The organism is Pseudomonas sp. MDT1-17 (assembly GCF_054898105.1).
In genome coordinates this window covers 4,006,716-4,060,799 of sequence record NZ_JBUBVM010000001.1, presented here as the reverse complement: position 1 = coordinate 4,060,799, position 54,084 = coordinate 4,006,716, and the positions used below count along the sequence as shown (strand labels likewise).

Sequence of the window (54,084 nt, the reverse complement as noted above, 5' to 3'; positions counted from 1 at the left end):
GTACCAGAGGCCGTAGTAGATATCACCCGTGGCCGCCACCATGGCGAACGCCACCGTCGGCAGAAAGCCGCCGAACCATCCGTTGCCGATGTGGTAGGGCAGCGACATCGAGGTGTAGCGGATGCGCGCCGGGAAAAGTTCCACCAGCCAGGCGGCGATCGGGCCGTAGACCATGGTCACGTAGATCACCAGGATGGTCAGGAGCAGCAGCACCATCGGGTAGTTGGTCTTGGCCGGGTCGGCCTTCTCGGGGTAGCCGGCGTCCTTGAGGGAAGTGCCGAGGTTGGCGGTGAAGGCGTCGTTGCGAGTCTTGAAGTCGGCGGCCGGCATGCCGGTGCCCTCGAAGCTTGGGATCACCTTGTCGCCAATGCGCACCTGCGCGACGGCGCCAGGTTCAGCCTTCTCGTTCTTGTAGGGGATGGCCCTCTTCGCCAGCACCGTCTTGGCGAGGTCGCAGGAGCTGGTGAATTTGGCCTTGCCCACCGGGTCGAACTGGAACGAGCACTGGTCAGGATCGGCGATCACCGTGACCGGGTTCTTCTCCTGCGCGACGAACACGTCGGGGTTTCCGTATTGGGTCAACGCATGGAAGATCGGGAAGTAAGTCAGCGCTGCGATAATGCAGCCGGCCATGATGATCCCTTTGCGGCCGATGCGGTCGGACAGGCTGCCGAATATGACGAAGAACGGCGTGCCGATCAGCAGCGAGCCGGCAATCAGCAAGTTGGCGGTCTGCGGTTCTATCTTCAGCGTCTGCAGCAGGAAGAACAGCGCATAGAACTGCCCGGTGTACCAGACGACGGCCTGGCCGGCAGTACCGCCGAGAAGGGCCATGATCACGATCTTGAGATTGTCCCAGCGGGCGAAGGATTCGGTCAGCGGCGCCTTGGAGGACTTGCCTTCGGCTTTCATCTTCAGGAACACCGGCGACTCACTGAGTTGCAGACGGATGTACACCGAGACAATCAGCAGCAGGATCGACAGCAGGAAGGGAATCCGCCAGCCCCAGGCCTCGAAGGCTTCGGTGCCGAGGATGTTGCGGCAGGCGAGGATCACCAACAGCGAAAGGAACAGGCCGAGGGTCGCGGTGGTCTGGATCCATGAGGTGAAGTAGCCGCGCTTGCCTTTCGGTGCGTGTTCGGCCACGTAAGTCGCCGCGCCGCCATACTCACCACCCAGGGCCAGGCCCTGCAGCAGGCGCAGGATGATCAGGATGATCGGCGCTGCCACGCCGATGGTCGCGTAACCGGGCAGAAAGCCCACGATGGCCGTCGAGATACCCATGATGACAATGGTGATGAGGAAGGTGTGCTTGCGCCCGATCATGTCGCCCAGTCGGCCGAACACAATGGCGCCGAAGGGGCGTACGGCGAAGCCCGCGGCAAATGCGAGCAGTGCGAAGATGAAGGACGTTGTCTCATTGACGCCGGCGAAGAAGTGCTTGGCAATAATCGCAGCGAGAGAGCCATAAAGGTAGAAGTCGTACCATTCGAACACGGTGCCCAGGGACGAGGCGAAGATGACCTTGCGCTCCTCCTTGGTCATCCCGTGGTGGGGCGCACTGCCCGTGGATGTATTGTCGATTGCGGCCATGAGTCTTCTCCGTCGTTCTTGTTGTAGGCCGGAGTACCTCACTACCTTTTTGCCGCACCCAGGCCCTGGGGCTGATGTCGTCGGATGACGAATTGCGCGAAGCATGCACACAGGCTGACGGCCTCGCATCGCTGCAAGGTTTCATGAAGCATAATCACGTTCCGCCAGATATCCACTCTCCATCACACTCAACCCCAGGCTGACAAGCGGTTGAAGGGCTAATCAGCGCTGCGAGCTCTCACGCGAAGCGCTCCAAGGACTGCCGACAGGCGCTCGACAACGTCTGCTTCGACAACACCTTCGCTGGCGCCTTCATGAAAGACAGCGCAACTCGCCGTGTCGTCGCCATTAACGCAGCGATAGACCGCCACGACGCTGCCCGGACCGCCGCCGGTGTGTCCGCTCAAGATCAGGCCGCCTGCCACTGCGCCCTGCATCAGTCCGAGGCCGTAACCGGCAGACATCCAGGGGCGTCCGGGAATCGGGCCGCCGAGTACCCGTGCCGTTTGCATCGCTTGCAGCAGCGCGTTTGGCAGAAGGTTGCCGGCCAGCAGACCGTCCAGGCAAAGGGCGGCTTCCTCAAGTGGGCCGACGAGCAAGCCGTGATAGACCCAGCCGGGGTCGTAGGTTGGCGCGCTCCCCATGTTCACGCTCGCCAGATCGGCTGGCGTTTTGGCGAGGCGTACGCGGGATAAACCGAGGGGGGCGAACACACGCTCCGCCAGCGCTTCTTCAAGGGTGCGCCCCGTCACGCGTTCAATCAGTCGCACGACGAACAGGTAGCCGACGTTCGAATAGCGCCAACCGTCCCCCGGTGCGTAGCGCAGCCGGTTGGCATCAAGGCGTTGCAGCATTTCATCGGCCGACCAGGGCGTCTCATGGTGGGCTACGGCGTTGTGGTAGTCAGCGAGCTCGCCATAATCCGCCAGCCCGGCCTCGTGCCGCAGCAATTGGCGCAGCGTGAAGGGGCCTTCAGCCACGGTGTCGTCAAGGTCGATCAAGCCGTCACGCACCAGCGTTAGCGCGGTGGCGGCGAGCACGGTTTTGGTAAAGCTCCACCAGGGCACCGCTGAATCAGGCTGTTCAGGCGTGAGAGGTGAGCCGTTCGAAACCAGGGAAAAAAGCATGAGCCGACTCTGGACGGAGGAAGGTGCGCATTGCGCTTGGTTTACACCGATCAGGCGTGCCCCAACGCAATCGCAAACGAGACCACGATCATGCACGCAAAGGCAAAGTTTAGATTCATGAAGTTTTCATCCAAAGCATTTGAGATGACGCCATCTTGAACAGGTCACATAAAAATAAAAAATTCGGCTTCATGATTTGAATCATCGAAAGAATTGATGTCTGGTTGCTTTGTGTTTATCCCCCCTGCATTTCGACGAAGTGCCGGTCAAACAGGCGATGCTCGCCAGCGCCTCCCATGTCGTTGCCGTGACCCGCCGACAAATTGGGGGCGGTGGAGCCGTTTTTTGTCGCACCGTGTCAGCGTATCCATACCCTGATCACCGAGCGTTATGTGGCATCGGGCAATGTCGAGGACTATCAAAAGCTCGGGATCGAGGTGGTGCAGGCGGACACGTGAAGCGCCCCATCAGCACTTCGTGGCTTGGCAAGTCGTCCAATCACTATGGATGACCCTGCCAAAAAGCGCGCTTATGGCGTCCCGAACATCGCCGTCCAATAGATCCCCGGATCACTCTTCGGATCAACCGCATACGCCGCGCCAAAGTCCTTGTACTGCGGGTTCATCAGGTTCGCGCAGTGACCGGCGCTGGACACCCAGCCATCGACCACATTGCGCACAGAGTCTTGCCCGGCAGCGATGTTCTCGCCGATCTGCCCGCCGCTGTAGCCCGCCAGTTCAGCCCGGTCACCCGGTGTACGCCCATCGCGGTCCTTGTGATCGAAGTAATTGTTGTTGGCCATTGACCGGGCGTGCTCCTCGGCCGCCGTCGCGAGCGTGGCGTTCCAGGTCAGTGGCGTGGTGGCGGCAAAGGATTGAGTGCCGCACTGGCGCGCCTGGCTGCGAGCGCTGTTGAGCTCGGCCAGCAGCTTCTGGCCTTCCGCCTGCCAGTCGCCCCGGCGAGCGCTCAACAGCGGACGTGCCAGCACGATGCGCCACTCGCGCTCATCGCGGCTCACGCCGACATCGACGAACTGCGGGTCCAGCACGATCTGGCAAAAACTTTCCTGAATGGCTTTCATCGCCGACGGCGCATCGCGCGGCCCGGACAGGCTGATCGCCTGCACATTCTTCATTGGATAACCCGCGGTCGCCATCGCCTGCTGCAGATTGCCGATGCTGGTGGCGGACAGCGCCAACCGCGGATCGGCTGCCAGCGGTGGCAGTTCCTGCGAGACCTGACCCGCGCAGCGCTGCACCTGGCTGCGGTAGGCGTTGATCGAGTCAATCAGTTGTGTCTCGTCGGCCGCCAACGCATTCCCGGCGAACAACAGCCCCATTGACAACGTGGCAAAACGCGTAACGGATGATTTGAAGCGCATGGAAATCCCCTTGAGCTGACTGCGCCTATGATGCGCGATTTCACCCCCGCCAGCGCAATGCCTTTTCACGTCCGACTACAGTTTTTTTGTCCGTCTGTATGAATGAATTTTCGTAACTACAATCAAGCGAAGTCGCCGCCGTGGCGTGCTCCCGGTTCAGTCAGAAAGGTTGCTCATGCGAGTTATCTGGATAGCCATCTGCTTCGCTATAACCCTTCTCGCTGGCCACGCCATCGCTTCTGAGCAGGAGCAAAAAAAGGAAGTGGCTGAAGACAAGGCCGAGGTCCTTGAACATAAAGCTGCGGCGAAGGGCAGCGATGTACCGGTGCCCAAGTCCGATACCATCACGACATCCGAAGTTCAGGCAGTCGATCCCGCAGGTGCGTCGCCGCTGAACGATGCAATCACCTGTCTTGCTCGCTCCATCTATTGGGAAGCCAAAGGCAAATCGTCCGCCGACATGGAAGCCGTCGCCAGCGTCGTCATGAACCGCCTGGGCCATAAGGGATTTCCGGAAACGGTATGCGCCGTGGTCAAACAGGGGTCTGAACGCAAAAATTGTCAGTTTTCGTGGTGGTGTGATGGACGCTCGGACCAGGTCCAGGAAGAAACCCAATACGCGACCGCCAAGGAAATCGCGCGCAAAGCGCTCAACAAACAACTGAACGACCGAACCCATGGCGCGATCTATTTCCACGACAGGAATGTGAAACCCAATTGGGCCAGGAAATACCTCAAGACCACCGAGACCTCGATGTTCCTCTTTTATAAGCCGCGTGGTGGGTCGGCGAAGTAGGGACGTTCGCATGAGCGAGGTCGACGCCATCCTCAAAGCCTATGGCTCAAACTCGGGAATCCAGGCGTATATTAATAGTGTCGATCCAGATAGTTGAGGCGATAGTAAATCGTCGGTGGTGTGACAGGCGAGAGCGCTGGGGGAGCTAGATATCCCGGAACGTTTGGAGGTGTTACATGAGCCAATATCAACGACTCTTTCTGATAGTCGGTCCAGGCATGCGTCACACACCGGCGTTGGAGCGAGCTGTCGCCATTGCCGAAGCCACTGGCGCAGCGCTGCACATCACGGTGTTTATCGAAGACTCCAACCTCTTGGGTTTGAAGAGCGCTGGTGCACGTTTTCGTGAGGCCTGTCAGCAAGAGAACGAAAAATGGTTGAAGGATGAGGCCGATCTAATACGTGAGCGCGGGGTCATGGTGAGTACCGAAGTGCTTGTTACGCGAACCGCGCTGCAAGAAATACTTCGGCATGTGGCAGAAATGCAGCCGGATCTGGTTATCAAGGACGTGCAACACGAGTCAGCGCTCAAACGCGTTTTCATTACGCCTCTGGATTGGCACCTGTTGCGCGAATGTCCGGTGGCTGTGCATCTGGTCAGCGAAATCAGGTGTCCACTTCCGCGGGTGGTAGTGGCGGCAGTCGATCCGTCACAACCTGAGACTCAGATCACTGGCATCAACGACCGCATCATCCAGGCGGCGAACGGATTGTCAATGCAATGCAGCGCGGAACTGCATCTGCTGCATGCCTACGATCTATCGCAGACACATATATCCGACGCAGGCGCTGGTGCAGTGACGATGCCAGGTTTCAGCAGCGATGTGCGCAAGTCACTGCAAAAGTCATTTATCGCATTGGCCGACCACTACGGTGTGCCCACTGAGCGACAACACTTCGTTGAAGGTCCACCTGGCAAAGCGCTGGCCGACTTTGCAGCGCATCACCGGGCCGATGTGATCGTCATGGGAAATGCGCATCGCAAGGGACTGGGCAAATGGGTGGGCAGTACGACGGAGCATGTTCTGTATCAAGTGCCCTGCAACATTTTCGCCGTTACGGGGTCTGCGGATCAGTGAATGTATTCGCTATTAAAAGGCTCGCAAAAAAGGCGTCAATATCAGACTGTGTGAAAACGCAGTTCGCAGCGGCTTAAAGCAAATGCCCCGACTTGTCGGGGCATTTGCTTTTCTGGAATGTAAAAAACAAAGGGCCTCTCAGCCCATCAGCGCTATCAGCTTCCGTGCTCCCAGCACCTGGATAGCCCTTCTCAAGTTGTAGGCCTGTACCGCCAGCGCCATTTCTGCGCGAGTCCCCTTCAGCTGGCGCAGCAAAAACCGGCCGTTGCCGAAGATCCAGTGCTTCAGGTTGCCGAAGGGGTGTTCAACGATGGATCGGCGATAGACCATCATCTCGGGATGGGCCTTCATCCGCTGTTCCATTCGCTCAAACGCCGCTTCATGGGCATGGCGCATCAGATAGCGACGCTTAGCCTTGGTGCAGCGGCTTTTCAGCGGGCATTTCCCGCAGTCGCTGATGGTCGCTTGGTAGATTCGATCCCCTTTGTTCAGTTGTTTCAGTGTCAGTGGTTTGCCAGCGGGGCACTGATATTGATCGGTATCTTTGTTGTAGCTGAAGTCTGTCCGGTCAAAATACTGCTCCTCACCACTGGTAGGGTTGTTGGCTCTGTTGGGCGGAACAAAAGCGGTGATCGCCGCGTCCTCGCACGCCTGGAACTGGGCGCCATTGGAATAACCTGCATCCGCTGTGACGCAGAGTTTTGATTGCTGCAGCTCGTCTTTAGCGGCCTTGGCCATCGGTTCGAGTTGGCGGTTATCGGTGCCTTCCTGAGTGACTTCGTGGTGCAAAATCAGGCAGTGCTTCGCGTCCACAACACTTTGAACGTTGTAAGCCACCAGCGGGACGGAGGCCGTTCGCATTTTTTGCGCATCGGACTCGCCAACAACGTGTTGAGCCAGACCTTGAGCTTGCATCAGCGCTTGGCAGGTCTGGTTATTGGCCTTTTTTACCTGCAACTCGGCCAGCGCGGCCTGTACCGCTGAGCGGTCGATCGACTCTGCTTCTTCGTCGCGATCCGCTTCATCGAGTTGCGCCAGGTAACGCGCAATCTTCTTGTCGAGCGCCGCTTCCCGGTGCTGGAGTTTTTTCGGTGTCAGGTGTTTGCGGCTGGAAGCGACCGCCTGAAACTTGCTGCCGTCGATGGCCACCAACTCTCCGGCAATCAGACCAGCCTGGCGGCAGAATCGAACGAAGGCACGACAGGTTGCGGTGAACGCGGCACTGTTGTCGCGCCGAAAATCAGCAATGGTTTTGAAGTCAGGTGCCAGTCGGCCCAACAACCACATGACCTCCACATTGCGCCGACACTCGGCCTCAAGTCGCCGCGAAGAACGAATGCGCTGAAAATAGCCGTACAGATAGAGTTTGAGCAGATCGGCGGGATCGTACGAGGGGCGCCCAGTGGCCTTGGGTCTGGCTTTATCAAAGCCCAACTGCTCAAAGTCCAGAAGAGCAATGTAGGCTTCGATCACCCGTACCAGATGATCGTCGGGAATGAGCTCGTCCAGCGAGAGTGGAAAAAGCGCGCTCTGGGAGCGGTTTTCACCTTGGATATAGCGCATAAAAAAATGCCCGTATCTTGCGATACGGGCATTTTCTTCAACCGGTGAGCAGATTGCTAGGTTTTCACACAGTCTGAATATGGCGCCTTTTTTCACCGCATTGAATTTAGATTGCTTGGGCTGGCCGAGCGCGGCTCTGGCTCAAACCTCCGCTCTTGGGCGATTGCTGCCTGTTGCGATCGGCAAAGCTGAGTATCGGCGCCGACGCTTTCACAGCGATTGGAGGCTGGTTTTGATAGTAGTGACCACGCGGTTACGGCCTTCGTGTTTAGCGTGATACAGGCGTTGATCGGCTGTACGCAGAATGGCCTCGATGGTGTCGCCGTCGCGGCCGGATTGCGATACGCCGATGCTCACTGTGACTACGGTTAACCGCTGCAGGCCATGAAACGAATTATTTGCAACGGTGCTTCGCAGACGCTCAGCGATGACGTGCGCGCCTTCAGTGAGGTCTGAGGTAGCAGAATCATGAATTCTTCCCCGCCCACTCGTGCTACGCCGTCATACGGCCGGATCGAATCGAGGCATTTCTCTACGAAATCCTTCAGGATGTCGTCGCCAACCTGATGCCCGAAGCGATCGTTGATGGACTTGAAATTATCCAGATCGAGTGCCAACACGGAGAACGGCTCACCGCCGCGCTTGGTCCGGCCCATTTCGACTTCGAGCCGTTCCATGAACCGACGCCGATTATCAGCGCCAGTCAGTGGATCGGTGGCCGCAAGGTGTCCGAGTTCTTGATTGGTGCGCTGGAGTTCCTGCAGGGCGCTCTCGGTATACGCCATCGCTTCGGCAAGACGCACCATCAACTCCTCTTGGCTGTAAATCTTCGAGAACGACCGCGTGGTGAGGAATGCTTGCACGACCCCATAGCTCAACATGAAGAATCCACCGGCGAAGATCGCATGAGCGAGCCACCACATGTGGTTCCACGGACGTGCAAGGATGAACGCAAGCGATGACAGCGCGAACGCGGTGACCGAGATGACAAAACTTCATTCGTTGGTCCGCGGCATCAGGTGGGCGGTGGTACGACAGCATTCCGACTAACAGCAAAATCGACATGACCAGTCGAGAGGCTGGTCCATAAAGCAGGAAGAGCCAGATATTGTGGTGTGCTTGCCCGGTGAACGCACCATGCAACGCGTAGATCAGTACAAAACCGAGAAAACCAAGCGTCATCCATCGCAGCAGCGGATCTCCCGATGACTAATAGCAGCGCCACGTTACGTAAGCAACAAACAGGCCTGCCAAGTTGGCTGCCGTGATCGCAATTATATGGAATAGGTGGTTTTCGAAAATAAGGGTGGGGTCTTGAAAGACGTATAAGTAGCCAATCAGATAGGCCGGAACAAACGCAAACCCTGCGAGCAGCAAGTAGGCGTAAACCTTGACCATGAGGCGGACGGCTTCAGGTGGTTCGCCGCTGGCGATGAGATTGCTCATGGTTCCCTCCAGTTTTATATCTATTTAGCCAGCACCGGTCCCGTGTTGGCTCCAAAGCCACCTACATGCCAACGGTCCCTCACACCATTACGCAACGATGTGATGGACCGATCTATGGCATTTCAATATTAGACTCCTTCACAATTGCTGCTGCACAAGCAGGTGAAAATGTTCACGGGGGGAGCTGGCTGCGCAGTGCCAATGACCGGCAAAAGCAATGACTGCGACAGCGATATTGTCGTGAGGGATCGCCAGGGCGCGCTAATTGATCTGCACAATAACCGGACCTTCCGTGACGACCGGCGGGTTCGCGTGGATGTGCGAGGCGTTTTTCTGAATCCAGTCGCGAGCGACTTTCATGCTCTCATCGGTGCCGGCCTTGTCCGTGCAAACAGTCACCGACATACCGCCATCACCGAGAGGTAGCAGTGTGTAGCTTGTGAGGCCAGCGACTTTACGGAGGGCAGCTTCGACGTCGGCCTTTTGCTTCTCTAAAACATCGAAAAGCTGCTTTGCGCCGGGACCCGAGTAGGTTCTTATAACCGCATACATAGTCGTCTCCTTCGTACCGATTTGTTCAGCTTAGTCAAACTCCGGTGACAAGCGAAATGCAACGACCACCGGCAGCTCCTGGCTGTGAGACCTGTGCTGTGTTCGTGATCTTCGTACTGGGCCCGATCTGTCGCTACAGCGGCAGGCCGCCAAAAAGCCGCTCAGGCGTAAGGTGTGAGGCGCTGAATGGTGTGACGTTCAGCGCCCGGTTAGCGCAAGGTGCTCAAAGTTTGTAGCCGATCTGCCGCAACAGGTTCTTGCGCCACAGGATGTCTTCCTCGCCTTCAATGCCACTGGCACAGAAGCCATCCACGACGCCCAGAATCGCTCGCCCTTGTTCTGTCTCGGCGACAATCACTTCAGTCGGATTGGCCGTTGCACAAAAGATACGGCACACCTCTGGCACCATCTTGACGGTGTTCAATACGTTCAGCGGATAGAAACCATCGCCGAGGAAAATGATGAAGCTATGGCCTGCGGCGATGGCTGTCGCATTCTTCTGGGCCAGTTCGATCATCGCTGCATCGGTGCCAGACCAGCGCACCAGGCATTTGCCGGAAGCTTCGCAAAAGGCCACGCCAAAGCGGATACCTGGCACGGCATTGACCAATGCTTCGTGGATGTCCTCGACGGACTTGATGAAGTGCGTCTGGCCCAAAATGAAGTTCGTCGTTTCTGGCTTATCGATTTTCAGCGTGATGAGTTGCATCTCGAACGCCTCCTTTCACGATGTCGTTACTCTTCAGCCTAGCGTGAGAACAAGCCGGTGTTGAGCGTCACCGCTTTTGATACTTGAAAATACAAAGGGGCCCCGGTGCCGACACATTGCAGATACATCAGTGCGGTTTCATGGGCCAGGCCCACACTCATAGAGAGATATGCCATGTACCGCAGACTGCAGCATGTCGCGAAGTTCTTCAGCCAGGCCGCGCGTTTAATGGTCGGCGTGCCCGATTACGACAACTACGTGGCGCAGATGGCGCTTAATCATCCCGGCGAGCCGGTCATGAGTTATTCGGCATTTTTTCGTGAGCGTCAGGAAGCCCGCTTCGGCCGTGGAAAATGTAATACGCGTTGCTGCTAGAACTTCGCATAGTTCAATGCTTACCCCAAAAGCGTGCAATGACGATCATCTTGCGATGCGAAGTCAGTGGCTGTTAAAACAGTCGTGCCACCTTTAAGGTCGTAAGAAATTACCGCCATGCACAAAATAGGACTCATCGTTTATCCCGGGTTTCAGGTGCTGGGCCTGGCCATGTGCGCCACGTTCGAGCGCGATGGCAGCACCTTGTACAACACTCAGTTGCTGTTTTTGATGCTGACGGCACCTTGATTCAGGCGCGTCGCAAGATTTCGCCGACCTATCACGAACGCATGATATGGGGCATGGGCGACGGTTCTGGTCTGCGCGCCACCGACAGCGCGGTAGGGCGCATCGGTCAACTGGCCTGCTGGGAGCATTACAACCCGCTGGCTCGTTACGCTTTGATCGAAGACGGCGAACAGATTCACGCCTCGATGTACCCAGGCTCGTTTGCAGGTGCCTTGTTCACTCGGCAGATGGAAGTCAGCATCCGTATGCATGCCCTGGAATCGGCTTGCTTCATGGTTAACTCGACGGTGTGGTTGTACCCGGAACAGCAAGCCCAGATCATGGCTGGCACCGGTTGCGAGATCGGTCCGATCTCCGGCGGGTGCTACACCGCGATCATCGATCCACAAGGTGAAGTCGTCGGCGCACTGACCGAAGGCGAAGGCGAAGTGATCGCTGACATCGATCTGTTCCAGATCGAAATCCGTAAACGTCAGATGGACGGCCGCGGTCACTACAGCCGTCCGGAAATACTGAGCCTTAACATCGACCGTACGGCTCATCGCCATGTTCACGAACGCACAGCTCAGCCGAAGCTGGCCGTCACTGCGCAACCGGAACAGGTGTGATCATGAAAATCATGGCGATCGGAACACTCAAGACCCTGACCCCCGAGCAGCGCGTGGCTTACCTGCCCGCTGAAGTGCCCGCGACGTTGCAGCTGTACCTGGATGGAAAGATGGAACAGTTACGGATGCGCGACAACGAAGCGGGGGTGATTTTCCTGATGACCGTCGAATCGGTCGAAGAGGCCGACAGGTTGCTCAAGGCACTGCCGCTGGGTGAGGTCGATCTGCTGACGTTTGAGCTGATGCCGATCGGGCCGCTGAGTCCGCTGGGGATGCTGATCAAGTAAGCGTTGCCCAAAAAAAGGCACCTTCATCGGTTGATGAAGGTGCCTTTTGCGTTTGTGTGGCCTTACAGTTCCATTCCCAAAAAGATCAGCGTATTGCCATGTGCCTCAGCCGCTGCGCGCTGGTTGTAGCTGTCGCGGTGCGAGCAGTTGAAGCCATGTTCGGCTTCCGGATACACGACAATTTCCACGTTATCGTTGGTGTCGAAACGCTCGGCGATTTGCTCCACGGCTTCCAGTGGAATGTGGCTGTCCGCTTCACCGAAGTGCATCAACAACGGCACGTCGATTTCATCAGCCCGGTCCAGTTGGTTCTGAATCCCTCCGCCGTAGTAGGCGATGGCCACGTCCACCAGCCCATTGGCGGCGGTGTGGTACGAGAGCAAGCCGCCAAAGCAGAAACCGATGGACGCAATGCCGCCGTCCAGGCCGGGCTGGGCTTTCAAGGCGTCGATGGCCAGTTCGATATCTTTTTGCGCCTTACCGACGTCGGTGGCGTTCATCAACTCGACGGCGCGTTTCCAGCCGGCCTCGTCGTAACCCAGTTCAATTCGCGCGCCGCTGCGCCAGAACAGGTCCGGCACAATCACCAGGTAGCCGTCGGCGGCGTATTGCTCGGCGACCGAGCGGATGTGTTCATTCACGCCGAAGATTTCCTGGATCAGTACGATCCCCGGGCCTTTGCGGGTGTGCGGAATCGCCAGGTAAGCGCCGAATTTACCGTCGGCGCTGTCGATTTCGATCCATTGGGTGGTCACGCTCATGGTGGCTCCTGTCTTCGCATGTGAGTGGGGTGAAGCTTATTGGGGTTGTGTGGCCTGGAAGCTTGGCAGCGCCTGAACCCGTTTCCACCAGTCATCGAAACCGTTGACCGCAAACACCTGCGGTGCATCCGGGGTCATCGCCATGTAAGCACAGGCTGGTGCCAGGTAAAAGTCGCCGAAGCTCGGATCCTGCCCGGCGACAAACGGATCGTCGCCTTTGATTTTCATCAGTTCACGCAGGACCAGTTTTGAATTCTCGATGCCTTTGCGTCGGGAGTCTTCATTTTTCCCGCCGATGAAGTCGGGAAACAGGTGATAGCCGAACACCGAACCCATTGCACCGTAGCCATAAGAATCGTAAATCCCCATGACCATGTGGGCGCGAGCGCGGTCATGGGCATTGTCGGGCATCAGGGAGGGGCCAGGCAGAACTTCGTCCAGATAGGCCATGATGGCGTCTGTTTCTATCACCCGAAAACCGTCGTGATCGATGACCGGCACCTTGGCGAAGGGGTGGCGCAGCAGATGCTCCGGCAGATGCGGCTCGCCTTTCATCACGTTGACCGGCACTTGGTCGAAATCCGCCGCTTTTTCTGCAAGCAGCATCTTCACGGTACGTACATACGTGCTGCCGTTAAAACCATAGAGAGTGAGGCTCATGGCGATTGCTCCGTTCTTGTGGAGTGCGAGGCATTATCGACGTGCTGGTGTTTAGCGATTATTACGACGCCAGATGAATCGAGCCAGCAGCGCATCGAGACTGAGCTTGCCGGCACCCGAGAGCAACAGCGGCATAAAGGCCGCGAGGTAGACCAGCGGCAGTTTGAAGTTGCCATGACCCTTGTTGCTGATGGCGTAACCCTGAGCAAGCTCACTCAATGTAGACCAATCGGCGGGCCAGTGAACGGCAGCGGTCGCAACGACCGTGACCACGATCAAAATGATTGCCGAGATCCGCGTTCCCAGGCCAACCAGTATGGCCAGGGCGCAGATCAGTTCGGCCCACATCGACAGTTCCCAGTTCAGCGTGGCCGGAACGTGGTTGAACGGGAACGGGAAGCTGTCCTGAATATCGGCGAACCAGTTTTCGCCATTGAATTTTTCCAGGCCGGACTCGAAGAACTCCCAGGCGAGAAACACCCGCAGGGTCAGCGGCGCGATCCAGCTGCCGGCACGGTCGAGGTTCAGGTGCAGGCTTTTCACGGCCGATGAGAGTGAGATGGTCATGGGCTTGATCTCTGTTCAGTCAGGGGAGTGGGGCAGCGGTGTACCCCACGCGGGGGTTACTCGCCGGCGCCGCACTTGCCTTCGCCACATTTACCTTCACCACATTTACCTTCCGCCGGTTTTTCTGCCGTGTCGACCTGGGCCTGGCTGTAGCCGTGGGCCAGTTGTTTCATGCTGAACGCTTCGGACTCGGAGGCCGAAGCCACGTTGGACAAGGCCAGGCCGCCAGCGATGATCAGGCCGAGGGTCAAGGAAGAAGTCGAGAGCTTGAACATGGTGATACTCCATTGCATTGGGTGAGTTGAGCGCTTTGATCGGCGTGGCCAATCAACAGGCACAGTTCATCAAGCAGGTGTATCTGCGGTGTGTCTTTGGCGTGGGGTTTTATGGGCGGGGTGTGTCGGGGGCGGGGCTGTACACACTCTGATACGTAAACCAAACCGCAATCCTGTAGCAGCTGCCGAGCCTGCGAGGCTGCGTTCGGCTGCGCAGCAGACGTAAACCCTGTGCACGCGATTAACCTGAACTACCGAGCCGTATGATTTCACGACTGCTGCGCAGCCGAACGCAGCCTCGCAGGCTCGACAGCTGCTACGGGGTTTGGCCGATGGCACAGTACAAAACTGTGATCCAGTACTGACCCGTGGTGTCTAGCGTCAGTGTCCCCGCAATCCCATGGGGCGAGACTTCGGAACCTTTGCCTGTCGCGTCGGTTTGCCCGGCAAGAGCGGCGTGGGCCGGGGGATTGTCGCGGTGGTGCCGGGGCAATTCACGGTGTGTGTCTGGTCACAGTGGTCTTTTAGCGTAGGGGGTGACGGGCTGCCGGGTTTTCGATTCCGGTCAGGCGTGCGGTTAATGACGCTCCCGGGATTTTCCTATACATTTTCCGGCCGCCCATTGCATGGTGATACCGCTTCATGTCTCTTGCGCTCGAACGTCTAGTCGCTGGCACGCCGATCCCTTTCGCCGGGAATCGTGTCTCTGTGGTCAGCCCCGAATTGGCCGCGCGCTTTCAGCCCGGGGACCATTTGCTGGTAGAGCAGGTCAGCGGTGAGTTGCTGCTGATCCCGGTGGCTGACCAGCAAGCGGCGGCCATTGCAATCGAGCGTGCCGAAGCGGCTTTCAGCGCAATGTCCGCGGTATCGGATCAAGCCATCAGCGAGTTCTTTGTTCGCTTTGCCCAACGCCTGGAAAACCCTGAGTGCTGGGCCTTGGTCGAAGCCGCCAACCTGGCCGACATCGAGCGGGCCAAGGCCCGTGGGCGTTCTACCACGCGGCTTCTGGCGGATGAACGCATGCGCCGCGACATGATCGCCGGCCTCAGGGCCTGGCGTGATGCGTCGGCCACGCGCGGCAAAGTGGTCAGTTGCGTCGAGCATGACGGCTGGAAAGTCGAGCAAGTGGTCTCGCCCCTGGGCATTGTCGCTTTCGTCTTCGAAGGTCGACCGAACGTCTTCGCCGACGCCGCCGGTGTGTTGCGCACGGGTAACACGGCGGTGCTGCGCATCGGCAGCGATGCGTTGGGCACGGCGCAAGCCATCGTCGCCCACGCGCTGAATCCGGCACTGAACGACGCCGGGTTGCCGACCGGCGCAGTGTCGCTGGTGGAAAGCGTCAATCACGCCGCCGGCTGGGCGATGTTCGCCGACCGGCGCCTGTCGTTGGCGGTGGCCCGGGGTTCGGGTCGTGCCGTCAGCCAACTGGGTAGTATCGCCCAACAGGCCGGCACCGCCGTCAGCCTGCACGGCACCGGTGGCGCCTGGCTGATCGCCGACAAGGATGCCGAGGCCAAGCGCTTTGCCGCTGTAGTGCGCAACTCGCTGGATCGCAAAGTCTGCAACACCCTGAACGTCTGCCTGATCCACCGCGACCGTGTCGTCGAACTGCTGCCGCTGTTCCTGGACGCCCTGCAACAGGCCGGCACCGCTCGGGGGCAGGGCTGCAAATTGCACATCGTCGAAGGCAGCGAGCAGTACTTGCCGACCGATTGGCAGACTGCAAGCGTTGAGGTGTACCGCGCCGAAGGCTATCAAACCGAGGCCTTGGCCGAACCGCTGCCCGAGAGTCAGTTAGGCCGCGAGTGGGAATGGGAAGAAACCCCGGAAGTCAGCCTGAAGATCGTCGACGACCTGGACAGCGCCATCGCGTTGTTCAATCGCTACAGCCCGCAGTTCACCGTGTCGTTGATCAGTGAAGATGCCGAGGCTCAGGAACGCTTCTACAACGCGGTCAACGCACCTTTTGTCGGCAACGGGATTACCCGCTGGGTCGACGGACAGTACGCGCTGAACAAGCCGGAGCTGGGTCTTTCGAACTGGGAGAGCGGTCGGCTGTTTGCTCGTAGTGCGATACTCTCGGGCGATGGGGTGTTCACGATCCGTAGTCGCATGACCCAGACGGATCTGTCGGTCAAACGCTGAGACGGCACACCGACCCCAGTCGAGAGGCGCACTATACTTAATGGGCGTCTGTATTGGCGTGGCGAGCACTCCAAAACGAATCAGATGTCCCATAACGCTCGCCTGAGAGGCAGAGGGCTGCATAGCAAATGGGACGGACAGCGCATCTGATTACGTGAAGAGGGTTGCACCATGAAACTTCATTCGTTTCAACATTACTCTCAGGATCTGGAAAGGGGCGTTCACGACACGTGGATTACCGCCAGGGTGAAGTCAGCCCTGGCAATGGCCGAACCAAGCCTCGGCCTGCAAATCCATGTCAAAACCCATGGGAGCACGGTGGCGTTGAGCGGTCGCGTCAACACCCATAGACAGTGTGAGCAGGCTGTTGCTCTGGCCCGTTCGGTTCAGGGAGTCGTCGAAGTCGATGCCAGAGACTTGCTGACTCACGTGTTCACGCCAGGCAGTTTTCCAGAACCACCCAACGCCGAAGAGAGCACTGAGATTCGGCCTCAATCCTCAACCAAGATGGACGATAAATGACCCAGTCGATCGAGTCAGCGCAGCGCTCCCGTGAGCCGGGAGCGCTGCATCGATTGGTATTCAAATTTCAGGCGGCTGCTTCCACGGCTCGAGCTTGAAGGGCGCAGGTGTCCGGATACTCGGCGAGCGCCACGAAACTGCGGCTGTTCGCATCCAGGGCGTCGACCGAACCGGTCTCGATGTCGTAGACCCAACCATGCAAATTCAACAGGCCTTTCTCCTGAGCCAGGCGCACGCTCGGGTGTGTCTGGATATTGGCCAGTTGCGCGATGACATTCTCCCGAACCATTGAACTCACCTTCGCCACGTCACTGGCGTGAGGGCGGGATTCGTTGATGACTTTCGCTGACTCGGCATGTTGCAACCAGCCGCTGACGGCGGGCAGGTGGTCCATGCAGGTGCACTTCGCTACGGCGGTCATGGCGCCGCAGTCCGAATGCCCGCAAATCACAATGTCAGTAACGCCGAGCACCGCGACCGCGTATTCGACCGTGGCTGAAACGCCACCGGGGTGCGGGCTGTAGGAGGGCACGATGTTACCTGCGTTACGGATCACAAACAGTTCACCGGGTTCTTGTTGGGTCAGCAGTTCTGGCACGACCCGGCTGTCGGAACAGGTGATGAACAACGTACCCGGATGCTGGGTGGTGGCCAGGTGTTTGAACAGGTCGGTGCGTTGCGGAAAAGCTTCCTTCTGGAACTTCAAAAAACCTTCGATGAGCGCTTTCATGGCGATGTCCTCATGCGTGAGTCGAATGATTATTTTGTAGCAGCTGCCGAGCCTGCGAGGCTGCGTCCGAGCCGGGGTCGCGCTCGACCGAAGTCCTCGCAGAACCGGCATCCACTTAGAAAGGACGCAGCGGCAGGAACTTGCCGTCGAGGGTAATCACTGCGCGGGAGCCGCCTTCCGGGTCTTCGACTTTCTTCATGTCGAGCTTGAAGTTGATCGCACTGATGATGCCGTCGCCGAATTGTTCATGAACCAGGGCTTTCAAGGTGGTGCCGTAAATCTGGATCATTTCGTAGAAGCGGTAGATGGTCGGATCAGTCGGGACACCCGAGAGGCTGCCGCGCAACGGGATGATCTGCAGGCGGGCCACGGCGTCGGCGTCCAGGTCCAGTTTTTCGCCAATCACTTTGGCGGCGCTTTCCGGCAGTGGGTGCTGACCGAGCAGGGCGGCGGTGACGTAGGCCAGGCCAAGGCCGGTGCCGTCGGTCAGGTCCTGCCAGGACAGGTTTTTATGCGCTTTTGCATCGAGGATCGAGGTGGTCAGGGCCAGACTTGAGTCGTTGTAAGCGTGGGACTGCTGCATGGGGTGTCTCCTGTCGGGGGGTATTGCTTGGGTGTGGAGCAATCTTCTGCCGATCGATCCATAGCGTCCAAGACCCATATACAATGCAACGCATAAGCACAGCCTATAGTTGGTAATTCCCCCATGCTGCTACGACATTTGCGCTATTTGCTGGCGGTTGCCGAGCACGGCGGTTTCACCCGCGCCGCGGAGGCGCTTCACGTCTCGCAACCGACCCTGTCCCAACAGATCCGGCAACTGGAAGAAACCCTGGGCGTAAGCCTGTTCGACCGGACCTCGCGCACGGTGAAACCCACCGATGCGGGACAGGCCTACATCGAATGCGCTCGTCGGGTGCTGGTGGAACTGGAGGCGGGCAAACGTGCGCTGCATGACGTCAAGGACTTGTCTCGCGGCACCTTGCGGCTGGCCATGACGCCAACGTTCATGGCGTACCTGGTGGGGCCGTTGGTGCGCGATTACGTGGCGCGGTATCCGAACATCCATCTACAGATTTTCGAGCTGTCGATGGATGACATCGAGGCCGGTCTGGTGGATGACTCACTGGACATCGCCATCGCGTTTACCCAGGTCAGAAATGCCGACATCGAGTCGATCCCGGCGTTTACCGAGACATTGGGCGTCCTGGTGGGGCGCGATCACCCGTTATACGAAAGCCAGGTCGCGTTGTCCGCTGAGGAGGTGGCGCAACTGCGATTTGCGCTGCTGGCTCCGGACTTCGTTACCCGCACCCGCATTGATGAGTACTTTGCCCAGGAGCAGATCACGCCGAAGGTAGTGATCGAGGTCAATTCGGTGAGCACCTTGCTGGAAGTCATTCGGCACACGGCCATCGCCACCATCCTTCCAGAGCCCATTGCCACCCAGGACCGTGCATTGTACAAAATCCCGTTGCTGGGGGAGGTGCCCAAAAGAGGGGCCGCGCTGCTTCGGCGCAAAAACAACTATCACAGTGCGGCGTCGGTGGCGTTTATGGAACTGGTGTTGGGTGCGGCTGCAGGTGAGTCGATGGCGTCAGTCATCCATTGATTGGCACATGCCATTGGGTGCCTTGCCCGTGGAGGACACCGTGACCGAGTCATCATCGGTGGGGATGATAGAGATCGTGACGCCCGACCCCTTGGCTTCGAAGCCACCCTTGATGGCTTTGGTCTCGGCTTCCTTGTTGTTGATCAACACCGGCCCGTCCTGATCCGCCTGGACGACGATGTTTCCGGGGCAATCCATATTGAACGAGGGAACTCCGGGGACGCTGTTTGCATGGGCAGCACTGGCCATCACCAGCAACAGCAAACCTGTCAGATGTTTTTTCATCGCAAACCTCCAATGATCCAGTGCACACGGTTAACGATAGCGTTGTTTGGTGCACACGAGACAAACAAAAAGGCCCCGCTCGATTTAACGAACGGGGCCTTTTTATGGAGGGGGTGTGGAATAAAACCCCTGGGAGGTATCAGGAGAACCGGTCAATCACCCGAACTTCGTTCTGGTTCTGCATCGATGCCCACGCCTGTTTCAGCGTTTGCAGAACATTACCGATGAAGTCCTTGTCGGCCGCGGCTTTCTTGCCGACATAGCCTTGGCCGCGACGGTACATCTTCAGTCGGGCGAGCAGGTTCTGGTTGTTATTGTCGAACTCCGCTTCATGGGCGTGAGGCGACAGGCAGTCGATCTGCACCTGGCCCGACTTGCTGATCCACAGAATATGGCTGTCATGGCTGTCTTTTTGCGCAGCGAACAGATGTGCCAGTTCATCGATAGTGGTTTGATTGTTCAGATTCATGGTAAGCCCCTTGACCATTTGGTGATCTTTCAAAGTTGATTCGCTAATACAGGTAGCCCATCGGTTAGTTGATCCCTGGCACCGAAACCAGGACGTCAGCGGTCGGCCGCCAAATTGACGGGGTCACGCGTCTGTTGCATGTAGTCGTGTTGAATAACTGCTACGCAATAGCGTCACAACGAGGAGAAGCAGCGAAAACCTTCAGGCCATTACCGACATTTTCAGGGTCGGCCACAAGCTTCATGAGGATTGATCGCCAGCGATTCTCGTCCTTGTACTGGACGTTCAGGCCAGGTCAGCTTCTTCAATCTGCCTTGTGGGCAGCGTGTATCCGGGAAAAACAGCTCGGCGGTCAGACGAGCTTGCTCAAACATGTTGCTGTACTCCCGATCGGGGAGATGTCTGCATCATGCAAGGGCAAATCGGAGGCGTCAACGGTTTTGTAGTGATTATTTTTGGTCACTACATATTGTCGGACAAAGTCGTTTGGAATTAAAAAGCGCGATCGGAAGGCGCCAGTCAGGGCGACGGCGGCGATTTCTGGAATCGGTAAAAGGTGCAGGGATAACCGTCTACCGACAGCTGATGCAGGGTGAACTCGCCATCGGTGAGATCGGCTAAGACCCGGGCCCAGAACGCCCGCGCAGGCTGGTTCGCGTCGAGGTGGAAAATTTGCCATTGACCGGGGAACCGGCTCAATAGGGTGGAAACGACAAACTTCGCGACGCCTTGGCCACGAAAGCGCCGACTGACAAAAAAGTAGCCAATGTTGTGCTCGGCGCCGTGAGAATGGGTTTCGTCGTCCACGGTCACGAAACCGGCCAATTCTCCGTCGACCTTGATCAGAAACGGCCTGGTTGCGGGCTTGCGCCAGTAACCCGGTTTAGGCTGGGCGTTGAAGAAGCCATGCTCCCCGAGCTTCAGCGGCAGCCACTCGCTGAAGTCATACAGATAGAACTGCATCAGGTTTTCAATCGTTTCCAGTTCGTCGCGCTGGGCGGCGTGCAGTTCTATCAAGGGCATGCGGGGTGGCTCCTGAGGTGCACTCAGTGGGGGGCGAAATCGTATTTCCCACCTTTTTTCAGTGCGGCTTGATAGGCCGGGCGAGCCTGAAAGCGTTCAATCCAGGCCGCTATATGAGGACAGTCGCCGAGCTTGCCCTGGGCTCTGGCGATCTCGCCGATAAAACTCATCTGGATGTCGGCGGCGCTGAACTCATTGCCCAGCAGGTAATCGGACTGGCTCAGCGCCGTGTCGAGGTAGCCCAGGTAGTTGGCCACCTCAGCATTGATCCGCGGATGCAAAGGCGCGCCGGCTACACCAAGACGCCCCACGTACAGGTTCAACATGAGCGGCAACATGGCCGAACCCTCGGCGAAATGCAGCCACTGAACGTATTCATCATAGGCGGGGGTGGACGGATCGGGTTGCAAGCGACCTTCGCCATGACGGCGAATCAGGTAGTCGATGATCGCGGAGGACTCGATCAGCTTCTGCGCGCCGTCTTCGATGACCGGTGATTTACCCAGGGCATTGATCGCTTTCAACTCCGGCGGTGCCAGGTTGGTCTTCGGGTCGCGCTGATAGTGTTTCAGCTCGTAAGGGATGGCCAGTTCTTCCAGTAACCAGAGAATGCGCTGGGAACGGGAGTTGTTCAGGTGATGCACGATAATCATGGTCGATGCCTTATCAGAAAATGGGGTTGTCGCTGCGCTTGAAGAACACTAGACCTTTTTAGCTCGCTTGAAGTGCCATCAAGCCTTGCTCGCCGGTTTTGCCGCGCGTCTGGTGCCCGTCGAGGGCTTGCGTTTGGCGGGCTTGCGTTTGTTTTTCCACGGGGTGGCACCGCGCCCGGCGGGGCTTGCCGGTCCGCTGATGGTCAGGCTCAGGCCGGCGCAACGGGCAACTTGTTTGCTCATCCACGCGGCCTGCTTGGTGACGAACTCTTCCAGGCTCATCTCGCCGCTCTGCACCATGTCCAGCGCCTGCTCCCAAATCGCCGTGGTCCCCGGGTCGGCGATGGCACGCGGCACGGCATCGATCAGGCTGAACGCGGCCGGGGTGGCGGCCAGGGCCTTGCCGTTCTTGATCAGATAACCACGGTCGAGCAGGCCCTGGATAATCGAGGCACGGGTCGCTTCGGTACCGATGCCGGTGGTGTCCTTGAGTTTCTGCTTGAGTAGCGGATCTTCCACCAGTTTGGCGACGTTCTTCATCGCCTTGATCAGATCGCCTTCGGTGAACGGTTTGGGCGGTTGCGTCCAGAGGTCCTTGAGCTTCACGTCGGCCACCGCGCAGTCACGCCCTTCGGCCAATGCCGGCAGAGTTTGCGGCGCCGGTGCTTCGCGGCCCTTGGCCGGGGCGAGGGCCTCGGGCAGGGCGCGCTTCCAGCCGGGCTCGACGATCTGCTTGCCAACCGCACGCAAGGCCTCACCGGCGCAGTCAAAGTCGGCCTGGGTCCGGTCGTATTCGTGGTTGGGCAGAAACTGCGCCAGATAACGCGCGCGAATCAGGGTGTAGACCGCCCGCTGCTTGCCCGCCAGTCGCTCGAGGTTTTTTGCCGCAGCGGTGGGGATGATGCCGTGGTGAGCGCTGACCTTGGCATCGTTCCAGGCCCGTGAGCGTCGCTGAGGCTCGAGGAAATCGTTCAAGGCGTTCAGTGCCGGATCAGCCTGTCTCAGCGCGGCAAGAATGCCCGGTGCTTCGCTGTGCTGACTCACGGGCAGATAACCGCAGTCGCTGCGTGGATAGGTGATGACCTTGTGGGTTTCGTACAGGGCCTGGGCGATATCGAGGGTTTCCTGGGCGCCGAGCCCGAGCTTCTTCGAGCAGACTTCCTGCAAGGTGCCCAGATCGAAGGGCAGGGGGGCCACTTCGCGCATCCGCTCGGTGCGCAGTTTGATCACTCGGGCACTCGCCGCGCTGCCGATCGCCGTCGCTGCTTGCTGCGCCAACGCCTGATTCAGGCAGCGATCCTGATCGTCGCAAACCCCGGAGGCCGCGCGCCACTGGGCGGTGAACGCGGTGCCGTCGTGCAGCAGTTGCACATCAATGGCCCAATAGGCGACCGGCACGAAATCGGCGATGCTGCGGTCGCGATCCACCACCAGGCGCAGGGTTGGCGTTTGTACCCGACCGACCGGCAATACACCCTGATAACCGGACTGACGCCCCAACAGCGTGAACAGCCGACTCATGTTCATCCCGATCAGCCAGTCGGCCCGCGAACGGCCGAGCGCCGAATGATAAAGACTAAAGGTTTCGGCCCCCGGCTTCAGGGCTGCCAACGCCTTGCGGATCGACGCATCGTCCAGCGCCGACAGCCATAGCCGCTGGATCGGCCCGCGATAACGGCAATGCTCCACCAGTTCCCGGGCGATCATCTCGCCCTCACGGTCGGCGTCGGTGGCAATCACCAGTTCCGAGGCCTCGCCGAGCAGCCGTTTGACCGCTTTGTACTGGCTGGCCGTGCGCGGTTTGACGGTCATCTTCCACTTCTCTGGAATGATCGGCAGATCCGCCAGCACCCAACGCTTGTAACGCGCGTCATAGGCGTCCGGCGGCGCGGTTTCCAGCAGATGGCCGATGCACCAGGTCACCGTGACGTCCGTTCCCAGCCAGCAGCCGTCGCCCCGACGCCTGGCGCCGAGGACGGCCGCAATGTCTTTGGCCTGGGAAGGTTTTTCACAGAGGTACAGCCGCATAACCACCATCGTTCAGTCGGTTTGAAGAGGTGAACAGAATGCGCAGGGAATGAAATTGGAGCAACCTTTATCTGTATGGATATACAGATAGCCAGTTCAATCTGCTCTGGCCCTCCGGGCGGCAGGTGCCGCCGAAGCTGCGGGTGTTTAATGAGTTTGTGGCAAGGGGGCTTGCTCCCGTTCGGCTGCGAAGCAGTCGCGGTACGGAAACATGAGGTATACCTATTTAATCGCGGTCGCAGGTTTTGGGGCTGCATCGCAGCCCATCGGGGGCAAGCCCCCTCGCCACAGGAGCGTGGGCGCTCCCGATAATCCAGGAGAATCTGATGAAAACCTCCGGTCCTAGTCCTGTCATCACCATCGCAGAGCAGCCGGGCTGCCTGCTTGTAAAGTTTCACGGTATTCAGGTAGCCGCGTCCGCACGGTCGCTGGTGTTGCTCGAGGCCAACTATCCTCCGGTGTATTACGTACCGCGGGAGGACATCGATGAAAAATACTTTGCCCGCACCGATCACACGAGTTATTGCCCCTACAAGGGCGATGCCAGCTATTTCAGCCTGCAAATCCCGGGGCATGAAGGCGCTAACGCGGTGTGGAGTTATGAAAACCCCAAAGTGTCGGTAGAGCAGATTAAGAATTACGTGGCGTTCTATCCCGATCAAGTGAAGTTTGAAATTATTGAAAACTTCGAGTGATGGCCGCTTTCCTGGCATCAACGAAAACGCCGCGCATGGGCGCGGCGTTTTCAAGGTCAGGCGTTCAGCTCATCGAACAGCATCCACCAGCGTGGATTCATCAATCTGACTGATCGAGGTCACCCCGGTCAGGGTCATGGCGACGCGCATTTCCTTGGCGAAGATATCCAGCATATTTTCCACCCCGCGTTGACCATCGGCGGCCAGTGCATAGGCCATGGAGCGCCCCAGCAATACGCCTTTTGCTCCCAGCGCCAACATCCGAACGACATCAAGCCCCGAGCGGATTCCCGAGTCGACCAGCACCGTCAGGTCATTACCGATGGCTTGCATGATGGGCGGCAATGCCTTGGTGGTAGAGAGCACACCATCCAGCTGCCTGCCACCGTGGTTCGACACGACAATGCCATCTGCGCCGAAGCTGACCGCGTCTCTGGCGTCCTGAGGATCGAGAATGCCTTTGATGATCATCGGGCCCTTCCAGAAATCACGAATCCACTCCAGATCACTCCAGCTGATCGAAGGGTCGAAGTTATTGGCCAACCAGCCCATGTAGTCTTCGAGCGTCACGGCTTTGCCAAGGTACTTCGAGATATTGCCCAGGTCGTGTGGACGCCCCATGACGCCGACGTTGAATGCCCAGTCGGGTTTGGTCATGGCCTGAAGCATTCGCCGCGATGATGCAAAAGGGCCTGACATGCCCGAGTGTGCGTCCCTGTATCGGGCGCCGGGCGTGGGCATGTCCACGGTAAACACGAGGTTTTGCACCCCGGCAGCCTTTGCACGTTCCAGGGCATTTTTCATGAAGCCCCGGTCTTTCAACACATACAGTTGAAACCAGATGGGTGGTTGGCTTTGTGCCGAGACCTCTTCGATCGAGCACACTGATACCGTTGATAGGCACAGTGGAATGCCTTTGTTTTCCGCCGCTTTGACAGCCTGCACTTCACCACGACGGGCGAACATGCCCGTCAGGCCTACCGGGGCCAATATGATCGGCATTGAAAGTGGTTGATCGAAGAGGGTGGTTTCAAGGCTCAGGGTTTCGACGTTTTTCAGAATGCGCTGACGAAGGCTGATGCCCGTCAGATCAGCGCTATTGGCCTTCAGCGTATGCTCTGCATAAGCGCCGCCATCAATGTAATCAAACAAAAAACGCGGGAGTTTGCGACGTGCTGCCTCGCGATAGTCGGATGCGGATGAAATGATCATGGTGCCTCGGTCTGGTGAGTGGCGGGGCGATGGTTGCGTCGAGCGTAGAGTCAGATTAACGAAAACGCCCCGCATTGCGGGGCGTTTTGTTTGCTCGTGCTGTCAGTTGGTATCCAGGTCCACGTTCTTGGTCTCACGCAAACAGATCATCCCCACCACCAGGCTCACCCCGGTAATCACCACCGGGTACCACAGCCCATAGAAGATGTCCCCGGTGTACACCACCAAGGCAAACGACACTGTTGGCAGGAAACCACCGAACCAGCCATTACCAATGTGGTACGGCAGGGACATCGAGGTGTAGCGGATGCGCGTCGGGAACAGTTCGACCATCAGCGCTGCCAGCGGGCCGTAGCACATGGCGGAAATGATGATCAGCACTACCATCAGCGCCACGATCATGGACTTGTTGACCTGTTGCGTATCGGCTTGTGACGGATACCCCGCCAATGTCACCGCGCCACGCAGGGCTGCTTCATCGTAACCATCGAGTTTCACTTCACCGACGCTCACCTGCACGGCACTGCCAGCGGGTGCGGCTTCGCTCTTGTAAGGGAGGCCCTGTTTCACCAGCAAGGTTTTGACCTTGTCGCAAGGGCTATCAAATTTCGCCTTGCCCACCGGGTCGAACTGGAAGGTGCAGGTGGCCGGGTCAGCCAGTACGGTGATCGGTGCCTGACGGCTGGCCAGGTCGATGGCCGGGTTGGCATAGTGGGCGATGGACTTGAAGATCGGGAAGTACAGCGCGGTGGCCAGCAGCAGGCCGATCATCAGAATCGGTTTGCGTCCGACTTTATCCGACAGCCAGCCGAAGAAAATAAAGAACGGGGCGCCGATGATCACGCTGACGATCAGCAGACTGTTGGCCAGCGCCGGGTCCATTTTCAGGAACTGGGTGAGGAAGAACAGCACGTAGAACTGCGCCGCGTAGAAGGTCACGGCTTGCCCGGCGTTGATGCTGAACAGGGCGATCAGGACGACTTTAAGGTTTTCCCATTTGCCGAAGGAATCGCGCAGTGGCGATTTGCAGAGTTTGCCTTCCTCTTTCATTTTCACGAACGCAGGCGACTCGTGCAGGCTCATGCGAATCCAGGTCGAGATGCCCAGCAGAATGATCGAAAACAGAAACGGAATCCGCCAGCCCCAGACTTCGAACTGGTCGCCGGTGAAGTAGCGGCAACCGAGCACCACCAGCAACGACAGCAGCAACCCGAGGGTTGCGGTGGACTGAATCCAGCTGGTGTGGAAGCCGCGTTTTCCCATCGGTGCGTGTTCCGCAACATACGTGGCAGCGCCGCCGTATTCACCGCCCAGGGCCAGGCCCTGAAGCATGCGCAGCACCACAAGAATGATCGGCGCGGCGATGCCGATGCTCGCGTAGGTCGGTAACAACCCGACGCAGAAAGTCGCCACCCCCATGAGGATGATGGTGGCGAGGAAGGTGTATTTACGCCCGATCATGTCCCCCAGCCGTCCGAACACCAGTGCGCCGAACGGTCGCACGATGAAGCCGGCAGCGAATGCCATCAGCGCAAAGATGAACGCCGTGGTGTCGTTGACCCCGGCGAAAAACTGTTTGCTGATCACTGCCGCGAGTGCGCCGTAGAGGAAAAAGTCGTACCACTCGAAGACTGTCCCGAGCGACGACGCGAAGATAACTTTCTGGGTCTCGCGGCTGGTGCCCGCGCTGCGTACGGCTTCCAGAGGCTGAACATGTTCTGACATATCGGTATCCCTCACAGTGATTGTTTTTTTTGTTCCACTGTCGGCGCCGGTCTTTTGGGCTGGCGTCGCTACTGTCGATGTATCGGGTGTACTCGTTCCTTGTAGGAGCTGCCGCAGGCTGCGATCTTTTGATCTTGAACTTCTGATGTTTTCAAGGACGCCAAAAGATCGCAGGCTTCGCCAGCTCCTACAGCTGTGATTCAGGTATTGGTGGTCAATTCCTTTTTCGGGGTGATGCTCCTTGTGTTGGGGTTAAGGATCAGTTGCGCGGCTTTTTCGGCAATCATCAGCGTAGGCGAACACGTGTTGCCCGAGGTGATGCGCGGCATGATCGAGGCGTCGGCGATGCGCAGGCCGGGGATGCCATGGACGCGCAGTTCGGCGTCGACCACGGCGTCCGCGTCGTTGCCCATGCGGCAGGTGCCGACCGGATGGAAAATCGTTGTGCCGATGCGGGCCGCGGCTTCGTGCAATTCTTCGTCGCTCTGCAAGCTGTCGCCGGGCAAGTACTCGACCGGTTTGAACGCTTGCAGGGCCGGTGCGGCGACGATGCGGCGGGTCAGGCGAATGGCATCCGCTGCCACTCGCAAGTCCTCCGGATGGCTCAAGTAATTGGGCTGAATCAGTGGTGCTTCCTGCGGATCGGTGGAGCGAATCTCAATGCGACCACGGCTTTGCGGGCGCAGATCGCACACCGACGCCGTGAAAGCAGGGAAGGCATGCAATGGCTCGCCGAAACGCTCCAGCGACAGTGGCTGAACGTGGTATTCGAGATTCGCCGAGGTCTGTTCCGACCCCGACCGCGCAAACGCACCGAGTTGACTGGGCGCCATGGACAACGGGCCGCTGCGGTCATACAGGTAGCGCAGGCCCATGCCCATCTTGCCCCACAGACTGCCTGCGATCTGATTGAGGGTGCGCGCATTTTCCAGTTTGTAGATCAGCCGCAGTTGCAGGTGATCCTGCAAGTTGCCACCCACGCCTGGCAACTCATGGGCAACGCCGATCCCCAGTCGTTGCAGCAGCGGGCGAGGGCCGATACCGGAACGTTGCAGGATGCTCGGTGAACCGACGGAGCCGGCGCACAGCACGATCTCTTTACGCGCCTTGAAGGTTTTCGCCTGACCCTGCCAACGCGCGCTGACCGCAGACGCACGGCCGTTTTCCAGCAGCACGCGATCGACTCCGACGTCGGTCAGCACAGTCAGATTGGGGCGGTTGCGGATCGGTTTGAGAAACGCCTTGGCCGCGTTCCAGCGAATCCCGGCTTTCTGATTGACCTGAAAGTAACCGCAGCCTTCATTGTCGCCCTGATTGAAGTCATCGATGCTGGCGATGCCGCTTTGCTCGGCAGCGCTTTGGAAGGCATCCAGAATCGGCCACGACAGCCGCTGGCGCTCGATCCGCCATTCCCCGGCGGCACCGTGAAATTCCGAGTCGCCGGCAAAATGGTTTTCGCTCTTTTTGAACAACGGCAGCACGTCTTGCCAGCTCCAGCCGGGATTGCCCTGAGCCGCCCATCCGTCATAGTCGCCGGCCTGGCCGCGCATGTAGATCATGCCGTTGATCGATGAACAGCCGCCGAGCACCTTGCCACGCGGGTAACTCAGGGCCCGACCTTGAAGGCCGGGTTGTGCTTCGGTCTTGAAGCACCAGTCGGTGCGCGGGTTGCCGATGCAGAACAGGTAACCCACGGGAATATGAATCCACGCATAGTTATCGCGGCCGCCGGCTTCAAGCAGCAACACGCGATGTTGCGGGTTGGCCGACAATCGATTGGCCAGTAAACAACCGGCCGGCCCGGCCCCGACCACGATGTAGTCGTATTCATCCAGAGAATTCTGCATGCGTGACCTTATGTTGTTGTTCTTGTTGTCAGTCATCCTAGTTGTTAGCTTTCGTCAAAAGAATGTTAGTTTTTGCGCAGCCGCTGTGCGTTTTTAAACACCTCGCTTCAAGGACGACTCATGTTCGACTGGAATGACCTGCGGTTTTTTCTCGAGTTACAGCGCAGCGGGCGTCTGCTGACCGCTGCCCGCCGTTTGAACACCACCCACGCCACTGTGGCCCGGCACATCGAGGCCATCGAAAAGAGCCTCGGCACCGCGCTGTTTGTCCAGCATGCCCAAGGCTATGAGCTGACCCCGGCCGGCGAAGCGCTGCTCAAACACGCCGAAGCCATGGAAAACGTCGCGCTGCTGGCTCAGGAAGAAATCACTCAGTCGAGCGCACCGTTAGGCAAAATCCGTGTCGGGGTGACGGAGGGGTTGGGCATCATGTTCCTCGCCAGCCGCATGAACGGTCTGTTCGAGCGTTATCCGGGGCTGGAAGTGGAACTGGTGGCGGTGCCGCGGTTTGTCAGCATCCTCAACCGCGAAGCGGAAATCAGCATCCACCTGGAGCGCCCGTCCGCCGACATGCTGGTCACCCGCAAACTGACTGACTATCGCCTGGCGCTGTATGCCAGCCAGGACTACCTCGACCGCTCGCCACCACTGCGCAGCCGCGAAGACCTCGGTCGCCACGCCTGGATCGGTTATGTCGATGACTTGTTGTTCAGCCAGGAACTGATGTTCCTCAATAGTTTCTGTCGCAACCCGCAGGTGGTGTTCCACAGCACCAGCGTCATCGCCCAGCAACAGGCTGCGCGCTCAGGCCTGGGGATCGCCGTGTTGCCGTGCTACATGGCCAGCGCTGACCCCGATTTAGTGCCGTTGTTGCCGGATGAAAGCATCCAGCGCAGCTACTGGATCAGCACGCGGCGCGAGCTACACAAATCCGTGCGGTTGCGAGTGTTGTGGGATTACGTGGTGGAGTTGTGTGAGGCCGAGCAGGGGTTGTTGCTGGGATAACGTTTGTCGTCCAGTCTGTTGGATGACGACAAGGAGCGTTATCCGACACTCCGTCGCGATAAAGGGAGCTTGCAGCATGACCGACGACACAAAAACAAAAGGCCCGGCGTCGTACTTCCCATCAATCGAGAAAAAGTACGGGCAGCCAATCAGCCACTGGCTGGATCTGCTGGGAACAGTGAGCGGTAAGAAACATATGGAAATGGTCGCCTGGCTGAAGGCTGAACACGGTATGGGGCATGGCCATGCCAACGCTTTGGTTGCGCATTATTTGGCAAGTTCGCCCACCTGACCGTAGCCCAGTTAAACAAGAAAAATCGTGAGCGTTTAAATGAAGCTTGGCGTTACCACCTAAGGGCTACAACGCCTTGCGCCACCGCCTACAGGTAAGACAGAATCCGCCGGCTTGTGCGTCTAGGGGGCCGTCGGCAACTTGATTCCTGTCACTGCTCATCAGTGATCGGGTCTGCAAGCCCGCCGGAATACCAGTCGCATAGCTCTGCCACAGGACGCTCGTTTATGTCCGCGAAATGGCGGCTTTGTGCGGGAGATCTTCGGATCTGCCGGGTTCCTGGTTTCCCGGTCTTGCAGACCCGCACATAGCTGCCACCCATCATCTGCAAGTGATGCTGGTAGCTCCTAATGAACAATCAGGAGTTTTGCCATGATCAAACCCACGCCCAATCCGCCGGACGCCGATCCGCCGGACGCCGATCCGGTGTCCCCGTACGAACCCGATTCAAAAAAACTCAACGAGGCCGCCGAGCGGGCTCTCGACTTCCACTTCCCGTCGAATGCCGATATCAAAGCCGCCGCGCGTACACCCCGCGCCCTGTTTTCCGTGGACCCAGAGGCTACTACCGAAACCCTGATGGTTTTTTTGGTCGAGACGCTGGCCTCGGTCGATGTGATGGTCCATCAGTTGGTAGATCATCTGGAAGGTGGATCGCGCTACGCCCTGCTGGGCATTTCTAACAGCATCATGGTGGCGGAGATCACCGCGAACCGAGTTCTGGATCACATTGATACGCCTTGAAGTGTGAGCTCCATCCCCCTGTAGGAGCTGCCGAAGGCTGCGATCTTTTGATCTTGATGTTCAACGGTCTTGAAGCCGCCAAAAGATCGCAGGCTTTGCCAGCTCCTACAGGGACCGTATTTCAAGCGAAGGCTGTGGTGCTTCAGGCAAGGATTTCGAATGCGGTACTGGCCAGGCGCTCGCCGTTCACCAGAATGTGCACGGCGTGCTTGCCTGTGTAATGCCGGCGGGTGGTGAGTTCCTTGATCTGCTGACTACGAGCGATGGTCTCGGTTGCCTTGCCGGGAAGCGTCAGCGCCTTGAGCTTGAACACCTTCGCCGACGTGCTGCCGTTGGCTTTGACGTAATCGATGGCGTAGTCGATCACCAGTCGCTGACTGTCCTCGACCCTGGATTTGACGCCAAAGGACAGGGTGATTTTTTCACCCAGGCGAATCACCGCCGGTTGCACCTTCACATCGATGATTTCGACCTCTGGCTTGCCGCCCGCGCCAATGATCGCCAATGCTCGTTGGTTGCCCTGTTTGATCAGGCTGCGCAGGGCATGTTTGGCGATCCACGCCGTGTGTTTGTTGTCCAGTGACCAGCTTTCTATCAGGTCCAGCACCCACTCGGGATGATCCTTGGTGATGTCGTTGAGGTGGTTGGCCACGGACTTGCGCACGTAGAGGCTGTCGTCGGCCTTGAGGTTGTCCAGGATCACGGCGGCCAGTGTCGGGTCGGCTTGCACGTGCTCCAGTCGAAACGACCATGGCAGGCGCGGCCGGCTACCTTCGCTGGCCAGGCGCCGGACGTGTTCGTTTTCGTCCAGGGACCAATCGTGCATGACCGCCAGTGAGCGTTCGATGTCGCTGCGCAGGAAATAGCGGATCGCGAACTCCGAGGAGCCGAACGCAGTGAAGTACTTGAGGGCGTCCATGGACTGTTCGAATGCATGTCCGCCATACGTCGCGACGTAATGCGGCAATGAGATGCTGACGAAGCCGCTGTTCAGCCGCGGAGCGAGGGCGCGCAGCACCTCAAGCGTCTCTTCGTAACTCAACGGCAGTACCGCGTGCAGGCACTCGCTGACCCGGGCCATGCGCTGCATGATTGATAATTCGGCTAGCCCGTCGTTGGCCATTTTCAGGAAGGCCTTGGCGTTGAATCGGGGGTAGACCGCAGTCATCTCGGCGGCGATGTGGTTGAGGCGGTCAGCGTTGAAGATTTCTTTTAGGGCGGGGGTGGGTTGGTCAGCAGCCATTGTGGATTCCTTTGAATGTGTCATTTATCCAGTGCACCGCGACGAGGCTCTGACAGTCGCCTCAACGCTTGCCTGATTCTTCTTCCAGTTGATCCGCCTCAAACAACCTCGCCAGTTCCGCCCGCGCTTCCTGCGCCGTCTGCAATACCTTCGCCGCATCGTCATAAATCGCATGCTGGGCCTCCAGCACTTGCTCGTCGTGATGCTTGAAACGCTTGATCCGCGCATCGGCCTGGGCTTGGGTCAAACCCAGCCCGACCAGCGTGCGCCGGCTCATTTCCAGGCTCGAATAATAGGTTTCCCGAATGGCCTCGGCGCCCAGGTCCACCAGCCGATGCACATGCTGACGGTTACGCGCCCGGGCGATGATTTTGATGTGCGGATAGAGTTTATGCACCAACTCGGCGGTCTTGATGTTGGTGTCCGGGTCGTCGGTGGCGATGACAAAGTATTCCGCCTACTCGACCTTGGCCGCACTGAGGATCTCCGGGCGCATCGGGTCGCCGTAGAACACCGGCACGCCGCCGAAGCTGCGCGACAGTTCAATGGTTTCCACCGAGGTATCGAGGGCGACGAACTTGATGTTTTGCGCGCGCAAAATCCGCGCAACGATCTGCCCCATACGGCCCATGCCGGCGATCACCACGCGCGGCGTGTCGGTATCGATCTCGCGGAATTTCTCCGGCACCACCACGGGTTGAACCTTGGGGCTGACCAGTCGCGCGCACAGCAGCAATAGCAGCGGCGTCACCGCCATGGACAACGTGATGGTCAGCACCAGCAAGTCGTACAGGTGCGGCTCGAACAGCCCCTGGTCGCGGCCAATCTTGAACACCACAAAGGCAAACTCACCACCGGCGGCCAGCACGATGCCGAGGCGAATGGCACTGACCTTGCCCAGACCACCCGCCAGCCGACCGACGACAAACAGCAACGGCAATTTGATTGCGATCAGCAACAGGGTCAGGCCCAGCACGGTGATCGGCGCGCTCAGTAGCAGACTCAGATTGGCGCCCATGCCGACACTGATGAAAAACAGCCCCAGCAGCAATCCCTTGAACGGTTCGATTTGCGCTTCCAGTTCGTGGCGGTATTCGGAGTCCGCCAGCAGCAACCCGGCGAGGAACGCCCCCAACGCCATGGACACGCCGACCAGGTCCATCAGCCACGCCGTGCCGATCACCACCAGCAACGCAGTGGCGGTGGAGACTTCCGGCAAACCGGTCTTGGCCACCACCCGGAACACCGGTCGCAGCAGATACCGCCCACCGATCACCACCACCGCGATGCTGCCCAGCACGCGCAAACCGTGATTGAGGTCATCGGCAGTGCTGGTGGTGTGATCGCCGCCCGCCAGCAACGGCACCATGGCGATCAACGGGATGGCGGCGATGTCCTGAAACAACAGAATCGCGAATGCCAGCCGACCGTGAGGGCTGGTCAGTTCTTTGCGTTCGGCCAGGCTTTGCAAACCGAATGCGGTGGACGACAGCGCCAGGCCCAAGCCCAACACGATCGCGCTGTTCAACGGCTGACCGAACACGAACAGCGCCAGCACACCAATCACCGACCCCGTCAGCAGCACCTGCGCCAAGCCGACGCCGAACACTGATTTGCGCATCACCCACAAACGTCGCGGCGACAGCTCAAGGCCAATGATGAACAGCAGCAACACTACCCCGAGTTCGGAAATGTGGCTGACGCTTTGCGGATTGCCAATCAGCCCAAGCACCGACGGGCCGATGATTACGCCGGCAAACAGATAACCCAGCACCGCCCCCAGTTGCAGGCGCTTGGCCAAGGGAACGGTGAGCACCGCCGCGAACAGAAACACGACAGCGGCTTGCAACAGGTTGCCTTCATGGGGCATGGCGAACCTCCAGGGACTCGGTGCGGCGGGGCGGTAAGGATAAAGGCTTGAGAAGCGTGCGTCAGCCAATGCAATCGCAATCATTGCAGCAATAAGGAATGATTCAGCTTCAGCGCAGTCGGATTTCAGATACCACGACATCAATTGAGGTTCATCGATGAACAACAAGACCCTTATCGCCAGCCTCGCCCTTGTCGCAGGCATTGCCGGTATCAGCCCGATCGTTCAAGCGGATGACCCACCGCAAAAAACCGTCCAGCCCGGTGTTAACAATACCCGTCAGCTGGTGGTCGGCGACCGCGCCCCGGACGTTTACCAGCGCAGCGAAAAAGCCCTGGTCAACTGGAAGCAGAAAGGCCTGAAAGCGCCGAAGGCTCAGGCGCAGTGGGTGCAGATCAACGGTAAGTACATGATGGTGATGATCACCAACGGGACGATTGTGGATATCACGCCGGTGGAGCGCTAGGCCGCAAGCAACATTTAGCCATTGAAGGCTGATTGAAATCGCCTGCAGTTCCGGTAAAGCTCGGCGGCGATTTTGTTGACTGGATGTCAGGAGCGACTCGTTGGAAAAGAAACCCCTATACCGCAAGGTCAATACCCGCACTTGGGGTGTCTGGCGTAATGAAATCACGGGACATTACCGGCATCAGCGCAATACCAAGACTGAAACCCAAAACGATGCAGCGCGGGGTTCGATGCATGGAACTCGTCGGCACGGGTTCGATTACACGCCATTGTTCCGGTTTCTGCTGTCTCGTGTGGGAAGGCAATGGGATGAGGTTTTCAGCGAAGCGGTGGCTCGCCTCGATCGACCTGAGCCGGTGTTCTGGATGGTGGCTCTGCATGAAAACGAAAGGAAGGAGCAGGTGTGTCTGGGAGAGTCGAGCTACTTCAGTGGCTTGTATGTCGATGATCAGGGTCGTTTGCGGATCGTCAATCCTGAGTTGACGGCCGAGCGCATGACGCCTTATTGCCATTGCTGCACCCACACCTTTAACGGCATTCCTTTCGGCCAGCGCAAGGACTGAACGGGTCATTCAACCCGGCTTTGGCTCATTGTTTGTTCGCCCAACCGATACTGATTATTCCCACTGCGCTTCGCCTCATACATCGCCAGATCCGCAATATGAATCAACCGGTCCATGCTCGGCGCATGGTCCGGGAACACCGCAACCCCCAGGCTGGTGCCGATGTGTCGTTGGTCATTGCCGATGGTCACTGGTGGCGACAGCTCGACGAAGATTTTCTGGCAGATGCTGCGGGCTTCATCTTGCAGGCTGTTGCCCTGGGACAAGCCTTGAAGGATGACCACAAATTCGTCGCCACCGATCCGGGCGACGGTATCGGTTGAACGCAGGATTCGCTTCAACCGGGTGGCGGTGGTGATCAATACCCGGTCGCCAGCCGCGTGGCCGTAAACATCGTTGATTGCCTTGAAACCATTGAGGTCGACAAACACCAGCGCAACCCTCGTGGCGCTGATGCGGGCCTGTTCCAGCGCCTCGGACAGGCGCTCTTCGAGCACCAGGCGATTGGGCAGACCGGTCAGCGGGTCGAAGTGGGCCAGGTGTTGCAGGTAGCTGGCAGAGGCTTTTTCCTCGGTGATATCGCGTACCACGCCCATCATCTTGATCGTTGCATCGTGGTCGTTCTTGACCACATTGCCGGTTTCCCGAAGCCAGCGGAGGGTGCCGTCGGGCCAGACGACCCGGTATTCCTCGTCATGGTTTTCGCCGGTTTCCAGGCAGCGCAATTCTCCGGCACGGACCCTGGCCCGGTCGTCCGGGTGAACACAGGAGCAAAACAGCGCGTAGGAGGGCGTTACTTCGTCGATCTTGAAACCGAACATGCCGTAGATCGCGTCCGACCAATAGAGCTTGTCGGTGTCGACATCCCAGTCCCAGGTACCGATGCGGGCGAAGTATTGGCTGCGTTTGAAGCGTTCGGCGTCGCCGTCCTGACGGATATTCTGTCCGTCAGTCAGGCTGGTGATCAGCACGCGATACGCGGCCAACTGCTTTTGCAGCGAGCGCTCGCGACAGATCAACACGATGATCAGGGCAAGCATCACTGAGCCGATGGTTGCGCTGGTCCAGTCCACATTCATTCAGGGTATGCCATCGTGGCGCATCAGCCGTATCGGGAGAGATGTGCCTATGTTAGTTCACACGACCCTTAATGATCAGCCTCTAATGCGAGGCGCGGCAGGTTTAAAGCACTTCACCTTTGTCCCACAGATGCACCAATTCCCCAGGCGCCTGATCTTCAGGCACCTTCATCACCATCCGGTCGTCCTGTTCGCCGCTGCGGAAGCGCACTTCTATTTGATAGAAGCGCTGATCGCCCCGGCCAGCAGATAAACTCGTCATAAGCAGACAACCCTCGAGCAACGAGCAGATGCGGGTGCGTTGGTCGGCATCGCATTGGGCAAATTCGATCTCGCGGGGACGGGTCAAGTTGTGGATCGCCGCCACACCGCCCTGGCGGGAGAGACGTACCACGGCATCATCACCAAGTGTTGGCAGAGTTTTCATGGTTTCTCCTGTCTCGGGGTCGACGCCCACTTCAGACCAGGCTTGCCGCACCGCCTGAGCTGCATCGGCGCCAAAACGCTGTCCGGCATGCTCGACAGTCAGATCAGCGAAGGCACTGAAGGTCGCTTCGCTATTCAGGCGTTTGTCGCACAGCGTGTCGTACCAGATGCGGCCGGCTATTTCCCAGGCAAATCCGCCCAGCGCCATCGCGGCCAGATAAAACGCCCGATTAGGGATGCCCGAATTGATGTGCACACCACCATTGTCCTCCTGGGTGATCACGAACTCGCGCATGTGGTCCGGTTGCGGGTCCTTGCCAAGCAACGGGTCGTCATAGGCCGTGCCCGGATGAGCCATCGAACGCAAACCGACGCCTTTGATGCGTGGCGTCAGCAAGTCTGCGCCGATCAACCAGTCAGCCTCTTCGGCGGTCTGGCCCAGTACATGTTGTTTGATCAGTACCCCGAATACGTCCGATAGCGATTCATTCAATGCCCCGGACTGGTTGGCGTACTCCAGGCCGGCTTCGCTCTCGATCACGCCGTGCGCCAATTCGTGACCGATCACATCCAGAGAGCGGGTGAAGCGTTCGAAGATTTCGCCATCGCCGTCACCGAACACCATTTGCGCGCCGTTCCAGAACGCGTTCTCGTAATCCTGGCCGTAATGCACGCTGCCGATCAAGGCAAAGCCCTTGTTGTCGATGGAGTCGCGACCCAGCACTTTCCAGAAGAAATCATAGCTGGCACCCAGTGCGTCGTAGGCTTCATCGACCGCCGGATCGCTGGTGGCCGCCTGGCCTTCAAGCCGCACGGGCATGCCAGGCAGGAGCGTTTTGCCCTGGGCATCGTAAATGCTGCGCTGTGCCACGCCAGGTTGCCCGGCCTGCGGCAGGATCGCTTGGGCGGGGGGGCGCGATGGCGGCCCGGGATTGTGCCGCAGACGGCGGACATGAGTCAGTGTGGTCTGCGCGCTGGAGCGCTGATGGTCGGAGCCAAAGGCGATGATACGGTTGAGAATGTAGGGTGGGATGAAACTGTGCAGCGGTGATGAGTCGGTCATCAGAGCATCCTTTCCTGAATATGAAGTCGTTATTCATGTGAACCGGTTGGCGGTCTTTCGGTTCCGTGGATTGCCTTCAGCGCCGGTTTCTGCGAAAACCTCCGTCCGCGCCCAATCCACCGGGGCGATCGTGAGCGAGTAAGAACCATGAACAACGAGTTGCAAATCATCGACCTTGAGCCGGGCGACGGCAAAGCTGCCGTCAAAGGCGCGCTGATTACCACCCAATACCGTGGCTGGCTGGAAGACGGAACTGAATTCGATTCTTCCTACAGCCGGGGTAAACCTTTCCAGTGCGTGATTGGCACGGGGCGGGTGATCAAGGGTTGGGATCAGGGGATTTTAGGCATGCAGGTGGGCGGCAAGCGCAAGTTGCTGGTGCCGGCGCATCTGGCCTACGGTGAACGGACCATGGGCAAGATCACGCCGAACTCGAACCTGATCTTCGAGATTGAATTGCTGGAAGTGCTGACGCGGGATGATTGATTGGTGTGTGAGCTGAAATGATCATTTGTGGCGAGGGGGCAAGCGCTCCTCACCACAATGCCCTGTGTTCGAGCTCCCGGCGGGTCAGGTGAATGCGTCAATATCGTCAAGCGTGTCCGCAATAATTCCTTCCAAGGAAGGAAATTTTTTCTTCACGGTTTCGAGTGCCGCAAGGACCGTTTCCCGATCCAGTTCGCTATGCCTGCGAGCTATATGACCAAGAGCAGTGACGGCGGATGCTGCAACCGTTTCAGACTCACTTGCGAGGAACTTAAGGCAAGTGTTCTGAGCCCAGGTTCTGTTTCCTTCATTCAGACCGATAGAAACCAACCCCGCGATAACATTCGTATCCACGCCGCTGGCAAGAAGCTTCGTCGCTTCATCGTGGCTCATTGATGGATCTTGGTAGAGAAGGCTCACTTTTTTACTCCCAGAATATTGCCCTTGTCTCATGGGCATGCAGATGGGCGGCAAGCGCAAGTCTGCTGCCGGCGCATTTGGCGCACGAGATATTTCAGACAAACCGCATTTGTCCGAATCACGACTGCTGCGTAATCAGAGGGGCAAGCGCCCTCGCTACAATTAATTGGTTCAATCCAGGTTGGAAGCTGATCACAAATAATCCAGCTTCCATCTCAGTTGTACCTACTCCCGCACCCCTATGAAGAGGTCCAATTCAGTCGGTAACTGCTCATTGAGAGCTTTGGCGATTTGTTGGACTTGCTCACCGGTCAGTAGCCATTCCCCATCCGCGCTTTCATTAAGACTTTTCCAGCCCAGACAACTAATTATCGCGTCCTCAAACTCAGGTCGAACTGTAAGTTCGTATTTTAAGGAGTCATCCTCGCCATCACCTTTTAAAAATCCACTAATCCATAAAAACATAAATAACCTCTTAATTTATTTCTCGGTGGTTCTGCCGGGTTTTGCGGGGTCTATCTGTTCACCCGTTTCATGGTTGAACTCGCCAAGATGCTTACCTTGCTTGTCGTAAATCTCTATCGCGCCTGTCTTGCTGTCCCATTCATATATTCGCCCTTTTCGGTCTTTCCACCGACTACGCTTCCCGCCGCCGCCCTGAACACTGCTTTTTGATTTAACAGGAAAGGCATCTGGAAATGCAGGTAATGCCATCGGCGGCCGGTGGTACTTTATATCACCGCCGACAGCAGATCTTGAAATTACAACATACAGCGGCTGCACACCGGAATCAGCCGGGAAAACAAGAATGAAGTCCTTGTACTCCGGCGGGTAAATCGGGTTAACGATGATGTTATCTGCCTGTTCGGTAGGCGGATAAATCCAGATGTGCGGGGCTTGTGGGGCACCTTCCAGCGGTGGGATTTCCGAAGTGCGGGACGGGTCAACGGCTGGCGTCCATATCAGCGTTGTCCCATTGCCGAAGTCAGCCACTTGCTGAGTGCCTTGAACTACGAACTGCACTACAGGAATCATTTCCCAATCGCTGCGCTTCTGGGTGTTGTATCCGTATCCCTTCAAGGTGCCATCGGCCTTCTGTTCGACATGCAGTCGGACACGTGTTCGGCCTTCCTTGATCGACTTCAGCTGTTCTTCGGTGTACAGGGAACTGTCGCCCAGATTCGACGGCCAGAGTAGTGCAACCATTCCCACCAATGCGCCTGCAGCAACACCTCCCGTTACTACGCCTGCACCACCAGCCGCACTTGTGCCGGTGCCAGCAGCACCGACCCCACCTAAGAGAAGCGTTCCCAATGCAGCAGGTAACGCGTTACCACTGATTTTTTTTAAAGGGATGTTTCCCGCTGCATCCTTTTCGCGACCACCCAGCAGGGAGAATTTTCCGTAATCGGCCAGTTTCTCGATAGGGACAAATCTGGCTGGGTTGTCGTGATTGATTACTCCGTCGGGGAGGTTGCAGCTTTTGGCGAACACGCAACCCCTGGAGCCGGGAGGTTCCTGTTGTTGAGGTTGCCTGATGAAACGGTCTTCATATGCCTGTTGTCGGACCAACATGTCGTCATATGTTTTTTGTCTGGCGTCCCGCTCTGCCAGTTCGGTGGCGTTCATGTAGCGGCTGGTGACGTGGTGCCCGTCGCCTGACGGTGGGTTTTGGACCCGAGGTATGTCTGTGTGGCGAGCCATGAGCGTCCTTGTTTCATCTTTTGAAAGCGATGTGGACGCTACATAAAAGAGCATTTGATAGATGTAGGACTGATCTGAAACTCTGACCGTTGTTACAAATGGCGCTCCTCGCTATAGCTCAGCTTGTTGCTATGCGCGGATCTGAAACGGAATGAACCGCCATCTATGTAAGCAGAGAGGGGGGGCGGCAATAGTGCTGGAGCATCTCCACGTGCTTAGGAACCCCAGTACAAAGACCTTGTTATCAATCAAAACGTCTTCCATCGCAGTGGCGCTAATACTGTATGGATAGTCAATATTGGTTGTGAGGCTTTTCCACAAGGTTGTGTCCCTAGATAGCACACCCACCGTTCGTTTGATCGTTCCCACGCAGAGCGTGAGAACGATCCGACTTGCCCGCAAGAACGATGGCACGATCTACGGCAAATCGCTAAAGAGCGGAATACGCCCGTTCAGCGAAGGCCGGTAGTGCCAGGTCAGGCAATCCAAAGCAGGTTTCATCGTTAGAATTTCCTTCAAAGTAGCGCTGGCAATACTCAGGGCCAGAATCTGCCCCGGACATTGATGCCGCCCCGCACCGAAAGTGAAACTGCGCCGGTCCGGACGATCCGGAAGAAAAACGTCTGGATGGTCATTGAGCTGCGGATCACGATTAGCCGAAGCCAGCAGCACCAGAATCACGTCGCCAGTATTCAAGTTTACCCCGTCGATTTCACAAGGCGCAGCGACAAACCGGCGAGTGTTCTGCACCGACGGATCGAAGCGCTGAACTTCAGCAATCAAGTCGTCAATGCATGTCGATTCGCTCCGCAAAGACGGATTTCGAATCAACGCCAACAGCGCATTGCCGATCAGCCCGGCGGTGGCTTCATAGGTCTGGGAGAACAGGCCGATCAGGTTGGCGATCAACGTTTCAGAGTCCTCAGAGGTTGCCGCGAAGCGCTGGCGGATCCCGGCGAGCAGGGCGCTCTGATGGCTCAGGTCACCCAGCAGCTCAACGAAATAGCCGCTCAACTGTTCGGCAGCAGCCTGTGCAGCGTCCAATTGCACCTGATCGCTGAGGGGCGACAAACAGGCCACGAAGTCTGCGGTCAGCTCGCCAATGGCGCGGCCCTGAGCAGGGGAAAACCCGAGCAATGCAGCCACCACGCAAACCGGTCCGCGGAACATCGCGTTGTACAACCCATCGGCGGCCGGAGTGAGCAGGCGAGCGCCAACCAGCGAATTGACTTCATCAACATCAATCAACGCCAACCCTGGTTGAATCGCCGACCTCGGGCAACGCTGCCGTTCGCCCTCATTCATCCGCATCAACTGACCAAATACCCGTCCAGCCATGCCGCCAACAATCGCCTTGGGCACCGGCTCGTGGGACGGCCGGACATGACAGTCTGGATGCGCCAGCACGGCCGCAACGGCTCGTGCGCTACCCGCCACCCACACGTTCAGTCCTTGGTGAAAAACCAGCCCGCCCTGCGCGCGCAGTTGCGCGTAATAGGGATAAGGATCGGCATGAGTCGCAGCGATGATCGGGTCCATGGGGCGCAGCCTTGTTCGTGGTAGGAGAAGTGTTGCTACTATCTCCAGTCCGAAAGGGTCTTGATTCGTCCGGGAGCGAAATATGAACGTAGAACAGCACGATATCGGCGTTTCTCAGGTGGCCGCGGCCATCGCTGAACCGGCCCGGACGAAAATCCTCTGTTCGCTGATGGACGGCCACGCCCGCACCAGCACCGAGTTGGCGGCGATTGCCGAAGTCAGCGCCTCCACGGCCAGCGCGCACCTGGCCAAACTCAAGGAACTGGCGCTGGTGCGTTTGCATGTTCAGGGCCGCCATCGCTATTACAGCCTGGCGGACAAGCGCGTCGCCCAGGCGCTGGAGGCGTTGATGGTGATCGGCCAGAACGCCGCTCCGGCCTTTAACCCGCGTACCCCGGATCGCCTGCAATTTGCCCGCACCTGCTACGACCACATGGCCGGCACGTTGGCGGTGCTGCTGCATGACCGGATGGTCGAAGCGGGGTGCTTGCTGGAAACCGATGGACAGGTCTATCAGCTGAGCGCCAGCGGTGAGGTGTTGTTCGAAGGATTGGGTATCGAGGTCAAGGATCTGAATACGCTGCGCCGCCGCTTCGCCTGCCCATGCCTGGACTGGAGCATGCGCCGGCCGCATCTGGGCGGTTCGTTGGGGGCGGCGTTGTTGCAAATGGCGATCAAGCGCAAATGGGTGATTCAGGACCTGGACAGCCGCGCGCTGGCGTTGACGGCGACGGGGCGCAAGGAACTCAGCAGCCGGTTCGCTGTTGAACTGCCGATTCAGGTATCGACAGCACAGCCCACGTCCACCGAGACCAGGCGTCGCGTGATCGCCAGTTCTGTGCCTTAGCGACTGGCCGAGGCCATCAGCACGCCGAAACCGGCGAAGGTCACGCCCGAGACTTTCGCCGCCAGCCAGGAACCCTTCGGGCTCGACAACCAGCCTTTGGCGGCATTGGCGAGCAAGGCATAGCTGCCATGCACCAGGATCACCAGTACGCCGTAGGAGGCGACCAGTTTGAAGAACTGTGAGTAGAAGTGCGCCGAGGTGTCGATGAATTGCGGGAATACCGCCAGAAAGAAAAACACCGCTTTGGGGTTCAAGAACTGAATCGAAGCCGCTTCAAGGAAGCGATAGCCCGGGCTTGAGGGGCGCACTTCAAGCAGCGTGCTGAAACGATCCGAGCGCCAGCTTTTGTAACCCAGGTACAGCAAATAGGCGGCCCCTGCGTATTTCAACGTGGTGAAGGCGTTGGCGGAGGCGCTGAGTATCAAGCCGACACTGGTGGCGCTAATGGAGGCGACAACAAACGCTCCCGACGCGATCCCCAGAATGCCCGGCACTGCGCCCGTCCATCCGTGACGCACCGCGTTGGACAGGGTCAAGACCACGCCAGGCCCTGGACTCAAAATGGTCAGAGTGGCGAAAAGTAGAAAGAGTCCATAGTTGTTCATGTCTTGCTCCGTCAGGTGGCGCTGGCTGCATGCGGGCAGATTGGCGTGACGAGGAGGGCATGACAAACGCTTTAATTGCGCCGCATATGTGACTAAATTAGACGCATGATGAATCAACTTCCCCCGCTTAACGCTGTTCGCGCCTTTGCTGTTGCTGCTCGTCATCAGAGTTTCAGCCTCGCGGCCGAAGAGCTGCATGTCAGTCACAGCGCTGTCAGCCGGCACATTAAACTGCTTGAGGAGCATCTGGGCGTGCTACTGTTCGAGCGGCGTATCCGTCAATCGGTGCTGACCCCGGTCGGTCGGCGCTTTTATGAGCAAGTCAGTGCCGGGTTGTCGCAGATTGCCAACGCCGCCGCTGCGCTCAAGCAACATACCTCGCTGCCGACCGTGAAGATCAATGTCCGTCCGTCCTTTGCCATGCTTTGGCTGACGCCCAGGCTGGCGGATTTCATTGCGCAGCACCCGGACATCAATCCGCAGGTGATCACCCAAACCCAGGCACCCGATCATGCACGCGACGGGTTCGACATCGTCATTCGCCGTGGTCGTGACGACTGGGCGCCGGCGATTGAGGCGCGAGCCCTCTTCGAAGACCAACTGTTACTGGTCGCGGCACCCTCGTTGATCAAGCGCCAGGCCCTTGAAGACCTCACGTCCCTGAGCCGGCACACGTTGCTGACCGCCAAGGCGCGTCGTGAAGACTGGCACAATTGGGCCATGCACTTTGGTCAAACCCAATCAGCCACTCAGGTCACCCGGCAGTTTGATCACATGCACCGGGTGCTTGAGGCCGCCGTGGATGGACAGGGTATTGCCTTGTGCCCGACTTCTTTGCTGGGCAGCCACCTCTCGAGCGGACGCTTGATCTGCCCGTTGCCCGAGTTGCGCATGCCGCTGCCGCGTTATTACTACGGGGTTGCGCCGGACGTGACGGCGCAGACGCGAGTGTTTGTGGAGTGGTTGTTTGCGCGGATTGCTCAGGAGGCGGCTGTGGTGCTGTAATGACCCGACCAAGGGTTCGATGCCGACTTGAACAGGGAGCGCTGTCTCTGTACTGTATATTCAAACAGTATAGGCGTGCCCCATGGAACTCATCGACAAGCTCAGCATTCTCGCCGACGCCGCCAAGTACGACGCCTCATGCGCCAGCAGTGGCGCACCGAAGCGCAGCTCCCAGGGGAAGAGCGGGCTGGGTTCGACCGATGGCATGGGCATCTGTCACAGCTATACGCCAGACGGACGTTGCGTCTCGTTGCTGAAGATTCTGCTGACCAACTTCTGTCTCTACGACTGTCAGTACTGCGTTAATAGACGCTCCAGCGACGTGCCCCGCGCACGCTTCACGCCGGAAGAGGTTGTGACGCTGACCATGGATTTCTACCGGCGCAACTGCGTCAGCGGGCTGTTTCTCAGCTCCGGGATCATTCGATCGGCGGATTACACCATGGAGCAGCTGATTCGCGTGGCCAAGCTGTTGCGCGAAGACCATGAGTTTCGCGGTTACATCCACCTCAAGACCATTCCCGAAGCAGACCCTGCGCTGATCGTGGAAGCGGGGCGTTATGCCGATCGCTTGAGCGTCAACATCGAGTTGCCCACCGACGCAAGTCTGCAAACACTGGCCCCGGAAAAACACCTGGGCTCGATCAAGCAAGCAATGCAGACGATCTACACCGGCGAGCAAACGGTGCTCAACGAACCGCGCGCGCCGAAATTCGCCCCGGCCGGGCAGAGCACACAAATGATCGTTGGCGCCGATGACACCGACGACAGCACCATTCTTCACAGTGCCCAGGCGCTGTACGGCAACTTCCGTTTGCGTCGGGTCTATTACTCCGCGTTCAGTCCGATCCCCAATAGCCCGAAGAGCGTGCCGCTGGCCGCGCCGCCATTGATGCGCGAGCACCGTCTGTATCAAGCTGACTTCCTGCTGCGCAGCTACGGCTTCACGGCGGGCGAATTGTTCCAGGGGCCGGGGCATCTGGCGCTCGACATCGACCCGAAACTGGCCTGGGCGCTGGCAAATCGTGAGGTCTTCCCGCTGGATCTCAATCGCGCCGAGGCGTCACTAATCGCCCGTATTCCGGGCATCGGCCTGCGAACCACCGAGCGTCTGGTGGAACTGCGTCAGCAGCGACGCATTCGTTATGAGGATCTGGCACGGATGCGCTGTGTGCTGGCCAAGGCCAAGCCGTTCTTCATCACCAGCGACTACCACCCCCAGCAGGCGGAGGTCACCAGTCATCTGCTGTATCAGCAACTGCGCGACCGTCCGCAACCGCAGCAAATGGGATTGTGGGGATGATTAATCTGGATTGCGACGACCTGTTCGACACCTGGCGTCAGCAGGCGCGTTGGTTGCTCAGTCATGAAGTCGATCCCAGTCTGGTGAGTTGGGCCAGTGAAGGCGTGGCAGACCTGTTCGCCAGTGACGATGTACCGCCCGAGTCGCAGGGACCGTATCAGGCACGCGTTCCGAGAGCGCTGTTGGACACCCTTGAGCGCGCTGCCCGTTATCGAGGCAATCAGCGCTGGAGTCTGTTGTACGAGGTGCTGTGGCGGGTGAGTCACGGCGATCGCACGGCAGTGCTCGCGGGTGACAAACTTGGCAGTGAATTACAGAGGCGAATCAAGCAGGTACAGCGTGAATCTCATCATTTACATGCATTCGTCCGTTTTGTCGCGATGCCTGAAAACGAGGGTCCGCAGTACGTTGCGTGGTATGAACCGGCCCATGACATTCTGCACAGCGCCAGTGAACACTTCATCGGCCGAATGGGCCGTCACCGTTGGCTGATCGCCACGCCTCGGGACGGGGTGTACTACGATGGCGAGCAGTTGATTCATCAACGGCAATGCCCGGTTGAATGGCAGCAGCTGGCGCAAAACGTCGACGATCCGCACGGCGGGATGTGGTTGACCTACTACAGCCACATCTTCAATCCGGCGCGGTTGAACCCGAAAGTCATGCAGGGGCATTTGCCGGCGCGGTTCTGGAAAAACCTGCCTGAAGGCGTGCTGATTCCGGGGTTGATCACTCAGGCTCGGACCGGCAAACAACAGGACGGTCAGGCCAGCGGCATCAAGGGCAGGGGTGGCAAGCGCATTGTGTCGGGAGTGGGCGAACGTGGCCAAGGCTCATAAAAAAAGCCCCCCATCGCCAATGCGATGGAGGGCTTCGTTGCAGCGGATGTCAGATCAAACCTTGACGATCCAACCCGCTGGTGCCTCGACGTCACCAGTCTGTACACCGGTCAGCTCTTTGTAGAGCTTCTGGGTGACCGGGCCGACTTCGGTTTCGCTGTGGAACACGTGCAATTTGTCGTTGTAGCTGATGCCGCCGATCGGTGTGATCACCGCGGCAGTACCGCAAGCGCCGGCTTCCTTGAAGTCGGACAGCTTGTCGATGAACACGTCACCTTCTACCACTTCGAGGCCCAGACGTGATTTTGCCAGCTCGATCAACGACAGACGGGTAATACCCGGCAGGACCGACGGCGAGTTCGGGGTGACGAACTTGTTGTCGTGGGTGATCCCGAAGAAGTTGGCCGAACCGACTTCTTCGATTTTCGTGTGGGTCATCGGGTCCAGGTAGATGCAGTCGGCGAAGTGGGCTTTCTTGGCCTGGGAACCTGGCATCAGGCTGGCCGCGTAGTTGCCACCGACCTTGGCCGCACCGGTGCCTTGTGGGGCGGCGCGGTCGTAGCTGGAGATCAGGAACTTGTGCGGGGTCAGGCCGCCCTTGAAGTAGGCACCGACCGGGATAGCAAAGATCGAGAAGATGAACTCGGGAGCGGTGCGCACGCCGATGTTGTCACCCACGCCGATCACGAACGGACGCAGGTACAGCGCGCCGCCGGTGCCGTAAGGCGGGATGAAACGCTCGTTGGCGCGGACGACTTCTTTGCACGCTTCGACGAACTGCTCGGTGGACACCTGTGGCATCAGCAGGCGCGCGCAGCTGCGTTGCATGCGTGCGGCGTTCTGATCCGGGCGGAACAGGTTGATCGAACCGTCCTTGCAACGATAGGCCTTCAGGCCTTCGAAGCATTGCTGGCCATAGTGAAGGGCAGTGGAACCTTCGCTGATGTGCAGCACATTGTCTTCGGTCAGGGTGCCTTTGTCCCACTCGCCATTACGCCAGTGCGACAGATAGCGCTTGTCTGTCTTGATGTAGTCAAAACCCAACTTGTCCCAATTGATGCTTTCGTTACCCATGACACCCTCTATCACTTAACGACCGCCGAAACGGTTCAAGGCTTCTGACGTTTTTCTGGATGGGGACAACAATACTTCATTCCAGGGCTGTTTCGCAGTGTAAAAACGCTAAAAGATCGCAGCCTGCGGCAGCTCCTACAGGATCGGCGAACACACGTAGGAGCTGCCGAAGGCTGCGATCTTTTGATCTTTACAGGTGCAACGCATGCCCCAAGGCACGCAATGCCGCTTCCTGCACCGCCTCACCCAGCGTCGGATGCGCGTGGATGGTGCCGGCGATGTCTTCCAGCCGGGCGCCCATTTCCAGGCTTTGACCGAACGCGGTCGACAATTCCGAAACCCCCACACCGACTGCCTGCCAGCCGACAATCACATGATTGTCACGCCGCGCCACAACCCGCACGAAGCCGCTTTTGGATTCCAGGGTCATCGCCCGGCCATTGGCCGCGAACGGGAAACTCGACACGATGCAGTCCAGACCCGCAGCCTTGACGTCGTCCGGGGTTTTGCCGACCACCACCAGTTCCGGGTCGGTAAAGCACACGGCGGCAATCGCAGTCGGGTTGAACTCGCGGGATTTACCGCTGATCAGTTCGGCAACCATTTCGCCCTGAGCCATGGCCCGGTGGGCCAGCATCGGTTCGCCGCTCAGGTCGCCGATCGCGTACACGTTGCGCATGCTGGTCTGGCAGCGGTTGTCGATCTTGATCGCCGAGCCGTTCATGTCCAGGTTCAGCGCTTCGAGGTTCCAGCCCTGAGTGTTCGGTTTGCGACCGACGGCCACCAGTACCTGATCGGTTTCCAGATTCAGGGTGTCGCCATTCGGGTCAAGAACTTGCAGTGTATTGCTAGCAGAATCAAAGCCTTGAACGCTGTGCTTCAAGTAAAGCTTCACGCCAAGTTTTTTCAGTTCGTCATGCACAGGCTGCGTCAGTTCAGCGTCGTAGGCCGGCAGGATACGATCCTGAGCCTCGACCACGCTGACCTCGGCGCCGAGCTTGCGATAGGCAATCCCCAGCTCCAGACCGATGTAACCGCCACCGACCACGACCAACCGTTTCGGCACGGACGTCGGTGCCAGCGCTTCAGTGGAGGAGATGATCGGACCGCCAATCGGCAGCATCGGCAAGTTCACACTTTTCGACCCGGTGGCCAGCACCAGGTGCTCGCACTGAATCCGCGAGTCGCCGACGTCGACGGTTTTGCCGTCGATGACGTTCGCCCAGCCTTGTATGACCTGGATCTTGTGCTTCTTCATCAGTGCCGAGACGCCGGTGGTCAGGCGATCAACGATGCCGTCCTTCCACTCAACACTCTTGCTGATATCGAGCGTCGGCGCCGACACGCTGATGCCCAACGCCGAGTGCTGGCTGTGGTGTTGCGTCTGGTGGAACTGTTCAGCAACGTGAATCAACGCCTTCGACGGAATGCAGCCGATGTTCAGGCACGTACCGCCCAGTGATTCGCCTTCCACCAGAATGGTCGAAATGCCCAGCTGACCGGCACGAATCGCCGTCACATAACCGCCAGGACCGCCGCCGATGATCAGCAGCGTGGTGTTCAAAGTCTGTTGCATGCCTGCTCCACTAAAATTAGTCCACAAACAGGGTGGCGGGTTGTTCGAGCAAGCCGCGAACGGCCTGGATGAATTGCGCCGCGTCCATGCCGTCGACCACGCGGTGATCGAAGGAGCTGGAGAGGTTCATCATCTTGCGAATCACGATCTGGCCTTTGACGACCATCGGGCGTTCGACGATTTTGTTGACACCGACGATCGCCACTTCCGGCAGGTTCAGCACCGGGGTGCTGACGATGCCGCCCAAGGCGCCGAGGCTGGTCAGGGTAATGGTCGAACCGGACAGCTCATCACGATTGGCTTTGCCAGTGCGCGCGGCGGTGGCCAAACGGGAGATTTCCGTGGCGCTGTCCCACAAGCTGCGGGCTTCGGCGTGACGTACTACCGGCACCATCAAACCGATGTCGGCTTGCGTGGCAATGCCCACGTGCACCGCGCCGAGGCGGGTGATGACCTGGGCTTCGTCGTCGTAACGGGCGTTGATCTGCGGGAAGTCGCGCAAGGCAACGACCAGTGCGCGGACCAGGAACGGCAGCAAAGTCAACTTGCCGCGGGTCGCGCCGTGTTTTTCGTTCAGGTGCGCGCGCAGTTCTTCCACGGCGGTAACGTCGATTTCTTCGACATAACTGAAGTGCGCGGCGCGCTGAGTGGCGTCCTGCATGCGCTGGGCAATCTTGCGGCGCATGCCAATGACCGGGATCTGTTCTTCGTCGTTACGCTGGGCGTAAGCGGCGGCAACAGTGGATTGCGGTTGTTGACCCTGGGCCAGATAGGCATCGAGGTCTTCGTGCAGCACCCGACCGGCAGGGCCGGTGCCACGCACCAGACGCAACTGGATGCCGAGGTCCAGCGCATGTTTGCGCACAGCCGGGGAGGCCAGCGGGCGCTCATCGGCTTCGCGAGCGACGATCGGACCTTGGCAAACGGCGGCTCGCGGCGCTGCAGTCGCGACCGGTTTGCTTTCCACAACGGCTTCAACTTTCGGCGCCACAACCGGCGCTTCTTTAACGGCTGCCGGTTGAGCGGACTCTTTAACGTTGCCCGCGCCTTCGACTTCAATGCTGATCAGGATACTGCCGACGGCCATGACTTCGCCCGGCACACCGCCCAGCGCGATCACCTTGCCGTGAACCGGCGAAGGGATGTCGACCATCGCCTTGTCAGTCATTACATCGGCCAGCACCTGATCTTCGACGACCATGTCGCCGACCTTGACGTGCCACACCGACAATTCAACTTCTGCAATGCCTTCACCAATGTCCGGCATCTTAATAACGTGCGTGCCCATTCAGACCTCCATAACCCGATGCAAAGCCGCGCCCACTCGGGTCGGGCCAGGGAAATACGCCCACTCTTGCGCGTGCGGGTAGGGAGTGTCCCAACCGGTGACGCGTTCGATAGGCGCTTCCAGGTAGTGGAAGCAGTGCTCTTGCACCAGGGCGACCAGTTCGGCGCCAAAGCCGCAAGTGCGGGTCGCTTCGTGAACGATCACGCAGCGGCCGGTTTTCTTCACCGACTTGACGATGGTCTCCAGGTCCAGCGGCCACAGGCTGCGCAGGTCGATGACTTCGGCGTCAATGCCGGTTTCTTCAGCCGCGACTTGCGACACATAAACCGTGGTGCCGTACGTCAGGATGGTGACGTCTTTGCCGGGACGCGCAATGGCGGCCACGTCCAGCGGCACGGTGTAGTAACCGTCCGGCACTTGCGCGGCCGGGTGTTTCGACCACGGGGTTACCGGGCGATCGTGGTGACCGTCGAATGGGCCGTTGTACAAGCGTTTTGGCTCGAGGAAGATCACCGGGTCATCGTTTTCGATGGAGGCGATCAGCAGGCCTTTGGCGTCGTAAGGGTTGGACGGCATCACGGTGCGCAAACCGCAGACCTGGGTGAACATCGCCTCGATGCTCTGGCTGTGCGTCTGGCCGCCGTAGATGCCGCCGCCGCATGGCATGCGCAGGGTCATCGGGGCGGTGAACTCGCCGGCCGAGCGATAACGCAGGCGGGCAGCTTCGGAGATGATCTGGTCCGACGCCGGGTAAACGTAATCGGCGAACTGGATCTCGGCCACTGGCCGCAGACCGTAAGCGCCCATGCCCACGGCCACACCGACGATGCCGCTTTCGGAAATCGGCGCGTCGAATACGCGGGAAGTGCCGTACTTGTTCTGCAGGCCTTCGGTGCAGCGGAACACGCCGCCGAAGTAGCCGACGTCCTGACCAAACACCACGACGTTGTCGTCACGCTCAAGCATCACATCCATGGCCGAGCGCAGGGCCTGGATCATGGTCATGGTGGTGGTGGTCATGGCGGTTTCCAGCTCGATATTGTTGTTGTGGTCGTTCATGTCAGATCCCCAACTCTTGACGCTGGCGCTTCAAGTGCTCCGGCATCTCTTTGTAGACGTCTTCGAACATGGTCGCGGCGCTCGGAATCTGGCCGCCGGCGAGGGTGCCGTACTGTTCGGCTTCTTTCTGCGCGGCGATCACTTCGGCTTCCAGCTCGGCGCTGACGGCGACGTGTTCCTCTTCGGACCACTGACCGATTTTCACCAGGTGCTGCTTGAGGCGCGTAATCGGGTCGCCCAACGGGAAGTAGCTCCAGTCGTCAGCAGGACGGTATTTGGACGGATCATCGGACGTCGAGTGCGGGCCGGCGCGGTAGGTGACCCATTCGATCATGGTCGGGCCGAGGTTGCGGCGGGCGCGTTCGGCGGCCCAGGCAGAAGCGGCATAGACCGCGACGAAATCGTTGCCGTCGACCCGCAGGGAGGCAATGCCGCAACCGACGCCACGTCCGGCAAAGGTAGTCGCTTCACCACCGGCAATCGCCTGGAACGTGGAGATTGCCCACTGGTTGTTGACCACATTGAGGATCACCGGCGCACGGTAAACGTGGGCGAAGGTCAGGGCGGTGTGGAAGTCGGATTCAGCGGTGGCGCCGTCGCCGATCCAGGCCGAGGCGATTTTGGTGTCACCCTTGATCGCCGAGGCCATGCCCCAGCCCACACCCTGTACGAATTGGGTGGCGAGGTTGCCGGAAATGGTGAAGAAGCCGAAGTCTTTGACCGAGTACATGATCGGCAGCTGGCGGCCCTTGAGCGGATCGCGCTCGTTGGACAGCAGCTGGCAGATCAGGTCCACCAGCGGCACGTCTCGCGCCATCAAAATGCTTTGCTGGCGGTACGTCGGGAAGCACATGTCATCGACGTTCAGCGCCAGGGCCTGGCCGCTGCCGATGGCTTCTTCGCCAAGGCTCTGCATGTAGAACGACATTTTCTTCTGGCGCTGGGCGACCACCATGCGGTTGTCATAGATCCGCGTCTTGAGCATGGCACGCATGCCTTTGCGCAGGATCTCGGATGGTACGCCTTCGGCCCATGGACCGAGGGCATTACCCTCGTCATCGAGCACGCGAATCAGGCCCTTGGCCAGATCAGCGGTGTCGGCCGGTTCAACGTCAATGGGGGGTTTGCGCACCGTGCCCGCGTCGGTCAGACGCAGGTAGGAGAAGTCGGTTTTACAGCCGGGGCGGCCCGAGGGCTCGGGAACGTGCAGACGCAGTGGTTCGTACGCTTGGTTCATGGCTTCTACGCTCGATCTTGTGAATTTCTTGTAGTGAGCTGACTGTCATTCTTCTGTGGAAGAAATCTTGTCCTACAACAATCATAGTCCCGGCCAAGAAGAATATTTCTCTCTGTTTCGTTGCGTTGGCGATCATTTGAGGATAAAAAATCTGCATAAACATAAAAAAAGGTGGTTTTGTCTCATGCGCAAACTGGACCGTACCGATATCGGCATTTTGAACAGCCTTCAGGAGAATGCGCGCATCACCAACGCCGACCTCGCACGCTCGGTCAATCTGTCGCCGACACCGTGTTTCAACCGGGTCAAGGCGATGGAAGAATTGGGCCTGATTCGCGAGCAAGTGACGCTGTTGGATGCCGATCTGTTAGGGCTGCACGTGAATGTGTTCATTCATGTGAGCCTGGAGAAACAGGTGGAGGAGGCGCTGCAGCATTTTGAAGAGGCGATCTCGGATCGCCCGGAAGTGATGGAGTGCTATTTGATGGCCGGCGACCCGGACTATTTGATCCGGGTGCTGGTGCCGACCATTCAGTCGCTTGAGCGCTTCATGATGGATTTCCTCACCAAAGTCCCCGGCGTGGCGAACATTCGTTCGAGCTTTGCGCTCAAGCAGGTGCGCTACAAAACGGCGTTGCCGTTGCCGGCGAATGGGTTGACCCTCGCCTAAGGGCAAAATCAAAAGATCGCCGGCTTCGCCGGCTCCTACCTGGAAATGTGTTTCAACTCGGACCTGTAGATACTCTGTTCACGGTCAAGCTTTCGCGAGATGTTTTTCGCTAAAAAGTTTGGCCGTATTAAATTCTTCTCCAGATCGCATGCAGGCCCATAACCCGGTCAGGTATTTGCGCATCACTGCTCCGATGGCCTGCATTTTCTTCTTGCCGCGAGCTACCAGCGCCTCGTAAAAGGCCTTCACATTCTCATCACAGCGGATTGCCGTCATTGCCGGCATGAACATCGCTGCCCGTAAATACGCGTTGCCGCATTTGGACATCCGGCCTGGCCGGTTCACGCTGGTGCCTGACTGGGTCAACCTTACGTCGAGCCCTGCATAACGGCTGACCTGTGCCGATTTAAGCGTCACCGGCAGCGTTGTCAGCTCAGCCAGTGCGGCGATGGCCGAGGCTTCCCCCACGCCGGGGGCGGCCATCATGCAGCGAAACTGCAAGCTCAGATCCGGGCATTTGGCGATGGCCTCGCGTGCGGCCTTCTTCAAACGATCAATCCGTGTGTCCAGCGCTGCAATCGCATCTTTTTCATCCTCGATCAGCAGTTCAACACTCGTTTCCGTCGCTTGTAATGCGTGCAACTCGTTCTTGGCTCGGGTCCGATGGCCAATCAGCCGGTTGATATGACGACCAATCGCACGCAG

General features: G+C 58.5%; 54 protein-coding genes and 6 pseudogenes (2 of these 60 running past the window's edge). 22 read left to right on the top strand and 38 right to left on the bottom strand.

The genetic code is table 11. The features are described 5' to 3' along the window. Positions 1-1,593 carry the 5' portion of an MFS transporter gene (locus ACYZTX_RS18795; RefSeq protein WP_462035342.1) on the bottom strand. It extends 84 nt beyond the left edge of the window, so 1,593 of the gene's 1,677 nt are visible here — the first part of the coding sequence; it begins with the start codon at positions 1,591-1,593; its stop codon lies beyond the left edge, outside the window. Between the two features lie 218 nt (positions 1,594-1,811). Further along, positions 1,812-2,720 (bottom strand): serine hydrolase domain-containing protein, encoded by a 909-nt coding sequence (locus ACYZTX_RS18790; protein ID WP_462035341.1) that lies wholly within the window; start codon positions 2,718-2,720, stop codon positions 1,812-1,814. A 235-nt stretch (positions 2,721-2,955) separates the two neighbouring features. Between ACYZTX_RS18790 and ACYZTX_RS18785 the strand changes: the two are divergent. Continuing rightward, positions 2,956-3,178: pseudogene (locus ACYZTX_RS18785) on the top strand (DeoR/GlpR family DNA-binding transcription regulator); the annotation flags it as partial. A 71-nt stretch (positions 3,179-3,249) separates the two neighbouring features. On the opposite strand, the gene ACYZTX_RS18780 reads toward ACYZTX_RS18785, so the two are convergent. Next, a complete protein-coding gene (locus tag ACYZTX_RS18780) occupies positions 3,250-4,101 on the bottom strand; it encodes a CAP domain-containing protein (RefSeq protein ID WP_462035340.1) in 852 nt (283 codons plus the stop codon). 175 nt (positions 4,102-4,276) lie between these two features. On the opposite strand from ACYZTX_RS18780, the gene ACYZTX_RS18775 reads away from it, so the two are divergent. Both ACYZTX_RS18775 and ACYZTX_RS18770 read left to right on the top strand, forming a co-directional pair. After that, positions 4,277-4,897, top strand: a complete 621-nt coding sequence (locus tag ACYZTX_RS18775) for a cell wall hydrolase (RefSeq protein WP_462035339.1) — start codon at positions 4,277-4,279, stop codon at positions 4,895-4,897. A gap of 176 nt (positions 4,898-5,073) precedes the next feature. Further along, on the top strand, positions 5,074-5,976 hold the full coding sequence (locus tag ACYZTX_RS18770; RefSeq protein WP_462035338.1) for a universal stress protein: 903 nt from the start codon (positions 5,074-5,076) through the stop codon (positions 5,974-5,976). Positions 5,977-6,114: 138 nt separating this feature from the next. On the opposite strand, the gene ACYZTX_RS18765 is transcribed toward ACYZTX_RS18770, so the two are convergent. From ACYZTX_RS18765 to ACYZTX_RS18745, 5 genes and pseudogenes are all read right to left on the bottom strand, one after another. Continuing rightward, positions 6,115-7,539 carry an IS1182 family transposase gene (locus ACYZTX_RS18765; protein WP_462035337.1) on the bottom strand — a complete coding sequence of 475 codons (1,425 nt, stop codon included), beginning with the start codon at positions 7,537-7,539 and terminating at the stop codon, positions 6,115-6,117. A 210-nt stretch (positions 7,540-7,749) separates the two neighbouring features. Then, positions 7,750-8,216, bottom strand: a pseudogene (locus ACYZTX_RS18760) (GGDEF domain-containing protein). Between the two features lie 532 nt (positions 8,217-8,748). Beyond that, a complete protein-coding gene (locus ACYZTX_RS18755) occupies positions 8,749-8,985 on the bottom strand; it encodes a hypothetical protein (RefSeq protein WP_462035336.1) in 237 nt (78 codons plus the stop codon). Between the two features lie 261 nt (positions 8,986-9,246). Further along, the gene (locus ACYZTX_RS18750) at positions 9,247-9,537 is read right to left on the bottom strand and encodes a hypothetical protein (protein WP_462035335.1); all 291 of its coding nucleotides are present in this window, start codon (positions 9,535-9,537) and stop codon (positions 9,247-9,249) included. Positions 9,538-9,760: 223 nt separating this feature from the next. Continuing rightward, a complete protein-coding gene (locus ACYZTX_RS18745; protein ID WP_462035334.1) occupies positions 9,761-10,246 on the bottom strand; it encodes an adenosine-specific kinase in 486 nt (161 codons plus the stop codon). Positions 10,247-10,420: 174 nt separating this feature from the next. On the opposite strand from ACYZTX_RS18745, the gene ACYZTX_RS18740 reads away from it, so the two are divergent. The 3 genes and pseudogenes from ACYZTX_RS18740 (at position 10,421) to ACYZTX_RS18730 (ending at position 11,765) form a co-directional block, all read left to right on the top strand. Beyond that, the gene (locus tag ACYZTX_RS18740) at positions 10,421-10,621 is read left to right on the top strand and encodes a YbdD/YjiX family protein (protein WP_462035333.1); all 201 of its coding nucleotides are present in this window, start codon (positions 10,421-10,423) and stop codon (positions 10,619-10,621) included. Positions 10,622-10,738: 117 nt separating this feature from the next. After that, positions 10,739-11,478: pseudogene (locus ACYZTX_RS18735) on the top strand (nitrilase-related carbon-nitrogen hydrolase). A 2-nt stretch (positions 11,479-11,480) separates the two neighbouring features. Continuing rightward, positions 11,481-11,765 carry a hypothetical protein gene (locus ACYZTX_RS18730; protein WP_462035332.1) on the top strand — a complete coding sequence of 95 codons (285 nt, stop codon included), beginning with the start codon at positions 11,481-11,483 and terminating at the stop codon, positions 11,763-11,765. 62 nt (positions 11,766-11,827) lie between these two features. Here the strand turns inward: ACYZTX_RS18730 and ACYZTX_RS18725 are convergent, their stop codons facing one another. From ACYZTX_RS18725 to ACYZTX_RS18710, 4 genes are read right to left on the bottom strand one after another with little or no spacing between them, the layout of a single operon-like run. Beyond that, on the bottom strand, positions 11,828-12,526 hold the full coding sequence (locus ACYZTX_RS18725) for a dienelactone hydrolase family protein (protein ID WP_462035331.1): 699 nt from the start codon (positions 12,524-12,526) through the stop codon (positions 11,828-11,830). Positions 12,527-12,562: 36 nt separating this feature from the next. Further along, a complete protein-coding gene (locus ACYZTX_RS18720; protein WP_462035330.1) occupies positions 12,563-13,186 on the bottom strand; it encodes a glutathione S-transferase family protein in 624 nt (207 codons plus the stop codon). A gap of 51 nt (positions 13,187-13,237) precedes the next feature. After that, positions 13,238-13,753: an HvfX family Cu-binding RiPP maturation protein gene (locus ACYZTX_RS18715; protein ID WP_462035329.1), complete on the bottom strand. Its 516-nt coding sequence runs from the start codon at positions 13,751-13,753 to the stop codon at positions 13,238-13,240. A gap of 56 nt (positions 13,754-13,809) precedes the next feature. Then, complete coding sequence (locus tag ACYZTX_RS18710; RefSeq protein ID WP_462035328.1) at positions 13,810-14,028, bottom strand: HvfA family oxazolone/thioamide-modified RiPP metallophore; 219 nt, start codon at positions 14,026-14,028, stop codon at positions 13,810-13,812. Between the two features lie 415 nt (positions 14,029-14,443). Between ACYZTX_RS18710 and ACYZTX_RS18705 the strand changes: the two are divergent. The 3 genes and pseudogenes from ACYZTX_RS18705 to ACYZTX_RS18695 all read left to right on the top strand — a co-directional run. Next, positions 14,444-14,695 (top strand): annotated as a pseudogene (locus ACYZTX_RS18705) (glutaminase); the annotation flags it as partial. Then, the gene (locus tag ACYZTX_RS18700; RefSeq protein ID WP_462035327.1) at positions 14,671-16,173 is read left to right on the top strand and encodes an aldehyde dehydrogenase family protein; all 1,503 of its coding nucleotides are present in this window, start codon (positions 14,671-14,673) and stop codon (positions 16,171-16,173) included. The pseudogene ACYZTX_RS18705 and the gene ACYZTX_RS18700, both read left to right, overlap by 25 nt. 171 nt (positions 16,174-16,344) lie before the next feature. After that, positions 16,345-16,695, top strand: a complete 351-nt coding sequence (locus ACYZTX_RS18695; RefSeq protein WP_462035326.1) for a BON domain-containing protein — start codon at positions 16,345-16,347, stop codon at positions 16,693-16,695. A gap of 67 nt (positions 16,696-16,762) precedes the next feature. Here the strand turns inward: ACYZTX_RS18695 and ACYZTX_RS18690 are convergent, their stop codons facing one another. Both ACYZTX_RS18690 and cynS read right to left on the bottom strand, forming a co-directional pair. Continuing rightward, a complete protein-coding gene (locus tag ACYZTX_RS18690) occupies positions 16,763-17,425 on the bottom strand; it encodes a carbonic anhydrase (protein ID WP_462035325.1) in 663 nt (220 codons plus the stop codon). A 115-nt stretch (positions 17,426-17,540) separates the two neighbouring features. Then, positions 17,541-18,008: a cyanase gene (cynS, locus tag ACYZTX_RS18685; protein ID WP_462035324.1), complete on the bottom strand. Its 468-nt coding sequence runs from the start codon at positions 18,006-18,008 to the stop codon at positions 17,541-17,543. Between the two features lie 123 nt (positions 18,009-18,131). On the opposite strand from cynS, the gene cynR reads away from it, so the two are divergent. Then, entirely contained in the window at positions 18,132-19,037 is a 906-nt protein-coding gene (cynR, locus tag ACYZTX_RS18680) for a transcriptional regulator CynR (protein WP_462035323.1), read from the top strand. Here the strand turns inward: cynR and ACYZTX_RS18675 are convergent. The 5 genes from ACYZTX_RS18675 to ACYZTX_RS18655 all read right to left on the bottom strand — a co-directional run bounded on the left by ACYZTX_RS18675 (position 19,023) and on the right by ACYZTX_RS18655 (position 23,495). Further along, complete coding sequence (locus tag ACYZTX_RS18675; protein WP_462035322.1) at positions 19,023-19,322, bottom strand: hypothetical protein; 300 nt, start codon at positions 19,320-19,322, stop codon at positions 19,023-19,025. The genes cynR and ACYZTX_RS18675 overlap by 15 nt on opposite strands. A 139-nt stretch (positions 19,323-19,461) precedes the next feature. Next, positions 19,462-19,791 carry a hypothetical protein gene (locus tag ACYZTX_RS18670; protein ID WP_462035321.1) on the bottom strand — a complete coding sequence of 110 codons (330 nt, stop codon included), beginning with the start codon at positions 19,789-19,791 and terminating at the stop codon, positions 19,462-19,464. 519 nt (positions 19,792-20,310) lie between these two features. Then, positions 20,311-20,814 carry a GNAT family N-acetyltransferase gene (locus ACYZTX_RS18665; protein WP_462035320.1) on the bottom strand — a complete coding sequence of 168 codons (504 nt, stop codon included), beginning with the start codon at positions 20,812-20,814 and terminating at the stop codon, positions 20,311-20,313. 23 nt (positions 20,815-20,837) lie between these two features. Beyond that, positions 20,838-21,467: a glutathione S-transferase family protein gene (locus ACYZTX_RS18660; protein ID WP_462035319.1), complete on the bottom strand. Its 630-nt coding sequence runs from the start codon at positions 21,465-21,467 to the stop codon at positions 20,838-20,840. Between the two features lie 78 nt (positions 21,468-21,545). After that, on the bottom strand, positions 21,546-23,495 hold the full coding sequence (locus ACYZTX_RS18655) for a DNA topoisomerase III (protein WP_462035318.1): 1,950 nt from the start codon (positions 23,493-23,495) through the stop codon (positions 21,546-21,548). A 326-nt stretch (positions 23,496-23,821) separates the two neighbouring features. Between ACYZTX_RS18655 and ACYZTX_RS18650 the strand changes: the two genes are divergently transcribed. Next, complete coding sequence (locus ACYZTX_RS18650; protein ID WP_462035317.1) at positions 23,822-24,190, top strand: DUF427 domain-containing protein; 369 nt, start codon at positions 23,822-23,824, stop codon at positions 24,188-24,190. A 69-nt stretch (positions 24,191-24,259) separates the two neighbouring features. Here the strand turns inward: ACYZTX_RS18650 and lldD are convergent, their stop codons facing one another. The 3 genes from lldD to ACYZTX_RS18635 form a co-directional block, all read right to left on the bottom strand. Then, a complete protein-coding gene (lldD, locus tag ACYZTX_RS18645; RefSeq protein WP_462035316.1) occupies positions 24,260-25,402 on the bottom strand; it encodes an FMN-dependent L-lactate dehydrogenase LldD in 1,143 nt (380 codons plus the stop codon). Positions 25,403-25,504: 102 nt separating this feature from the next. Next, on the bottom strand, positions 25,505-27,127 hold the full coding sequence (locus ACYZTX_RS18640) for an MFS transporter (protein WP_462035315.1): 1,623 nt from the start codon (positions 27,125-27,127) through the stop codon (positions 25,505-25,507). A 200-nt stretch (positions 27,128-27,327) separates the two neighbouring features. Continuing rightward, positions 27,328-28,974, bottom strand: a complete 1,647-nt coding sequence (locus ACYZTX_RS18635; protein WP_462035314.1) for a GMC family oxidoreductase — start codon at positions 28,972-28,974, stop codon at positions 27,328-27,330. A gap of 120 nt (positions 28,975-29,094) precedes the next feature. On the opposite strand from ACYZTX_RS18635, the gene ACYZTX_RS18630 reads away from it, so the two are divergent. The 3 genes from ACYZTX_RS18630 (at position 29,095) to ACYZTX_RS18620 (ending at position 31,015) form a co-directional block, all read left to right on the top strand. Further along, a complete protein-coding gene (locus tag ACYZTX_RS18630; protein ID WP_462035313.1) occupies positions 29,095-29,979 on the top strand; it encodes a LysR family transcriptional regulator in 885 nt (294 codons plus the stop codon). A gap of 76 nt (positions 29,980-30,055) precedes the next feature. Further along, on the top strand, positions 30,056-30,271 hold the full coding sequence (locus ACYZTX_RS18625) for a DUF4287 domain-containing protein (RefSeq protein WP_462035312.1): 216 nt from the start codon (positions 30,056-30,058) through the stop codon (positions 30,269-30,271). Positions 30,272-30,643: 372 nt separating this feature from the next. Next, positions 30,644-31,015 (top strand): DUF6124 family protein, encoded by a 372-nt coding sequence (locus ACYZTX_RS18620; RefSeq protein WP_462035311.1) that lies wholly within the window; start codon positions 30,644-30,646, stop codon positions 31,013-31,015. Between the two features lie 142 nt (positions 31,016-31,157). On the opposite strand, the gene ACYZTX_RS18615 is transcribed toward ACYZTX_RS18620, so the two are convergent. Both ACYZTX_RS18615 and ACYZTX_RS18610 read right to left on the bottom strand, forming a co-directional pair. Beyond that, positions 31,158-32,258: a DNA alkylation repair protein gene (locus ACYZTX_RS18615; RefSeq protein WP_462035310.1), complete on the bottom strand. Its 1,101-nt coding sequence runs from the start codon at positions 32,256-32,258 to the stop codon at positions 31,158-31,160. Between the two features lie 61 nt (positions 32,259-32,319). Then, positions 32,320-34,128 (bottom strand): annotated as a pseudogene (locus ACYZTX_RS18610) (monovalent cation:proton antiporter-2 (CPA2) family protein). Positions 34,129-34,285: 157 nt separating this feature from the next. Between ACYZTX_RS18610 and ACYZTX_RS18605 the strand changes: the two are divergent. Both ACYZTX_RS18605 and ACYZTX_RS18600 read left to right on the top strand, forming a co-directional pair. Beyond that, the gene (locus ACYZTX_RS18605; protein ID WP_462035309.1) at positions 34,286-34,594 is read left to right on the top strand and encodes an RcnB family protein; all 309 of its coding nucleotides are present in this window, start codon (positions 34,286-34,288) and stop codon (positions 34,592-34,594) included. Between the two features lie 100 nt (positions 34,595-34,694). Continuing rightward, positions 34,695-35,159, top strand: coding sequence for a hypothetical protein (locus ACYZTX_RS18600; RefSeq protein ID WP_462035308.1), 465 nt, complete (start codon positions 34,695-34,697; stop codon positions 35,157-35,159). A gap of 5 nt (positions 35,160-35,164) precedes the next feature. Here the strand turns inward: ACYZTX_RS18600 and ACYZTX_RS18595 are convergent, their stop codons facing one another. From ACYZTX_RS18595 to ACYZTX_RS18585, 3 genes and pseudogenes are all read right to left on the bottom strand, one after another. Continuing rightward, positions 35,165-36,238: a diguanylate cyclase domain-containing protein gene (locus ACYZTX_RS18595; protein WP_462035307.1), complete on the bottom strand. Its 1,074-nt coding sequence runs from the start codon at positions 36,236-36,238 to the stop codon at positions 35,165-35,167. A 103-nt stretch (positions 36,239-36,341) separates the two neighbouring features. Beyond that, positions 36,342-36,665 carry a protealysin inhibitor emfourin gene (locus ACYZTX_RS18590; protein ID WP_462037070.1) on the bottom strand — a complete coding sequence of 108 codons (324 nt, stop codon included), beginning with the start codon at positions 36,663-36,665 and terminating at the stop codon, positions 36,342-36,344. Between the two features lie 18 nt (positions 36,666-36,683). Then, positions 36,684-37,727 (bottom strand): annotated as a pseudogene (locus ACYZTX_RS18585) (M4 family metallopeptidase); the annotation flags it as partial. 147 nt (positions 37,728-37,874) lie between these two features. Between ACYZTX_RS18585 and ACYZTX_RS18580 the strand changes: the two are divergent. Then, entirely contained in the window at positions 37,875-38,213 is a 339-nt protein-coding gene (locus ACYZTX_RS18580; protein ID WP_462035306.1) for an FKBP-type peptidyl-prolyl cis-trans isomerase, read from the top strand. Positions 38,214-38,297: 84 nt separating this feature from the next. Here the strand turns inward: ACYZTX_RS18580 and ACYZTX_RS18575 are convergent, their stop codons facing one another. From ACYZTX_RS18575 to ACYZTX_RS18560, 4 genes are all read right to left on the bottom strand, one after another. After that, positions 38,298-38,633 carry a hypothetical protein gene (locus ACYZTX_RS18575; RefSeq protein ID WP_461972407.1) on the bottom strand — a complete coding sequence of 112 codons (336 nt, stop codon included), beginning with the start codon at positions 38,631-38,633 and terminating at the stop codon, positions 38,298-38,300. Between the two features lie 225 nt (positions 38,634-38,858). Next, positions 38,859-39,098, bottom strand: coding sequence for a pyocin S6 family toxin immunity protein (locus ACYZTX_RS18570; protein WP_461972405.1), 240 nt, complete (start codon positions 39,096-39,098; stop codon positions 38,859-38,861). Positions 39,099-39,113: 15 nt separating this feature from the next. Then, on the bottom strand, positions 39,114-40,337 hold the full coding sequence (locus ACYZTX_RS18565) for a colicin E3/pyocin S6 family cytotoxin (RefSeq protein WP_462035305.1): 1,224 nt from the start codon (positions 40,335-40,337) through the stop codon (positions 39,114-39,116). Positions 40,338-40,754: 417 nt separating this feature from the next. Continuing rightward, positions 40,755-41,876: a cytochrome P450 gene (locus ACYZTX_RS18560; protein ID WP_462035304.1), complete on the bottom strand. Its 1,122-nt coding sequence runs from the start codon at positions 41,874-41,876 to the stop codon at positions 40,755-40,757. Positions 41,877-41,958: 82 nt separating this feature from the next. On the opposite strand from ACYZTX_RS18560, the gene ACYZTX_RS18555 reads away from it, so the two are divergent. Further along, on the top strand, positions 41,959-42,723 hold the full coding sequence (locus ACYZTX_RS18555) for an ArsR/SmtB family transcription factor (protein ID WP_462035303.1): 765 nt from the start codon (positions 41,959-41,961) through the stop codon (positions 42,721-42,723). Here the strand turns inward: ACYZTX_RS18555 and ACYZTX_RS18550 are convergent. Continuing rightward, positions 42,720-43,328, bottom strand: coding sequence for a LysE family translocator (locus ACYZTX_RS18550; RefSeq protein WP_462035302.1), 609 nt, complete (start codon positions 43,326-43,328; stop codon positions 42,720-42,722). The genes ACYZTX_RS18555 and ACYZTX_RS18550 overlap by 4 nt on opposite strands. Positions 43,329-43,433: 105 nt before the next feature. On the opposite strand from ACYZTX_RS18550, the gene ACYZTX_RS18545 reads away from it, so the two are divergent. From ACYZTX_RS18545 to ACYZTX_RS18535, 3 genes are all read left to right on the top strand, one after another. Then, complete coding sequence (locus ACYZTX_RS18545) at positions 43,434-44,333, top strand: LysR substrate-binding domain-containing protein (protein ID WP_462035301.1); 900 nt, start codon at positions 43,434-43,436, stop codon at positions 44,331-44,333. Positions 44,334-44,415: 82 nt separating this feature from the next. Beyond that, on the top strand, positions 44,416-45,636 hold the full coding sequence (locus tag ACYZTX_RS18540; RefSeq protein ID WP_462035300.1) for a putative DNA modification/repair radical SAM protein: 1,221 nt from the start codon (positions 44,416-44,418) through the stop codon (positions 45,634-45,636). Beyond that, positions 45,633-46,475 (top strand): TIGR03915 family putative DNA repair protein, encoded by an 843-nt coding sequence (locus ACYZTX_RS18535; RefSeq protein ID WP_462035299.1) that lies wholly within the window; start codon positions 45,633-45,635, stop codon positions 46,473-46,475. Before ACYZTX_RS18540 ends, ACYZTX_RS18535 begins: the two co-directional genes overlap by 4 nt. Before the next feature lie 54 nt (positions 46,476-46,529). Here the strand turns inward: ACYZTX_RS18535 and ACYZTX_RS18530 are convergent, their stop codons facing one another. From ACYZTX_RS18530 to ACYZTX_RS18510, 5 genes are all read right to left on the bottom strand, one after another. Then, positions 46,530-47,549, bottom strand: a complete 1,020-nt coding sequence (locus ACYZTX_RS18530) for a branched-chain amino acid aminotransferase (protein WP_462035298.1) — start codon at positions 47,547-47,549, stop codon at positions 46,530-46,532. A 190-nt stretch (positions 47,550-47,739) separates the two neighbouring features. Beyond that, entirely contained in the window at positions 47,740-49,125 is a 1,386-nt protein-coding gene (gene lpdA / locus ACYZTX_RS18525) for a dihydrolipoyl dehydrogenase (RefSeq protein ID WP_462035297.1), read from the bottom strand. A 16-nt stretch (positions 49,126-49,141) separates the two neighbouring features. Next, positions 49,142-50,413 (bottom strand): dihydrolipoamide acetyltransferase family protein, encoded by a 1,272-nt coding sequence (locus ACYZTX_RS18520; RefSeq protein ID WP_462035296.1) that lies wholly within the window; start codon positions 50,411-50,413, stop codon positions 49,142-49,144. Then, on the bottom strand, positions 50,414-51,472 hold the full coding sequence (locus ACYZTX_RS18515; RefSeq protein WP_462035295.1) for an alpha-ketoacid dehydrogenase subunit beta: 1,059 nt from the start codon (positions 51,470-51,472) through the stop codon (positions 50,414-50,416). Between the two features lies 1 nt (position 51,473). Further along, a complete protein-coding gene (locus ACYZTX_RS18510) occupies positions 51,474-52,709 on the bottom strand; it encodes a thiamine pyrophosphate-dependent enzyme (RefSeq protein WP_462035293.1) in 1,236 nt (411 codons plus the stop codon). A gap of 184 nt (positions 52,710-52,893) precedes the next feature. Between ACYZTX_RS18510 and bkdR the strand changes: the two genes are divergently transcribed. Further along, positions 52,894-53,379: a Bkd operon transcriptional regulator BkdR gene (bkdR, locus tag ACYZTX_RS18505; RefSeq protein ID WP_008149727.1), complete on the top strand. Its 486-nt coding sequence runs from the start codon at positions 52,894-52,896 to the stop codon at positions 53,377-53,379. Between the two features lie 84 nt (positions 53,380-53,463). On the opposite strand, the gene ACYZTX_RS18500 is transcribed toward bkdR, so the two are convergent. Further along, a protein-coding gene (locus ACYZTX_RS18500; RefSeq protein ID WP_462033164.1) for an IS110 family RNA-guided transposase crosses the window boundary here: on the bottom strand, positions 53,464-54,084 show its 3' portion. It continues 375 nt past the right edge of the window; only the last 621 of its 996 coding nucleotides appear in the window; the start codon falls outside the window, past its right edge — the gene reads right to left on this strand; its stop codon occupies positions 53,464-53,466.

What these genes read in the sequence shown, in the direction of transcription:
- ACYZTX_RS18535 (WP_462035299.1), top strand. Translation starts at nt 45,633, where the DNA reads ATGATTAATCTGGATTGCGACGACCTGTTCGACACCTGGCGTCAGCAG.
- ACYZTX_RS18655 (WP_462035318.1), bottom strand. Translation starts at nt 23,495, where the DNA reads ATGCGGCTGTACCTCTGTGAAAAACCTTCCCAGGCCAAAGACATTGCG.
- ACYZTX_RS18780 (WP_462035340.1), bottom strand. Translation starts at nt 4,101, where the DNA reads ATGCGCTTCAAATCATCCGTTACGCGTTTTGCCACGTTGTCAATGGGG.
- ACYZTX_RS18615 (WP_462035310.1), bottom strand. Translation starts at nt 32,258, where the DNA reads ATGGCTGCTGACCAACCCACCCCCGCCCTAAAAGAAATCTTCAACGCT.
- ACYZTX_RS18720 (WP_462035330.1), bottom strand. Translation starts at nt 13,186, where the DNA reads ATGAGCCTCACTCTCTATGGTTTTAACGGCAGCACGTATGTACGTACC.
- ACYZTX_RS18670 (WP_462035321.1), bottom strand. Translation starts at nt 19,791, where the DNA reads ATGAATCTGAACAATCAAACCACTATCGATGAACTGGCACATCTGTTC.
- ACYZTX_RS18555 (WP_462035303.1), top strand. Translation starts at nt 41,959, where the DNA reads ATGAACGTAGAACAGCACGATATCGGCGTTTCTCAGGTGGCCGCGGCC.
- ACYZTX_RS18630 (WP_462035313.1), top strand. Translation starts at nt 29,095, where the DNA reads ATGTTCGACTGGAATGACCTGCGGTTTTTTCTCGAGTTACAGCGCAGC.
- cynR (WP_462035323.1), top strand. Translation starts at nt 18,132, where the DNA reads ATGCTGCTACGACATTTGCGCTATTTGCTGGCGGTTGCCGAGCACGGC.
- ACYZTX_RS18695 (WP_462035326.1), top strand. Translation starts at nt 16,345, where the DNA reads ATGAAACTTCATTCGTTTCAACATTACTCTCAGGATCTGGAAAGGGGC.
- ACYZTX_RS18510 (WP_462035293.1), bottom strand. Translation starts at nt 52,709, where the DNA reads ATGAACCAAGCGTACGAACCACTGCGTCTGCACGTTCCCGAGCCCTCG.
- ACYZTX_RS18590 (WP_462037070.1), bottom strand. Translation starts at nt 36,665, where the DNA reads ATGAAAACTCTGCCAACACTTGGTGATGATGCCGTGGTACGTCTCTCC.
- bkdR (WP_008149727.1), top strand. Translation starts at nt 52,894, where the DNA reads ATGCGCAAACTGGACCGTACCGATATCGGCATTTTGAACAGCCTTCAG.
- ACYZTX_RS18740 (WP_462035333.1), top strand. Translation starts at nt 10,421, where the DNA reads ATGTACCGCAGACTGCAGCATGTCGCGAAGTTCTTCAGCCAGGCCGCG.
- ACYZTX_RS18750 (WP_462035335.1), bottom strand. Translation starts at nt 9,537, where the DNA reads ATGTATGCGGTTATAAGAACCTACTCGGGTCCCGGCGCAAAGCAGCTT.
- ACYZTX_RS18640 (WP_462035315.1), bottom strand. Translation starts at nt 27,127, where the DNA reads ATGTCAGAACATGTTCAGCCTCTGGAAGCCGTACGCAGCGCGGGCACC.
- lpdA (WP_462035297.1), bottom strand. Translation starts at nt 49,125, where the DNA reads ATGCAACAGACTTTGAACACCACGCTGCTGATCATCGGCGGCGGTCCT.
- ACYZTX_RS18650 (WP_462035317.1), top strand. Translation starts at nt 23,822, where the DNA reads ATGAAAACCTCCGGTCCTAGTCCTGTCATCACCATCGCAGAGCAGCCG.
- ACYZTX_RS18530 (WP_462035298.1), bottom strand. Translation starts at nt 47,549, where the DNA reads ATGGGTAACGAAAGCATCAATTGGGACAAGTTGGGTTTTGACTACATC.
- ACYZTX_RS18710 (WP_462035328.1), bottom strand. Translation starts at nt 14,028, where the DNA reads ATGTTCAAGCTCTCGACTTCTTCCTTGACCCTCGGCCTGATCATCGCT.
- ACYZTX_RS18790 (WP_462035341.1), bottom strand. Translation starts at nt 2,720, where the DNA reads ATGCTTTTTTCCCTGGTTTCGAACGGCTCACCTCTCACGCCTGAACAG.
- ACYZTX_RS18625 (WP_462035312.1), top strand. Translation starts at nt 30,056, where the DNA reads ATGACCGACGACACAAAAACAAAAGGCCCGGCGTCGTACTTCCCATCA.
- ACYZTX_RS18765 (WP_462035337.1), bottom strand. Translation starts at nt 7,539, where the DNA reads ATGCGCTATATCCAAGGTGAAAACCGCTCCCAGAGCGCGCTTTTTCCA.
- ACYZTX_RS18775 (WP_462035339.1), top strand. Translation starts at nt 4,277, where the DNA reads ATGCGAGTTATCTGGATAGCCATCTGCTTCGCTATAACCCTTCTCGCT.
- ACYZTX_RS18580 (WP_462035306.1), top strand. Translation starts at nt 37,875, where the DNA reads ATGAACAACGAGTTGCAAATCATCGACCTTGAGCCGGGCGACGGCAAA.
- ACYZTX_RS18570 (WP_461972405.1), bottom strand. Translation starts at nt 39,098, where the DNA reads ATGTTTTTATGGATTAGTGGATTTTTAAAAGGTGATGGCGAGGATGAC.
- ACYZTX_RS18770 (WP_462035338.1), top strand. Translation starts at nt 5,074, where the DNA reads ATGAGCCAATATCAACGACTCTTTCTGATAGTCGGTCCAGGCATGCGT.
- ACYZTX_RS18730 (WP_462035332.1), top strand. Translation starts at nt 11,481, where the DNA reads ATGAAAATCATGGCGATCGGAACACTCAAGACCCTGACCCCCGAGCAG.
- ACYZTX_RS18660 (WP_462035319.1), bottom strand. Translation starts at nt 21,467, where the DNA reads ATGATTATCGTGCATCACCTGAACAACTCCCGTTCCCAGCGCATTCTC.
- ACYZTX_RS18675 (WP_462035322.1), bottom strand. Translation starts at nt 19,322, where the DNA reads ATGAAAAAACATCTGACAGGTTTGCTGTTGCTGGTGATGGCCAGTGCT.
- ACYZTX_RS18605 (WP_462035309.1), top strand. Translation starts at nt 34,286, where the DNA reads ATGAACAACAAGACCCTTATCGCCAGCCTCGCCCTTGTCGCAGGCATT.
- ACYZTX_RS18620 (WP_462035311.1), top strand. Translation starts at nt 30,644, where the DNA reads ATGATCAAACCCACGCCCAATCCGCCGGACGCCGATCCGCCGGACGCC.
- ACYZTX_RS18700 (WP_462035327.1), top strand. Translation starts at nt 14,671, where the DNA reads ATGTCTCTTGCGCTCGAACGTCTAGTCGCTGGCACGCCGATCCCTTTC.
- ACYZTX_RS18715 (WP_462035329.1), bottom strand. Translation starts at nt 13,753, where the DNA reads ATGACCATCTCACTCTCATCGGCCGTGAAAAGCCTGCACCTGAACCTC.
- ACYZTX_RS18545 (WP_462035301.1), top strand. Translation starts at nt 43,434, where the DNA reads ATGATGAATCAACTTCCCCCGCTTAACGCTGTTCGCGCCTTTGCTGTT.
- ACYZTX_RS18690 (WP_462035325.1), bottom strand. Translation starts at nt 17,425, where the DNA reads ATGAAAGCGCTCATCGAAGGTTTTTTGAAGTTCCAGAAGGAAGCTTTT.
- lldD (WP_462035316.1), bottom strand. Translation starts at nt 25,402, where the DNA reads ATGATCATTTCATCCGCATCCGACTATCGCGAGGCAGCACGTCGCAAA.
- ACYZTX_RS18745 (WP_462035334.1), bottom strand. Translation starts at nt 10,246, where the DNA reads ATGCAACTCATCACGCTGAAAATCGATAAGCCAGAAACGACGAACTTC.
- ACYZTX_RS18595 (WP_462035307.1), bottom strand. Translation starts at nt 36,238, where the DNA reads ATGAATGTGGACTGGACCAGCGCAACCATCGGCTCAGTGATGCTTGCC.
- ACYZTX_RS18565 (WP_462035305.1), bottom strand. Translation starts at nt 40,337, where the DNA reads ATGGCTCGCCACACAGACATACCTCGGGTCCAAAACCCACCGTCAGGC.
- ACYZTX_RS18725 (WP_462035331.1), bottom strand. Translation starts at nt 12,526, where the DNA reads ATGAGCGTGACCACCCAATGGATCGAAATCGACAGCGCCGACGGTAAA.
- ACYZTX_RS18635 (WP_462035314.1), bottom strand. Translation starts at nt 28,974, where the DNA reads ATGCAGAATTCTCTGGATGAATACGACTACATCGTGGTCGGGGCCGGG.
- ACYZTX_RS18560 (WP_462035304.1), bottom strand. Translation starts at nt 41,876, where the DNA reads ATGGACCCGATCATCGCTGCGACTCATGCCGATCCTTATCCCTATTAC.
- ACYZTX_RS18515 (WP_462035295.1), bottom strand. Translation starts at nt 51,472, where the DNA reads ATGAACGACCACAACAACAATATCGAGCTGGAAACCGCCATGACCACC.
- ACYZTX_RS18550 (WP_462035302.1), bottom strand. Translation starts at nt 43,328, where the DNA reads ATGAACAACTATGGACTCTTTCTACTTTTCGCCACTCTGACCATTTTG.
- cynS (WP_462035324.1), bottom strand. Translation starts at nt 18,008, where the DNA reads ATGCAGCAGTCCCACGCTTACAACGACTCAAGTCTGGCCCTGACCACC.
- ACYZTX_RS18540 (WP_462035300.1), top strand. Translation starts at nt 44,416, where the DNA reads ATGGAACTCATCGACAAGCTCAGCATTCTCGCCGACGCCGCCAAGTAC.
- ACYZTX_RS18665 (WP_462035320.1), bottom strand. Translation starts at nt 20,814, where the DNA reads ATGCCCTTGATAGAACTGCACGCCGCCCAGCGCGACGAACTGGAAACG.
- ACYZTX_RS18520 (WP_462035296.1), bottom strand. Translation starts at nt 50,413, where the DNA reads ATGGGCACGCACGTTATTAAGATGCCGGACATTGGTGAAGGCATTGCA.
- ACYZTX_RS18755 (WP_462035336.1), bottom strand. Translation starts at nt 8,985, where the DNA reads ATGAGCAATCTCATCGCCAGCGGCGAACCACCTGAAGCCGTCCGCCTC.